The following is a 57,671-nucleotide window of genomic DNA, read 5'->3' as shown; positions in this document are numbered from 1 at the left end:
CGCAGCAAGCGCCCAGGCCACACTGGATCAACAAAGTAGCGAAAACCCTGCTTTCGCCAAGTGGCTAAACCGTAACGTGCGCGAGCATCGCGTTGCCGGTTACGCCGCTGTAAACCTGTCACTTAAGCCTACTGGTGTGGCGCCTGGTGATGTTACCGACAGTCAGCTGGAAGCCATTGCCGATCTTGCCGACAAATTCAGCTTTGGTGAAGTTCGTACCACTCACGAGCAGAATATGGTCCTGGGTGATGTTCGTAAAGATGAACTGTTTGAGTTCTGGCAAGCTGCCAAGCCTCTGGGCTTCGCCACGCCAAACATTGGCACTCTGACTGACCTGATCTGCTGTCCTGGTGGTGATTTCTGCTCCTTGGCTAACGCAAAGTCCATTCCTATTGCCGAGTCGATTCAGCGTCAGTTCGATGACCTGGATTACCTGTACGACATTGGTGATCTGGACCTGAATATCTCTGGCTGTATGAATGCCTGTGGACACCACCACGTCGGTCATATTGGTATTCTGGGTGTCGACAAGAAAGGTGAAGAGTTCTATCAAGTGCAACTGGGCGGTAACGCTGGCACTGAAACCAGCCTGGGCAAAGTTCTCGGCCCCGCGTTTGGCGCAGAAGAAATGCCACAGGTTGTTCAGACCCTGATTGATGTCTACGTTGATAAGCGCGTAGAAGGCGAACAATTTATTGATACTTACAACCGTATCGGTATTGCACCATTTAAGGAGCAGGTTTATGCCAAAGCTGATTAAAGACAACGCTGTTGTTGACAACACCTGGGAACTGCTCGAAGCGACGGATACCCCTGAGGCAGTTGAGGTGCCGGAAGCAGGAGCCATCGTGCCTCTGAATGTCTGGAAAGCACAAAAAGACCAACTGGAGAGCCGCAAAAACTCTTTGGGAGTCTGGTTAAACAGCGATGAACTGGCCGAAGAGCTGGCTGATGACGCACAAGGCTTTGGCCTGATTGCTGTTAACTTCCCGGGCTTTATGGACGGACGCGGTTTCAGTGCTGCTCGCCTGCTGCGTGAGCGCTACGGCTTTGAAGGTGAGTTGCGTGCAATTGGCCACGTGATTCGCGACCAGCTGTTCTTCCTGAAGCGCTGTGGTTTTAATAGCTATGTGCTGGGTGAAGGCGCCAACCTCGAAGAAGCCATTGCGTCTCTGAGTGACTTCAGCGAGACCTATCAGGCTGCCGTTGATCAGAAACTGCCTCTTTTCCGTCGCAGAGCCTGATCTTACAGCGATTAGCTGTCATCACGAACGCCTCCTATATGGAGGCGTTTTTGTTTAAGGCGCTCTAGCCATTCTCCTCAGTCATTTACCCTCTGTGCTCGTAATTCTGTTTTATTTGAGGTAAAAGTAGGTCTCGCACCCACGTTTTTTGTTGGAAGCAAGCAGGGATATGCACGACACACTTTTCCAGTCCTTTGTTCTGATCTTCGCCGGAGCGGCTGTGATTGCCTCTTTGGCCCTGTATACCCGCCAACCCCTGCTGGTTGCTTACATCGCTCTGGGAGCCTTGTTGGGACCTTACGGTACAGGTGTGATTACCAATCTCACACTGGTTACGGATATGTCGCATATTGGCATTATCTTTCTCCTGTTCCTTCTCGGGCTGGACATGCAGCCTAAAGCGCTATTCAGTGTGCTCAAAAAAGCCACCAGTATTGCCATTATCAGTTCCGGTATTTTTGCATTAACCGGTTATGGCATAGGTCACTTGTTCGGTTTCAGCCATATGGAAAACCTGATCATCGGCATGGCCATGATGTTTTCCAGTACCATCATCGGAATAAAGCTTCTTCCCACCACGGTGTTGCACCACAAACACACCGGTGAATTAATGGTTGGGCTACTGCTCCTGCAAGACTTCCTCGCCATCATCTGCCTCATGATTCTCTACAGCGGAGATGTCGGTGAAGTAAATCTGTCCCAGCTGGGCTTTACTCTCGTCACCCTGCCCCTGCTCGCCCTGTTTGCCTATTGCTTCGTCCGTTTCGTACTGCTTAGACTGATCCACAAATTCGATCGTTTTCACGAGTATATTTTTCTGTTGGCGATTGGCTGGTGTATGGGATGTGCCGAATTGGCAGTATTGGCTGGTTTGTCAGCAGAAATCGGCGCGTTCATCGCAGGAATTACTCTGGCGACAAGCCCGATCTCCCAGTACATAGCCATTAGTCTCAAGCCCCTGAGAGACTTCTTCCTGATTCTGTTTTTCTTTTCCCTGGGGGCACGGTTTGATCTCGGCCTGCTGTCTGACGTTTTGCTTGCAAGCGTGGTTCTGGCGGCAGCAATTCTTGTCATTAAGCCACTGGTATTCCGCTTTTTGCTTCACCGGCAGAGTGAAACTGTGGGGCTTGCCTGGGACATAGGCTTCCGTTTGGGGCAGATCAGTGAATTTTCACTGCTTATCGTGTTTGTTGCTTCTAACGCTGCATTGATCAGTGAAAAAGCCTCTGTACTGATCCAGGCCACAGCGATTATCACCTTCCTCGTGTCGAGTTACATTGTGATATTCAACTACCCCAACCCCATTGCAGTCAGTGACAAATTGCGCAGGGATTAGTAGCAAATGCCTACCGATTTTAGGCTATGAGGCTTCAAAAGCCGCTCATTCAGTTTCGTCCAGAATGCAAAACGACAGAAAGGTGGTAAACAGAGTTACAAACACAGCAAAAGGCATCGCGGGAAACGCCAAAACCAGAAGCGACATACTAAACCAGAGGCTACGAACAATTTTTTGTTTATTGCGGTATTTCTGGGTAAAACGACGTCGATGAAAGTGGTGATCTTCCGGCGTGTCGGACAACAACCAGATCGGTTGCCATGTGTATTGACGGTATAAAGACAAATAAAACGCTGCAAATGCTTTTAACAACATATACACCCCGCTTTGCATCTATAGAAAAACTTCCGGCGGATTTCACCCCTGTTTTCTTGATAGGCTCGCCCTGTAAAGACGAACCTTATCCTGAAGTATAGACAGAACTCCCCTCCTCGCTGTGTTTTCACTGTGCACAGGTCACATCAAACACATGACTCTCCATATGGGCTGCCCACAAAAAAGCCGAAGCCCCTGCTAATGCAAGGCTTCGGCTTAATCACGTACATTTAAATCCTGAAGGATGCTAAGCGGTTAACCCACTACCCGGGTAACGTCACGCATGGTGACGAACTCTTCAGCCGCCGTAGGGTGAATACCGATTGTGGAATCAAAATCTGCCTTGGTGGCTCCGGCTTTCATTGCCACAGCAATGCCCTGAATAATTTCACCGGCGTCCTGCCCTACCATATGGCAGCCCACCACTTTGTCGCTGCTATCCTCTACCAACAATTTCATAAAGGTTCGCTCGGGCATCCCGGAGAGTGTGTGCTTCATGTGTTTGAAGCTGGTGGTGTAAATACGCAGACGCATCCCTTTTTCAAGGGCCTGCTCTTCGGTCAAGCCCACAGTTGAGATGTTCGGCTGACAAAAGACAGCAGTGGCAATGTTTTCGTAATCCACCCGAGTCGGTTGGTTGTTGTACAACGTTTTAGCCAGTGCCATCCCTTCAGCGAGAGCGACTGGCGTCAATTCCATACGTCCAACCACATCACCAATGGCATAGATACTGGGCTCATCGGTCTGATAATCATCATTGACCGCCAAGGTTCCACTTTCAGTAAGCTTGACTGCGGTATTTTCCAATCCAAGCCCATCAATCTTGGGGGCTCTGCCGGTGGCAGCCATGACACAATCCACAATACGTTCGCTACCATCGGTTAAACGGACCTTAAGCTCCCCATTGGCCTGCTTCTCGACACTTTCAATATTGGTATCAAACGTCAGTTTGACGCCTTTTTGAGCGACTTCATTGGCGGTAAATTCACGGACTTCCTGATCAAAACCACGCAGGAACAGCGGGCCACGATAGACCAGCTCGGTATCAGCCCCCAGCCCGTTAAAGATTCCGGCAAATTCAACAGCAATATAGCCGCCCCCCAGAACCATCACTCGCTTGGGAAATTCCTCAAGATAAAAAGCCTCGTTAGAACTGATGATGTGTTCTGCGCCAGGGATTTCAGGAATTTTCGGCCATCCGCCGGTAGCTATCAAAATTCGTTCAGCGGTGTACTGTTTACCATTAACGGCCACGGTATTTGGATCAACAATCGTTGCACGGCCTTCTATCAGTTCGACCCCCGCATTAGCCAGAATATTTCCGTAAATGCCATTGAGTCGCTGAATTTCTTTGGTTTTGTTGTCGCGTAAAGTGGGCCAATCGAATTCAGGTTTCGCAACACTCCAGCCGTAACCGGCAGCAGCCTCCACCTCTTCAGGTACATGGGAGCCGTATACAAACAGTTTTTTTGGCACACAACCTACATTTACGCAGGTACCGCCCAAAAAAGTGTCTTCGGCAACAGCCACACGGGCACCAAAGCCGGATGCCATACGGCTAGCGCGAACCCCGCCAGAACCGGCACCAATGACAAACAAATCAAAATCGTATGCAGACATATCAAACCCTTGGCAGAACTGAACAATTGGGCGTTAGTTTAATAGATCAGAAGGACAATGTAGACCATTGGCCTGGGCAATAGTTTAAATTGGCGTGATAGTCTGCAATTATGAGAAAGGGACAGAGGCCTGTTCAAACCTCAATATCGAGACTGGGGTTGCGGTCAGTCTTGCGCCGCCCTCTGCCGGTTCGAACATCAAGATAAGGCTTTTGGGTGTGTTTTTTGCGTCTATCCGGGTTTCGACGGCGATCGTGGATAAGATTCTGGGTTTGATCCTGAAGGTAGCTGTAGACCTTGGGAACAGGCTCGACAATCAACTCACCTTCCAGTGGCTCCTCTTTGTGAACGGAGGTAGTCACTTCTGAAGATGTTGTGTTTTTGATACGCGCTTTAGCGGGTTTACCCGATCCTGAAGAGCCAGCTATCGGGGCCTTAGGGCCAATCCTGACCATAATCACACTCCTTAAACGCTTGGTGTACAGACATAATACAGCCTGTTTAATTGGCACTCAATAACACACAAGCGTTGTTCCAGGAGGTCCGAGCCCTTTATGATATCCAGCTCAGGCAAGCCCCTCCGGAGTCTGGTTAAACCAGGCCAGTTGAAACTGCAATTGAACGACTTCACCCACGATCAGCAAGGTTGGCGCTGAAACCGACTTGCTGGCGACGAGATCCGGTAACGTAGCAAGCGTCCCGGTAATCACTCTCTGTTGTGGTGTAGTTCCCTTTTCAACAATCGCAGCAGGTGTCTGCTCACCTCTTCCGTACTCAATGAGGGAACGACATATTTCAGTCAGACCGGAAAGGCCCATGTAGAACACCAGAGTTTGGTTCGGGGTAGCCAGCTCGGGCCAGTCGAGATTCACCTGGTTACTTTTAAGATGGCCGGTAATAAAGCGTACCGACTGTGAGTGATCCCGATGTGTCAGCGGAATACCCGCGTAACTGGCACACCCAGAGGCGGCAGTAATGCCGGGTACCACCTGAAAAGAGACACCTGAATCAGCCAGTAGCTCGATTTCTTCCCCACCACGACCAAAGATAAACGGATCACCACCCTTTAGACGAAGCACATTGCGTCCTTCCTGAGCGAGATCTACCAGTCTCTGATTAATCTCCACCTGAGGAACAGCGTGATCGGCCTGTTTTTTACCGACGTAAATACGTTCACAATTGGGTGGCAGTAATGCCAGAATTGGATCTGAGACCAGCCGATCATAGAGAACAACATCAGCTTGCTGGATCAGCCGCAGAGCTTTTAGCGTGAGTAATTCAGGATCACCGGGGCCAGCCCCTACCAAAAACACCTCTCCCCAGAGCTGTCCGGACTCGGCTTCTTCGAGATGTTGTTCCATAATCGAGTCGGCACTGGATGATTGCCCATCGTACAGATGCTCAGCAACCATTCCTGACAATACCCTGTCCCAAAGACGCTGACGGACCGATTCAGATGGCAAACGCTGTTTGACGGTTTTACGCCAGTGCTCGGCCCAACTCACAAGTGCACTGATCTTACGCGGGACAAATGCCTCGAGCTGTCGCTTGAGAAACCGGGTTACCGTTGGTGATTTGGCACCACTGTGCAAAGCCAAAACAACAGGAGATCGATCAATAATGGATGGCAGGATCGTGTCACCTAGAGAAGTTCGACTGGCAACATTGCAATGTACACCCAACACTTCGCACTGTTCGGCGATGTGTCGATTGAGTTGCCGATCACTGCTGGCGGCTACCACCAGAAACTGTTCTTTTAGTGGCAGTTCATCAGCAGAAATTGTAGAACGGATCTCGAGAGACAGCTGTTGTGAATAATCCGCTGAGGTAGCCCATTGTTTTAATGAGTCATTAATTTCTGGCGCCATCACATGCACACGTGCCCCGGATTTTAATAACCAGGACACTTTTCGGGAAGCAATATTGCCTCCTCCAATGACAAGACAGGATCGACCGGACAGCTTGAGAAACAGCGGAAAATATTCCATGACTATAACCTAGCCGATTTTCTCAAGCCCTCCCATGTATGGCTTGAGAGCTTCAGGGATCAGCACACTGCCATCAGCTTGCTGGTAGTTTTCCAGCACGGCAATCAGCGTGCGGCCAACAGCCAAGCCAGAACCATTGAGAGTATGCAGCAGTTCGGGCTTGCCGGTTTCCGGGTTCTTGAAACGCGCTTTCATACGGCGCGCCTGGAAGTCACCAAACGTACTGCAGGATGAGATTTCGCGATACTTATCCTGTGAGGGAACCCAAACTTCAATGTCGTAAGTCTTGGCCGCAGAGAAACCCAGATCGCCGCCGCACAAAATAACGGTGCGATAAGGCAACTCCAGAGCCTGTAAAATAGCTTCTGCATGACCGGTCAATTGTTCCAATGCTGCATCGGAATCTTCCGGACGAACAAACTGGACAAGCTCGACCTTTTCAAACTGGTGCTGGCGAATCATCCCACGTGTATCACGTCCGTGGCTGCCAGCTTCTGAACGGAAGCAAGGTGTATGACATACGTAGCGGATAGGCAAGCGATCGGCATCACGCACAATTTCATTGCGCAGAATATTGGTAACAGGCACTTCTGCCGTTGGGATCAGGAAAAAATCCCGCTCGTCATTGAGCTTAAACAGATCGTCTTCGAATTTGGGTAATTGACCTGTGCCATAGAGAGAATCACGGTTCACGACGTAAGGAACATACACCTCTTCGTAACCGTGCTCACCAGTATGGGTGTTGAGCATAAATTGGGTCAATGCACGGTGAAGGCGGGCCACACCGCCCTGCATCACGGCGAAGCGCGAACCCGTAATCTTGGAGGCGGTTTCGAAATCCAAACCGCCAAGAGAAGCTCCCAGGTCAACATGGTCCTTCACTTCAAAATCAAAGGATCGCGGCTCACCCCAACGGCGGATTTCCACATTATCTTCTTCGTCGGCGCCTTCAGGTACTTCAGCAGAAGGCACATTTGGAATACCGCTCAGGATGCTTTCCATTTGAGCCTGAATGGTACTGAGTTGTGATTCTGCTTCCGCCAACTGCTGCTTCAGGTCATCGACTTCTTTCAGCAGAGGTGCAATATCCTCACCTTTCGCTTTTGCCTGGCCGATACCTTTGGAGCGGGCGTTACGCTCCTGCTGCAGGTTTTCAGTTTTCACCTGAATGGCTTTGCGCTCTTCGTCCAGTGAAACTAAAGACGATACGTCCAACGTAAAACCTTTCTTTTTTAAGGCTTGGGCGGTTTCTTCAGGGTTGGTACGTATAAATTTGGGGTCTAGCATAGTTCTAACCAATTAAACGAGTCGTAAAGTACATTCAATGCCCAGGGCGACAGCCAACACACAGGCACAAACACTGATGGCAACATAAATTAAAGCTAACTGACCGTAACCGTTTTGCCAGAGGGTTACAGCGTCAAGTGCGAAGGTGGAAAATGTGGTAAAGGCCCCCAGGAAACCCGTCATCAGCAGGTTTCGCCACTCGGGGGAAATCACCCCTTTTTCGATGATCAGAGCGTAGCAGATTCCCATCAGCAGAGAGCCAACCACATTGGCGGTCAGTGTCCCCAAAGGAAAGCGGTTTGCCATCACGGGAAACATATACGCGGTTACGCTGTACCGCCCTAATGCCCCAATGGCTCCCCCGATCGCAACAGCCAACCAGATCATTACCAGCTCCTAATGCTAATGGCTTACCTGGTTTGGGCAGCCTTTCGTCCGTTTTCTGATGTCCGGTATCGGTTATTCCTGATACCGGTGCCAATCACTGGCTTTGTCACACTCTTCGAGATAGCGCAATTTATCGCTGATCTTCTGTTCCAACCCGCGATCGACGGGCCGATAATAGCGCCTGGGCTCCAGCTCTTGCGGAAAGTAACACTCTCCGGCAGCGTAAGCGCCAGGTTCATCGTGGGCATATCGGTACTCAGCACCATAATCCAGCGATTTCATTAGCTTGGTGGGTGCGTTTCTCAAGTGAATAGGCACATCGTAGCTGGGTTGGGATTTTACATCTGCCATAGCTTCGTTAAAAGCCTTATATACCGCATTGCTTTTTGGGGCTGCAGCCAGATACGTCAGTGCCTGAGCGATAGCAAGCTCTCCTTCCGGGCTGCCGAGCCGCTCCTGGGTTTCCCAGGCGTTGAGACAGATCTGCAGGGCACGAGGATCAGCATTGCCAATATCTTCACTCGCCATTCGAACGACTCTGCGGGCGATGTAGAGCGGATCACAACCGCCGTCGATCATCCTGGCAAACCAGTACAAAGCACCGTCGGCCGATGACCCACGCACCGACTTGTGCAGTGCCGAGATTTGCTCATAGAAAACGTCTCCGCCTTTATCAAAGCGCCGGACGTCATTGGCCAGAATCTCCTGAACCACAGCCTCTGTAATGGTTTTTCGGCCTTCAACTTCATCCGCCAGATCACTGGCAACTTCCAGCAGGTTTAATGCCTTACGACCGTCACCGTCAGCGGCATGAGCCAGAGTGCTGAGTACGTCCTCTTCTATGCTCCAGTTACCGGCACCTAGCCCACGCTCAGTATCGCTTAACGCCTGATGCAGCATCTGCATCAGGTGTTCATGTTCTAGATTCCTTAACACATAGACTCTGGAGCGTGACAACAAGGCATTATTAAGGGAAAAAGACGGATTCTCTGTGGTCGCACCAATAAAGATTACGGTGCCATCTTCAACGAACGGCAGGAAAGCATCCTGCTGAGCCTTGTTAAAACGATGCACCTCATCGACAAAGAGGATGGTTTTCTGACCGGACTGTTGCTGTAACTGCTGAGCTGTCGCCACCGCAGCGCGAATATCCTTGACTCCTGCGAGCACCGCTGAGACGGTTTCAAAGTGGGCGTCACTGATATCGGAAATCATTTTCGCCATGGAGGTTTTGCCCACACCCGGTGGCCCCCACAACACCATTGAGTGCAGCTGCTTGCGGACGATCGCTTCCCGAAGAGGCTTGCCAGGCGCAAATAAATGATCCTGGCCGATGTATTCATCCGGGTGCCTTGGCCGCATGCGTGCAGCGAGTGGCTGGTATATGTCCTGAGAAAATAAATCGGCCATGCTGTCAGTCGCTGGTCAAAACCTCGGTTACAAATAAAAACAATTGCTCTGAAAGTTGCTAAAACGTTCAGTCTTGCATCAGGACATCAGTGCCGCTTGGGGGCTGAAATCGAAATTCACTAACTGGTTTGGCTTTTTCCTGTTTGACCTTAGTAAGATCAAATTCTGTGGTCTGTCCAAAGCTGTCTAAGATCACCATCTGCTTAATCAATTGATCTTCAAACACAATGTCCAGCCGCTGGTATGCTTCACCAGTTGTTTTTGGCCGCAGCACGAAAGAAGAGTCGTTCTCTTCCACCACATAGAATTGCTCTTCGATTTTTTTGAGATCTCCGGAAAATATAATAGCCGGTGTGCGATTCAATTGGTCGGACACAGAGCTGATGGTCACCTGCTCCAGATCCTCATCGTAAAGCCAAATTCGCTGCCCGTCGGTCACGAGAAGTTGTGGAAAAGGCTCCATGGTCTCCCAGCGCAACAAACCGGGCCGCTGCATGAGAAACTCCCCATTTGAACGAGACAGAACCTCACCCTGAGCGTCTTTTTGAACTTGAGTGAAATGACCGCTGAGCGCATTAACCGGAGATAATTGCGCGACGAACGACTCCACCGCAGAGGCTGCCGAAAGCTGTATAGACACCAATACAGCACTGACAGACAAGAGCGCGGATAAAAGCAATTTTTTCATTCAATGAATCCTTGTTAAGCCTCGGTACAGGATTTTGTCACCAGCAAATCAGCATTTGGACAGCCATCCCAACTACAGCCTAAAACGACAATACTGAAGGCTGGCTGAACAGTCTTTAAAGCAATACCGAGATATTATTCAGGACCCGGCGGCGCCAATACTTCACGGTTACCATTGGTACCCATCTCACTGACGACACCAGCTGCTTCCATGGTTTCAATCAATCGTGCGGCGCGGTTGTAACCAACGCGTAATTTACGCTGGACTGAAGAGATCGACGCTTTTCGGGTTTTACAGACGAAAGCTACGGCTTCATCGTACAGCGGGTCGGACTCGTCATCACTGCCCTCTTCGCCCTCTGACGCCAGTCCCGGAACAGGAATACTATTGGTGCTGTCATCAATAACACCATCGAGATAATCCGGCTCGCCGCGGCGCTTCCAGTCTTCAACCACGTTATGAACTTCGTGATCATCCACGAACGCCCCGTGAACCCGGAGCGGGACACTGGTTCCAGGTGGCAAATACAGCATATCCCCGTGCCCAAGTAACTGCTCGGCGCCGCCCTGGTCCAGAATGGTTCTGGAATCGATCTTGGAAGACACCTGAAACGCGATGCGGGTTGGGACGTTTGCCTTGATCAAACCGGTAATAACATCCACGGATGGACGCTGTGTGGCCAGAATCAAATGGATACCGGCAGCACGGGCTTTCTGGGCGATACGGGCAATCAACTGCTCTACTTTTTTACCGACAATCATCATCATGTCGGCAAATTCGTCAATAACAATGACAATGGCAGGCAGAGTTTCCAAGTTTGGAGGGGTTGCCTCTTCTGAGCCGGGCTCAAAATGCTCTTCCGGCTTAAACAGTGGGTCGGGAATAGGCTCCCCGCGCTTGTTCGCCTCTTCGACCTTACGGTTGAAGCCAGCCAGGTTTCGTACTCCCATGGCGGCCATCAATTTATAACGGCGCTCCATTTCCCCCACACTCCAGCGCAAGCCATTTGAAGCATCTTTCATGTCGGTGATAACAGGGGTCAGAAGGTGTGGAATGCCCTCGTAGATCGACAGTTCCAGCATTTTGGGATCCACCAGTATCAGTCGAACCTCCTTAGGTGTCGACTTATACAACAAGCTCAGCAGCATCACGTTAACGCCCACGGATTTACCGGAACCCGTGGTACCGGCAACCAGCAAGTGAGGCATTTTCGCGAGATCTGCGACGATGGGCTCGCCTTCAATGTCGTGACCCAACGCCATGGTTAATGGTGACTTGGAGTTGTCGTATACGTCTGAAGACAGCACCTCACTGAGACGCACCATTTCACGATGTTCGTTAGGGATTTCGATACCCACAACAGATTTGCCGGGGATCACTTCAACCACACGCACGCTGATGACGGCCAGTGATCGAGCCAGATCTTTTGCAAGATTGGTAATACGACTGGCTTTTACGCCTGCAGCTGGCTGCAGTTCAAATCGAGTAACCACAGGACCAGGCAGAACCGAAACCACTTCTGCTTCGACATTGAAGTCTTTTAACTTCAATTCCAGCAAGCGTGACATGCCTTCAAGGGATTCTTTGGAATACCCCTTACCGCTGGATTTATCCGCAGGATCCAAAAGATTAATCGGTGGCAGTTCACCAACCACCTGAGTATCAAACAGGGATTTTTGTTTCTCCTTTTCAATACGTGGGCTGGGTTTGGCTTTTTTGATCGGTTCGGAGATCTTGGGCGGCTTGCGCTCTTTTTGTTTCTCTACCTGACGCTCAACGGCTATTTTTCGTTCTTTCTGTACCTTTTGTACTTTTTGTTTTTCAACACGGTTTTGCTGGTAAGTTCTCCAACGTGAACCAATCTTCTCGATACTATCCAGAGTAAAACGCCCGATACCATCCATTAACGCAAGCCAGGAAAGGTCCGTAAAAACGGTCATGCCAAACAGGAACACCGCCAGCAATAACAAGGTGCCCCCGGTATAGCTGAACGCAGCCTCGACGCCGGAAGCGACGCTGGAACCAAGGATACCGCCATTGGAGAATGGCAAACTCTCAGACTCCAGTCCGTAATACATGGAAGCCAAGGCCGTTGCAGCCAACATCACCAGCACGAAGCCAACGAAACGAAGACCAGCCACAACCGCATCAAATGGGACAGGACGGGCTCGATCCCTGAAGACCAGCCAGGCTCGGTAGGCAATCAACAATGGAAATAGGAATGCCATGTAGCCAAACAAGGAATAAAAAACATCTGCAAGCCAGGCGCCAAACACACCACCCGCATTTTGCAGAGTGTCACCAGTGGCGGTACGGGACCAACCGGGATCTGTAGGCGAATAAGTCACCAGTGCCATTAAAATGTACAGGCACAACGCAACAAGACCAATCAAAGCCCCTTCTTTGAGTACGCGCAGAGGTACCCCCCGATCAGATTCGTTTTTTTGCGTAACGGTATTATTGGAAGATTTCAAACACTCACCCGGTCTTCACTGAATATGGAGTCCTGTCATAGTCAGGCTGATTATGCCGACCATTCTATCATTCTTGCCGCAATTGTCCCCTGATGAGCAGCTTTTTATAATTTTTATGGATATTCGTGCACATCTAGCCCGAATCGTTCGTAAATACACCAAATTTTGACCATTTATTGCCAACGATTTCCCCATTCCAAAGTCCGGGCCATACCCTTGAATAGATATAGCCGCGACCAATGACGTTAATTGCAGTTGGCTACTGGTCGCGACCTCGAGATTTCCCTATCATTAGGCCACTTTTTGATTCATCAATTTTTTCGATTCACCAAATTTGGGATTTCTCCATGAGTGACGCTCAGCACCATCAGATCATCATTCTGGGCTCAGGCCCTGCCGGCTATACCGCCGCTATCTACGCAGCTCGTGCAAACCTTAAACCTGTTGTCATTACCGGCATGCAGCAAGGTGGCCAGCTGACTACCACCACGGAAGTTGAAAACTGGCCGGGTGGTGTCGCTGATCTGCAAGGTCCAGACCTTATGGTTCAGATGCAGCAACACGCAGAACGTTTCGACACTGAAATCATTTTCGATCACATCCATGAGGCCGACCTGTCCCAGCGCCCCTTCACCCTGAAAGGCAGCAACACCTACACCTGTGACGCTCTGGTCATCGCTACCGGAGCCTCAGCACAATATCTGGGTTTGCCTTCTGAAGAAGCTTTTATGGGTAAAGGTGTCAGTGCCTGCGCAACCTGTGACGGATTTTTCTACCGCAACCAGAAAGTTGCGGTTGTGGGTGGCGGCAACACAGCGGTTGAAGAAGCACTCTATCTGTCCAACATTGCATCAGAAGTTACCCTGATTCACCGTCGCGACAAGCTTCGCTCCGAGAAGATCCTGCAGGACAAGATTCTCGAAAAAGCCAAGAACGGTAACGTCAATATCATTTGGGATCACACTCTCGATGAGGTTCTGGGCGATGACTCTGGTGTAACCGGCTTGCGCCTGAAAAGCACCAAAGACGACACCACTCAGGAAATTGATGTTGCGGGCGCCTTCATTGCCATCGGCCACAAACCCAATACGGACATCTTTGCCGGCCAGCTGGACATGAAAGACGGTTACATCATCGTCAAAAGCGGCTTGAATGGCGAAGCCACAAGCACCAGCGTACCGGGTGTCTTCGCTGCTGGCGATGTTGCCGATCACGTCTATCGTCAAGCCATCACTTCCGCGGGTGCTGGCTGTATGGCCGCATTGGACGCTGAGAAGTTCCTGGACGATCAGTAATGTGATCCACAGGTCATGGATAACACTTATCCATGACCTGTTCTGCACCACCCATGCCACCCATTAATCGGCATAAACATGACACAACTTCTATGGCTTGAGCCCGGCTCGACCGACTTCCCTCCTACTTATCTGGCGCTGACAGATCCCAATGGATTACTGGCCGTGGGTGGCGACCTGAGCCCTAACCAGTTATTGGCAGCCTATCAGCGAGGAATCTTCCCCTGGTTCGATGAAACACAGCCAATTCTCTGGTGGAGCCCATCTCCGCGACTGGTGCTAAAACCATCAGAACTTCACGTTTCCAAAAGCATGCGCAAGCTGTTCCGTAAAGCGCCCTTCACCGTGACGACGGATACAGCCTTTGAACAGGTTATTGCCGCCTGCGCAGAGCCACGTGATGGCCAGGACGGCACCTGGATCACCGAGGAAATGCAGGAAGCCTATATCCGCCTGCACCAGCTGGGTTTTGCCCATTCCATAGAGGTTTGGGACGAAAAACGCTTGGTCGGTGGTCTATACGGAGTTGCTCTGGGACGAGTATTCTTTGGCGAGTCCATGTTCAGCCGTGCCAGCAATGCATCAAAATACGGCTTTATTACATTGATTGAGGCTCTTCAAAAGCTGGAATTTGGACTGATTGACTGCCAGGTTCACACCGATCATCTCAGCAGTTTGGGGGCCAAAGAAGTAGACCGCCAGACCTTTGAAAAGTATTTGATAAGCTATATTGAAAGAGGCACAGTTAAAGACGCAGACCACCCCAACAACAAGTCTCTGAAAGCTCGGTGGCCATCCGGGCTACTCAGTGATTGATACGCTAAATCTATCGCCCGGAAGATTATAGTATGAGTGATTTGGCTCACATTAGACTGTTCGCAACCCATCCTCATGGGTGCAGCTATCTGGCGAACGAAGAAGCCACCACAGTTTTTGTCGACCCCAACCAGAAAATCGATGCTCATTTATACAGCACCCTGTCTGAAAGCGGGTTTCGACGCAGCGGCAAGCACCTTTACCGTCCTCACTGCCAAAGCTGCAAAGCCTGTGTGGCTGCCAGAGTCCCTGTTAAAGCTTTCAAACCCGACCGAAAACAACGCAAATGCTGGAATCGCAACGCCGATCTGGCCGTATCCAGCAGTTTGGGTATCAATACTGACGAACACTATGAACTTTACGCCAGATATATTGAAGAGCGGCATGCCGACGGCGACATGTATCCACCTTCCCGGGACCAATACTCAAGCTTCCTGACCCGCGAATGGGGAGTTACTGAATACCTGGAATTCAGGGATCAGGGACGCCTTGTGGCTGTGGCTGTCACTGATTGCATGAAGAACGGTTATTCTGCGGTGTACACCTTTTTCGATCCCACCGAAGAGCGACGAAGCCTGGGTGTCTATGCGGTACTTTGGCAGATTGAACTCACCCGTCGCCTGAATCTTGATAGCGTCTATCTGGGCTATTGGATCAAACACTGCAGTAAAATGAGTTATAAAACCCAATATCGGCCTCTTGAATTGCTTATCGACAACCGCTGGGTGAGGATAAATTAACCCAGCTATTGGCTCTTAGGGTGTTTTCAGGCACAATTCACGCCTGCTCAAATCCGAGCCCAAGTTCTATAAGCAATTGAGGACCTTGCCGAATGGCAAAAGAAGATAATTTTGAAATGGAAGGGGAAGTCATCGACACCCTGCCAAATACCACTTTTCGAGTAAAACTGGAAAACGGCCACGTTGTTACTGCCCACATTTCAGGCAAAATGCGCAAGAACTACATCCGCATCCTGACCGGTGACAAAGTTAAGGTTGAACTTACACCTTACGACCTGAGCAAAGGCCGCATCACCTACCGCGCTCGTTAATACCTCCCTGCCGAATACACAACTCTGTAGCACATTCCTCTGTGGTGAATCTGCCACAAACGCTATTTCGTGTGTATTCGTTGCAGAGCTGCGAAACCAGCCCCATCCAACATTAAACACCTGAAACTTAACAGGTGTGTGGCTACTGCTGTCCGGTGAAAATACACCAGGGGCTGGGGAAAGAGCGATTTTTAAAACCGCCCTTCCTGCCAGCAGTCACAGCTATTACGCCGTGACTTTGACCTTCAACGCCAGCTCGTCATCTTCAAGCACAACATCGACGACGCCACCATTACTGGACAAATCCCCAAACAGCACCTCTTCTGCAAGTGGCTTTTTGAGTTTCTCCTGAATCAGACGGGCCATCGGGCGCGCGCCCATTTTTTCATCATAGCCGTGAACGGCGAGCCATTCACGAGCCTCACTACTGACATTGAGAGTCACTCGCTTGTCATCCAACTGGGACTGCAATTGCACCAGGAATTTATCAACCACTGTTTTGATAACATCCATGGTCAAAGGACCAAATTGAATGATGGAATCCAGGCGGTTGCGGAACTCAGGAGTGAACATTTTCTTAATCACCTCCATCCCGTCCGAACTGTGATCCTGACGCTTGAAGCCAATGGACGCACGACTCATTTCCTCAGCGCCGGCATTGGTGGTCATGATCAAAATAACGTTACGGAAATCCGCTTTACGGCCATTGTTGTCTGTCAGAGTGCCGTGATCCATGACCTGCAACAACAGATTGAACACTTCTGGATGTGCTTTCTCGATCTCATCCAGCAGCACCACACTGTGCGGATGCTTGGTGACAGCATCGGTCAACAGCCCCCCTTGATCAAAGCCTACATACCCCGGAGGCGCACCAATCAGGCGAGATACCGTATGGCGCTCCATATACTCAGACATATCAAAGCGCGTTAACTCAACCCCCAGAGAGGTTGCCAACTGCTTACACAGCTCGGTCTTACCCACACCGGTAGGACCGGCAAACAGGAAAGAACCGATCGGCTTTTCAGCCACGTTCAAGCCTGCACGGGAAAGCTTGATGCAGGTGGACAATGCATCAATAGCTTCATCCTGGCCAAACACTGTCATCTTCAGATCGCTATCGAGATTGCGCAGCTGATCGCGATCGGATGAAGAAACACTTTTCGGAGGAATACGAGCAATCTTGGCAACAACTGCCTCAATATCCTGTACTCCGATGACCTTTTTACGCTTCGATGGTGCCAGCAACTGCTGATAAGCGCCCGCCTCATCGATTACGTCAATGGCCTTATCGGGCATAAAACGATCTGGAATGTAACGCTCTGACAGCTCTGCCGCTGCTTTCAAGGCTGTGTCGGTATAGCGAAGATTGTGGTGTTCTTCAAAACGGCTCTTCAACCCCTTCAGGATCAGATAAGTGTCTTCGACATTGGGCTCATTCACATCCACCTTTTGAAAACGGCGTGACAATGCGCGATCCTTCTCAAAAATGCCACGATATTCCTGGAATGTGGTCGAACCCACACAACGCAGGTCACCCGAGGTCAACAGCGGCTTGAGCAGGTTGGAGGCATCCATCACACCACCTGACGCTGCACCAGCACCGATGATGGTGTGAATTTCGTCGATGAAGAGGATCGCATGATCCTGCTTTCTCAGTTCGGCCAGCAGTCCTTTAAAACGCTTCTCGAAATCACCACGATACTTGGTGCCGGCCAACAATGACCCCAGATCCAGCGAATAGACAACACTGTCTGCCAGCACCTCCGGAACCTCACCATCAACAATGCGTTTCGCCAGACCTTCGGCAATGGCTGTTTTACCAACACCTGATTCACCCACCAGTAACGGGTTATTCTTGCGACGACGTGTCAAAATCTGACACACCCGCTCAACCTCATTTTGGCGCCCTACCAGCGGGTCTATGCGACCCAGCATGGCTTCCTCGTTGAGGTTTGTCGAATAGGACTCCAGCGGACTTTGTGACGGAGAATCACCACCAATGGAGGATTCATCCCCCAAGTCTTGCGGGGTTTCATCGTGGTGCTCGTCGTGCCCCGCGACTTTTGAGATGCCGTGGGTAATGAAGTTGACCACATCGATGCGAGCAACGCTCTGCTGTTTCAGGTAATACACAGCCTGGCTTTCCTGCTCACTGAATATGGCCACCAGTACATTGGCGCCAGTAACCTCTTTTTTGCCGGAAGACTGAACGTGGAATACAGCCCTCTGAAGCACTCGTTGAAACCCCAAAGTGGGCTGGGTTTCCCGCTCGGTGTCATTTTCCGGGATAAGAGGCGTGGTGGAATCGACAAACTCAATAAGATCTTTGCGTAATGCATTAAGGTCTGCCCCGCAGGCTCTGAGAACACTCGCGGCAGAATCATTATCTATTAGGGCCAGCAAGAGGTGCTCAACCGTCATGAACTCGTGACGTTTTGAACGGGCACCTTTAAAGGCAAGATTTAAGGTTACTTCTAAATCTTTGCTCAGCATTGGCTATCACCTCTAAAGCAACTGTGGTTCCTGAAAAAGTCTTGATGATCAATCCTCAACAAAGACGAGTGGCGCATTCTGACTGCCGGAGGATTACTCTTCATCTTCAACCGCCTCTATCTCGCACAATAGCGGATGCTCATTCTCCTTGGCATATTGATTCACCTGGGCCGCTTTAGTTTCAGCAATGTCTCTGGTAAATACGCCGCAGACCGCTTTTCCCTGGGTGTGTACCGTTAACATGACATTCGTTGCCTGCTCACGATTCATCCCAAAAAATATTTCCAGCGTCTCAACAACAAACTCCATAGGAGTATAGTCATCGTTGAGAAGGACCACTTTATACATAGATGGACGTTTCAGTCGTGGCTTGGATTCTTCGACCGCAACCCCTGTGTCATCGGCGTAATGTTCATCATCGTGGCCATCTACACTTAATCTTAGATTATGTTTATCCGGATTACCCATTAAAAGCCTCACTCCGGGCGTTCAAATATGCAACAAACCGGCCGCTTTGCCGGCATTTTGGTTAATTTTTTTACTTGACTTGAATTTTCTTGTTCGATATAAGAGTCGACAGCTTAAGAATGTAAGCCAAAAATTCATTTCGATGTCAGGAAGTATACCGTTATAGATCACGCAGTTATACGTAACATATTTACGTTTTAAGTCTGACTTAAATTAGTAATACCAACTAATTCGTGAAGTAAGTCGAACCACCAAGCGTAGCTGTTACACAATGTGTTTTCAAAGCCGGTATAAGTTAACGACAATACCTCTCACTGCACTCGGTGGGGCTATAACAATAAATGCACTCCTGACAACACTACTGACACCACAGGCTAAAAGGTAAGGAACTCTCTATGCCAACAGGTACAGTTAAGTGGTTCAACAATGCTAAAGGCTATGGTTTCATACTGCCAGAGGATGGAGGGGAAGACTTGTTCGCCCACTACTCATCCATCAATATGGAAGGCTACAAAACCTTGAAAGCGGGCCAAATGGTGACCTTTGATGTCATCGAGGGCGCCAAAGGTCTTCACGCCACCAACATCCAGCTGCCCAGCAAAATGAAGCAGGAATCCTCCGCACCACCACAGCCATTGGCTGTCGGCAACGCAGAGGCTGTTAATTAGCTTACGCAGCAATCTACTCTCTTCCACACCAGCTCTCAGCCTGCGACCTCCAACGGTAACCAATCAGAGGACTCAGGATTGAGAGGGGTTTGGCGCTACATGTGCTTGATCAACTCCTCACCAAATTCGGAGCAGGATTTGAGCTCTGCGTCGTCCATTAAGCGCTCGAAATCGTAAGTAACGGTTTTTGCACCAATCGCCCCCTCCATAGCCTTGATCACCAGATCGGCAGCTTCATTCCAGCCCAAATGTCTCAGCATCATCTCTGCTGACAATATCAGAGACCCCGGGTTCACCTTGTCTTGACCCGCGTATTTGGGCGCAGTGCCGTGCGTCGCTTCAAACACTGCCACCTTGTCCGACAGATTGGCACCTGGTGCGATACCAATACCACCCACCTGTGCAGCTAAAGCATCGGACAAGTAGTCACCATTGAGATTCAGGGTTGCGATTACGCTGTACTCCGCAGGTCTTAGCAAAACCTGTTGCAGCATGGCATCGGCAATCACATCTTTAATGATGATTTCCTTGCCAGTATTGGGGTTTTTCATGGAGCACCAAGGACCACCATCAATAGGTGTGGCACCAAACTCTTCTCGAGCCAGCTCATAGCCCCAGTCACAGAAGGAGCCTTCTGTAAACTTCATGATGTTGCCCTTGTGCACCAGAGTCAGCGATGGCAGATCCTGGTCAATGGTGTATTGAATGGCCTTGCGCACCAAACGCTTGGTGCCCTCTTCTGATACCGGTTTAATGCCAATACCACAGTTTTCGGGAAACCGGATTTTAGTAACACCCATCTCACCCATCAGAAAATCGATGACTTTGATGGCATCATCAGAACCTGCCTTGTATTCGATACCGGCGTAAATATCTTCAGAGTTCTCCCGAAAGATCACCATATTGGTTTTTTCGGGCTCTTTTACTGGCGAGGGCACCCCCGTAAACCAGCGAACCGGTCGCTGACAAACGTATAAATCCATCTCCTGACGCAGTGCAACGTTCAACGAGCGAAATCCTCCTCCCACGGGCGTGGTTAAAGGCCCTTTGATACCGACACTGTACTCCTTGATGGCATCCAGAGTTTCAGCTGGAAACCAGTCGCCCTCGTATTTTTCAGCCGCTTTTTCACCACAAAACACTTCCATCCAGGCAATTTTCTTTGCCCCGCCGTAGGCTTTTTCCACCGCCGCATCAGTCACTTTGATCATAACCGGCGTAATATCAACCCCAATACCATCACCCTCAATATAGGGAATGATGGGGTTATCTGGCACCGTCAGAGAAAAGTCATCCGCAACTGTGATCTTTGAGCCTGTGGATGGGATTTGTATGTGCTGATACGCCATATTAATACTCCAATCAATGTCAGTAGCTTGCGTTCGAATATGTCCCTGCGAGTTGCATTTGCTCCGAGGGGTTTTCTAGATTATAGCTGGCCACGCCGAATAACAAGGTGGCCAAATTGTGGCACAAAACACGACCATCTGAAGGGACATTGAAAGATGATAACCCCATAAACAAAAAAGCCCCGGACTGGCCGGGGCTTTTTCAATAGTAACTTACAGCGTTTGAAACAGACCTATCAGGAAAAGACCTTTTTCAATGCATTGTTGAAAGACTCACTTGGACGCATAGACGCTGAAGCCTTATCGGCGTCCAGACGGTAGTAGCCACCCAGATCGATCGGGTGACCCTGCGCCTGATTCAACTCGTCAACGATGGTCATTTCGTTTGCGGTCAACTCTTGAGCCAGACCCGCGAACGCCTCTTTCAACTCTTTATCGTCATCCTGCTCTGCCAGAGCCTGAGCCCAGTACATAGTCAGGTAGAAGTGGCTGCCACGGTTATCCAACTCTTTCACTTTGCGCGAAGGTGACTTGTTATTGTCCAGGAAACGACCGTTGGCAACGTCCAGAGTATCCGCCAGCACTTTGGCTTTTGGCATATTGAAGGTGTTAGCCAGGTGGGTCAGAGACTCAGACAGCGCCAGGAATTCACCCAGTGAATCCCAACGCAGATGCCCTTCGCTGACAAACTGCTGCACGTGCTTGGGGGCAGAGCCGCCGGCACCAGTTTCAAACAAGCCGCCGCCGTTCATCAGAGGAACAATAGACAGCATTTTCGCACTGGTACCCAGTTCAAGAATCGGGTACAGGTCGGTCAGGTAATCACGCAGTACGTTACCAGTTACAGAGATGGTGTCTTCGCCGCGACGGATACGCTCAAGAGAGAACTTGGTCGCTTCAACGGGAGACATAATGTAAATCTGCAGTTCCTGAGTGTCGTGCTCCTGCAGGTACACTTCGACTTTCTTGATCAGCTCTCTGTCGTGAGCACGCTCACGGTCCAACCAGAAGACGGCCGGGGTTTTGGTGGTTCTTGCACGGTTAACCGCCAGCTTAACCCAATCACGGATTGGCTCGTCCTTAACCTTACACATCCGGAAGATGTCGTTTTTCTCAACATCTTGCTCCAGCAGAACCTGATCATCTTCATCAATGATCATGATGCGGCCACGACCTGGAGACAGGAATGTTTTGTTATGAGAACCGTATTCTTCAGCTTTCTTCGCCATCAGGCCCACGTTCGACACGCTACCCATGGTTGACGGATCGTAAGCACCATTGGCTTTACAGTCTTCGATAACAGCCTGATAGATACCCGCATAACAACGATCAGGAATTACAGCTTTGGTGTCGTGCAGCTGTCCATCCGGACCCCACATCATGCCGGAATCACGAATCATGGCAGGCATGGAGGCGTCGACAATGATGTCGCTAGGCACATGCAGGTTGGTAATGCCCTTATCGGAGTTAACCATGGCCATTTCTGGACGCTTCTTGTAGCAAGCCTGAATATCAGCCTTGATCTCTTCTTGCTTGGAAGGACGCAACTCGACAATTTTTGCGTAAAGATCGCCGATACCGTTGTTTGGATCAACGCCCAAATTGTCCAGAATCTTGCCATGCTTATCAAACACAGGCTTGTAGAACTGCTTCACTGCGTGGCCAAACATGATTGGGTCAGACACTTTCATCATGGTGGCTTTCAGGTGCAATGAAAACAGAACTTCCTGCTGCTTGGCGTCTTCAATTTCACGCTCTAGGAAGTTGTTCAAGGCACGAACATTCATCACAGCTGCATCGATAACCTCGCCCACCAGGACGGGAGTTTTCTTCCGCAGAATGCTGATCTTGCCATCGTCGCCGACGTACTTGATAACCACGTTGCCTTTCTTTTGTACAACCGTGGACTTCTCGCTGCCGTAGAAATCACCGTAGGTCATATGGGCAACATGAGACTTGGAATCAGGAGACCAGACACCCATGCGGTGGCTGTTCTTTTTAGCGTAGGCTTTTACAGATGCTGCAGCGCGGCGATCAGAGTTACCTTCACGCAGAACCGGGTTTACAGCACTGCCCTTAACCTGGTCGTAAAGCTCTTTGATTTTTGCTTGCTTGTTGTCTGCCGGCTCATCGGGATAATTAGGCAAATCATAGCCTTGAGACTGCAGCTCTTTAATGGCAGCCTTCAACTGTGGTACGGAGGCACTGATGTTTGGCAACTTAACGATGTTGGCAGCAGGAGTTTCAGCCAACTGGCCCAGCTCGGCCAGATCATCACTGACGCGCTGCTCTTCAGGGAGATATTCGGAAAGATTTGCCAAGATTCGGCCAGCCAGAGAAATATCCCGGGTTTCCACTTGAATGTCGGCCTTGTTGGCGAAAGCCTGTACGATGGGCAACAGTGAGTAGGTTGCCAAAGCCGGGGCTTCATCGGTCAGCGTGTAAATAATCTTGGGTGTATCTTTAGACATTTTATCTCCCATACGTCTGAATTATCGTACTCATGAGCCATAACCGAATGACTTGTGGCCTGCTCGGCTCCTCATTTTCGCGGCGCATCATACCAAACGCCATCAGATTTAGGTAGTAAAATTACATCACGGATAAGAACCATTACTCTATGAGTCGCATCATTCTTCTTAATAAGCCCTTTCAGGTGCTCAGCCAGTTTCGCGATAGCGATGGCCGCGCCACGCTCAAACGATACCTTCCAGACCATGATGGCTTTTACCCTGCCGGTCGTCTGGACTACGACTCTGAAGGCCTGATGTTACTGACCGATGACGGTCAACTGCAGCATCAGATCAGCAACCCAAAACATAAACAACCCAAAACCTATTGGGCACAGGTTGAAGGCATCCCCAGCGAAGAGTCACTCCTGCAATTCCGGGAGGGACTGACCTTAAAGGATGGCCCCACCCGACCGGCCAAAGTCAGGCCAATCCCTCCACCTCAGGCGCTCTGGGACCGCATCCCACCGATTCGTGAGCGCCAGTCCATCCCTACACAATGGCTGGAAATCACCATTACTGAAGGCCGTAACCGGCAAGTCAGACGCATGACGGCAGCCATAGGGCACCCCACGCTGAGGCTGATTCGCGCGTCAATTGGAATCTGGAAATTGGACGGTTTGCAGCCCGGCGAATACCGGGAAGAAACCGTTAACAGCCCGACACCCACACCCCGGCGGAAGCCAAGCCAGGCTCGCCGCCCGCCTTCAGGAAACCGTCGAACGTCGAGATCGGCTAATCCCCACCCGCAAACGAAAAGCGGCAACAGGAAACCCAAAAACCGCTACTGATGCCCAATACTTTTGTTGTAAAACTACAAGTACGCTGCAATTTGCACCTACACTACCCCCAACGTCAGAAATACGGACCTCAAGATGCCAGACTCAGCCAAACGCCCCCACGCCACTGTTGCCACCATTGTTGAACGCGATGGACGTTACCTTCTGGTAAAAGAGCAGCGTGACGGCAAGATTGTCTACAACCAGCCAGCCGGACATATTGAACATGGTGAATCCGTCATTCAGGCTGCAGTTAGAGAGACCCTGGAAGAAACCGGCTGGAATGTACTCCCCATCCGCTTTGGTGGGCTATCGACCTACCACGCCCCCAACGGCATCAGTTATTTGCGCAGCACCTTGATCGCTGAAGCCCTGGAAGAGGTGCCAGACACCCACCTCGATGAAGGCATTCTGGAAGCAGTATGGCTAGACTATGAAGAAATTCTGATGATCGAAGACCAGTTACGCAGCCCGGTGGTCAAAAAAGTCATAGATGACTACCGGCTTGGCATTTCGTACCCGCTGGATTTGATTACCGAGTTTGCCGCGCCCATCGAATCCTAATCACAACAGCGCCTCCAAATTATGAAGCAACACCTCAAAAGCTTTTTACAGGTACGGAAAGCCACCAGCTTTGGTGCCCGCCTGTCCCAACAGCTGAACCATGAAGGCGAAAAGCTGCCCCGAACGTTCACACTGGTGGTCTGGAATATATTCAAGCGCCATGGGGGGGAGATTTTTGACAAGGATATCTGCGATCTGGCCTATCGCTCAGACATTTTGTGCCTGCAGGAGGTGCTGGCCAACCAAAAGCTGGATCTGCCCCACGAGCTCTGGGAGCTTAACCACAACTACAGCATCAGTTATCATCGCCCTGATGGCTTTACTGAAGGTGTCCTGACCGCCAGCGGCTATCCCATCCACAAGCAGGCCCACGCCCTGTTAAGCCTGCGACGGGAACCGGTCACGAAAACCCCCAAAGCTACCGTCATCAGCTTACTGCCGATGACGACAGGCCAAAACCTGTTGGTCATCAACCTTCATATGCTGCTGTTCAAACGTCGCTCGGTATTCAGGCTTGAACTGGAGCAGGTACTCTCGACTGTTAAGACCTATAGCCACCTGCCCGCGGTCTTTTGTGGGGATTTTAATACCTTTACCCGCAACCAGCTGCGCCTGCTGGACGAGATTCTGGGCGAGGCCGGCTTTGAGCGCTGCAAACCTTTCCACATGCCACGCACCAGGCGTTACCTGGATCACATCTATATTCGAGGTTTACACCTGCTTGAAATGGAAATTATTGATACCATCTCCAGTTCTGACCATTCACCATTGATTTGTAAGGTTGAGCTGGCCTCAGGAATTCGACACAGGCCAGATTAGACCAATCAGGCAGCAGCTGATTTAGGAAGTACCCTTTGACTACCCAAACACACACCTCTGACCCTTCAGTGGTCAAAAACCCTTCGGAAACCAAGGTTATCGTCGGCATGTCTGGCGGAGTAGACTCTTCTGTCTCCGCCCTCCTCCTGATCCAGCAAGGCTATCAGGTTGAAGGCCTGTTTATGAAAAACTGGGACGAGGACGATGGCACAGAATACTGCTCGGCCAAAGATGATCTGGCGGATGCAGAGGCCGTGTGTGACAAGCTGGGCATCAAGCTTCACACGGCCAACTTTGCCGCAGAATACTGGGACAATGTCTTCGAACACTTTCTGGAAGAGTATCAGGCCGGTCGTACACCCAACCCCGATATTCTGTGTAACCGTGAGATTAAATTTAAAGTCTTTCTCGAATACGCTGAGGTTCTGGGTGCAGATCTGATCGCTACCGGGCACTACGTCCGACGGGGCGAGCTGAATGGCCACACAACGCTGCTTAAAGGCCTGGATAACAACAAGGACCAGAGCTATTTCCTGCACGCCGTGGGTGAGAAGGAGTTTTCCAAATCCCTCTTTCCTGTCGGAGAGCTGGATAAAAAAGTCGTTCGTCAGCTGGCAGAAGAGCACGACCTGATCACCCATAACAAAAAAGACAGCACCGGCATTTGTTTTATCGGTGAGCGGCGCTTTAAAGACTTCCTGCAACAATACCTGCCCGCGCAACCCGGCGATATTGTCGATGACAAAGGCAATGTCATCGGCAAACACAGCGGATTGATGTACCACACCATTGGTCAGCGTCAGGGGCTGGGCATTGGCGGCTTGAAAAATGCCAGTGATGCCCCCTGGTATGTGGCTGCCAAAAACCTCGACACCAATCAGTTAATCGCCGTTCAGGGAGCTGACCATCCCATGCTGCTTAGCCCTGCGCTGGACGCGGGACAAAGCCATTGGATCAACGGCGAACCTGAAGCGAAAAATGGAGTCGTACGCTGCATGGCCAAAACGCGTTACCGTCAGCCAGATCAGGCCTGTGAGGTCACCCTGAGAGAGAATGGGCAGCTGACAGTCACCTTTGATGAACCCCAAAGGGCCATCACTCCAGGTCAATCAGTGGTGTTTTACCAGGACGACACCTGCCTCGGTGGCGCCGTCATTGAGCGTGCCCATTGACCGAAATAACTGCGGAATAGCGCTAAAGCCAGCATCCCAAAACCTAGAATTAACTTTCAATCAAGAGTTCAACCATCTGAATTCTAAAGGATTTAAACTTTGAGCAAGAATTGGAATGACATTACCCTGGCAATGGCCGGCGTTTTTCAGGCAGCGGGACTTGTCGAGCAGCTGGCCAAAACCGGCTATGTCCCCTCGGAGCCCCAAAAAGCTTCTCTGCAAAGCCTTTTCATTCAAAGTCCGCAATCGGCGCTGGATGTCTTTGGTGGCCGTACAGCCAATCTTGAGCTGGGCCTGAAGATCATGAGCGACCTGCTCCACCACCACCAAAATCGCGACTACCCCGACACACTCCGCTATGTGCTGGGCATGCTGCACCTGCAGAAGAAAATGATGGGGCGTAAAGACATGCTCGAAATCATCGGCAAACGCCTTGAGCAATGCGAACGCCAGGCTGAACATTTCGACATCACCCACGAGAATGTGCTGGCCAGCCTGGGTGGCCTCTACGGCGACACCATCAGCACCTTTAAATTCAGGATCCAGGTCATGGGGGACTTCAGCTATCTGCAGCAGACCCGGGTTGCCAATCAGATTCGAGCCCTGCTGTTTGCCGGCATCAGAGCCGCCACCCTTTGGCGTCAGGTCGGCGGAACACGATTCCAGGTAGTTCTGCAGCGTAAAAAGCTCTCTGAATGTGCCGATCGGCTGCTGAAAGAGCTCAATTAAGGGCTCATTAAATGAGCCGTCGGCCTCATTTTCGGGTATGATGCCGGCCTTAATGTTTCGAGCTAGAACCTCGAACCCTTTCCCCATCTGACAGATAAATGGTTTTGATGACTATGGACCTCTCCGCATTAACTGCTGTATCCCCTATCGACGGCCGTTACGGCAGCAAGACTGCTGACTATCGCAACATTTTCAGTGAATTCGGCCTGATTCGTTGCCGTGTTGAAGTTGAAGTACGCTGGTTACAACAGCTGGCCAAGCACGACGGCATCAGCGAAGTGCCACCCTTCAGCGACGAAGCAAACAAGATTCTTGACGGAATTGTTGCCAATTTCAACGAAGAGCACGCCAGCCGCATCAAAACCATCGAAAGCACCACCAACCACGACGTAAAAGCCGTGGAGTACTTTATTAAAGAGCAGTTTGCAGGTAACGCCGAGCTGGAAAAAGTGATGGAGTTCGTTCACTTTGCCTGCACTTCAGAGGACATCAACAACCTGTCCCACGCCCTGATGCTGCGCGATGGCCGCGACACGGTTCTGCTGCCTCAAGCCAGACAAATCATCGACGCAATCGCTGCCATGGCCAACGATTACGCAGCCGATCCAATGCTGTCTCGCACTCATGGTCAAACTGCTTCACCAACCACAGTCGGTAAAGAAATGGCCAACGTCGTGGCCCGTCTGCGTCGCCAGGTCGCTCAAATCGAGAAAGTCGAACTGCTGGGCAAAATCAATGGCGCCGTAGGCAACTACAATGCTCACCTGTCTGCCTACCCTGCTATCGACTGGCAAGCCAATGCCCAGGCGTTTGTAGAAAGCCTGGGTCTGTGCTGGAACCCATACACCACTCAAATTGAACCGCACGACTACATTGCTGAGCTGTTCGATGCAATTGCCCGTTTCAATACGATTCTGATCGACTTTAACCGTGACGTGTGGGGCTACATTTCTCTGGGTTACTTCAAGCAGAAAACCATTGCTGGTGAAGTGGGCTCATCCACCATGCCACACAAGGTTAACCCCATTGATTTCGAAAACTCCGAGGGCAACCTGGGTATCGCCAACGCCGTTTTTGGTCACCTAGCGACCAAGCTTCCCGTTTCCCGCTGGCAGCGTGACCTGACGGATTCAACCGTTCTGCGCAACATGGGCGTTGGTTTTGGATACTGCGGCATTGCTTACGCCTCTGTCCTGAAAGGCATTGGCAAGCTGGAAATCAACCGCGCTCGTCTGGAAGAAGACCTGAACAACAGCTGGGAAGTCCTGGCCGAGCCGATCCAAACCATCATGCGTCGTTACGATGTGCCAGAGCCTTACGAGAAGCTGAAAGCCCTGACTCGCGGTCAAACCATCAACCGTGAAGTACTGGCAGCGTTTGTCGAAACACTGGAAATTCCGGAAGAAGCCAAACAGTCCATGCGTGAACTGACGCCTTCCAACTACATCGGCAACGCCATTGCCCAGGCCAAAGACCTTTAATATCTGATCAAGAAACCTTTGATCCTGTCAGGCCAGCTGTTTCCGCTGGCCTGACACCCCTCCCTCCAGCTCCATATTTTTCCTGCAGGTCTGCTTATGACGACGCCACTGACTCAACTAGGCAGCATCAGTACCGATGACTTTATTCGTGAATACTGGCAGCAAAAACCGCTACTGATTCGACAGGCCATTCCCGATTACCAAAGCCCGGTCACGCCTGATGAGCTGGCAGGCCTGGCTCTGGAAGAAGACGTGGAATCGCGCATCATTCTGGAAAAAGGAAAATCACCGTGGGAGTTGCGACGCGGGCCTTTCAACGAATCCGAATTCTCCAAATTACCCGCAGACAAATGGACCCTTCTGATTCAGGCTGCGGATCACCTGATCCCTGAGGTGGCCGATCTACTGGATCAGTTTCGCTTTATCCCAAGCTGGCGCCTTGATGACATCATGATCAGCTACGCCACCAGAGGCGGCAGCGTAGGACCTCACTACGACCAGTACGATGTGTTTCTGTTGCAAGCCGGTGGTAAACGACACTGGCAGATTGGACAGCACTGCAACGCCGGGTCTCGGAAAAGGGATGATACCGACCTGCACATTCTGACGGAATTTCACGAGCAGGAATCCTTCACTCTGGAACCCGGGGATATGCTGTACCTACCCCCTCAGGTGGCTCACTGGGGAAAAGCACTGGATGATGACTGCATCACCTACTCTATTGGTTTTCGCGCTCCGAGCCAGGCAGAGATACTGGAAGAGCTATTACAGGAGCACCTGAGCACTCTGACAGAAGACCATCGTTTTCAGGATCCGGCATTCACACCACAACAACACAGTGGTGAAATTTCTCATGACGCCCTGCAACAAATTCATCAGCTTTGGTCGAAAGCCATCACCCCGGCGTCCATTGAAAACTGGTTTGGGCGCTACATGACAACCCCCAAATATGAAATCGAAGACAGACTGACCTGTGAAGAAGTGGCTTCTGGTGAGGTCATACCCGAAGAGCTGCCTTGCTGGGCTCCGGAAGACCTCCTGACTCGCGACCCGGCCTCACGGTTTGCATTTCTTACTGACGACAACAGCAATCGCAGCCCTGAAGCACTTCCCCATGGGCAGTGCCATCTGTTTGTGGACGGCAACAGCTACTCCGTCAACGAAAAACTGGCGCATTTATTATCCAACAAACGGACATTCACCGGGACCGCTCTGTCTGACGCCATACAAGATGATCAAGAAAAGCTGATCGTGCAGACCCTGCTGCTCAATCAACAACTTTTCATTCTTGATGAAGAGGACGCTGAAGAGGATTAAGACGATCCGCGTGACCCTTTTGAATATCCGTGGCATGCTAGGAACTGACTCAATAAGACAAAACCGGAGATCCCATGAATCCGGAATCATCGACGGATACACCTCACAACCCAGGCTCTGACAGAGAGATCCCCTCTCAGAGCTGCGACACCCTTACACTGCTTCACGGCCCGGAAGCTTTCGCCAAATATCTGCATCGGATGCTTGCCGGCGGACGCCGCTATGTGGACATCCTGAGCCAGCAGCTCGACCCGATACTATTTGCTGACTCAGAAGTGTGTAGCGCACTGAGTGCCCTGGTGCGTGCACACCGTCAAGCCGAAGTTCGAATATTGGTAAAAGACCCGAAACCCTTGTTCGGCAGACACCACGCTTTACTGGCTTTACAAAAACGACTCACCAGTAAAATTAAAATTCGCAAACTCAATATTCAGCCACAAAACGAAAATCAGGGGTATGTCATTGTCGATCAGCGACAACTATTACTCCAACACCACGATGGAGAATTTGATGGCTTCAGCAATACTGATGCAGCGCCTGAATCAAAAGCCTTGCTGGAAGAATTTAACTTGCTGTGGCAACTACAGAGTTCAGAAATTGCCGAGCTGCGGCCTCTGTCGCTGTAATATCAGGGCCTGCAAGACAGATTTATATCCCCTGAAGATGGAGCTGATGTGAAAACCATAACGTCTCAAGTCTGCGCCTGCCTTTTCTGCCTTTTGATGCTGGCCACCAGTGCGTTGGCGGACTCCCGCAAACTGGAAGTCATTGCCCTGAAGCATCGTCCGGCAGAGCTGTTGCTACCTGCACTGCAGGGGGTTGCCAGCCAGGGCTCTCAACTGACAGCCAGCGGTAACCAGCTAATCATTCGCGCAGCCCCGCACGAACTGGAGCAACTGAGAGCTTTAATCAAGCAATTGGACCAGCCGCTTGCTCAGTTCCGCATCAGCGTGCGCCAACAGGGACAAAACAATATGAGCAGTCGCTCAATTGGTGGCAATTATGAATACAACAATTCACAGGGAGGCGGAATCAAAATTGGCCGTACTACACTGGATGGCAAGCCTCTGCCTTCCAGCTCGGGCCGCATACAATCCAGCGGCTCAAACCACAGCAGCTCGGTTAGCGTGAGACAATACAGCACCAGAGCCAACAGCGGCACAACTCAACAATTGAGCACCGTAGAAGGCTACCCTGCCTATATAGAAACCGGACAACAGATCCCATTGCTCACCCGATATCAGGACCGCTATGGGAGCAGTGTCGAACAACATTACCAGCCAGTGGTGACCGGCTTTTATGTGACTCCAACATTAAGTGGTAACAATAGCGCGACGCTGGAGATCTCGACACAAAAGCAATCAGTCGAAAATAACGGCCGCAGAGAAAACCCGAGAATCAATACCGCGGGCTATCAATCCACTATCACTGCGCCTTTGGGTCAATGGATAGACTTGGGTTCATTGCTGCAGGATAACAATACACAGTCAAGCGGGATTACAGAGCGTCACAGCGTCAACAACACCGAGAGCCTGAACTTACAACTGAAAATAGAAAGAAGCCGCTGACCGTTTCAAACTCACAGGCGGCTTAGACCAGCCGAAGAATATCACCAATATCTGACGCACAGAGCACTGGTTCATAGGGCGTTAACCTGGAAATATGGTGCGCACCGTAATCCACTGCAATACGTGGCATCTGCGCACGACGTGCCATCTCCATATCAAACTCGGTATCACCAATCATCACTGCCTCCTCCACCGGCACCTTAAGCTCAGCCAACAATTCATGAAGCATCAATGGGTGCGGCTTGGACGCCGTTTCATCCGAGCAACGAGTTGCGTGAAAAACATCCTTCATGCCCAGCGATTCCAGCACACGATTCAGGCCTGCCCGACTCTTACCTGTTGCGACGGCGATCTGGTGGCCACTGCTCAACAATTGTTCGAGGGTGTCCACTGAGTTGTCAAACAGCCGGGAGGGCTCACTGTCTGCGGCAATAAAATGATCTGCATAGGCCTGCCTCATGGCCTCAATACCATCGTATTCAAGGTCTGGATACAAGGTCTGAATAGCTTCTGGAAGGCCAAGACCAATGATGTTTTGCACTTCAGCATCAGTCAGGGCTGGCAGACGCTGGGCCCTGGCAGCCTCGTGCATACAACTGACGATTTTTGCCGTCGAGTCGCAAAGAGTGCCATCCCAGTCGAAAATAAAAAACATAGCCCCTTCCTATCAGTATGCTGGAATCAATTAACTCTCTGCTTCACCGCCTGGATCGGCAGGCTCCAGCTGCGCCAAAGGCTTGGCCAGACGCTCATCCAGAGGCGCTTCCACCCGAATTTTTTTGGTTTCATCCGGCAACAGCAGGGATAAAGCCGCCGCATGCAGAAACAGACGATTAAATCCCTTGCCCTTCATGACCTTGTTGAAGTCGTCGTTGCCGTATTTGGGATCACCTACGAGACCATGCCCCTGATACTGGGCATGAACCCGAATCTGATGCGTTCGTCCGGTAATCGGCTTTGCCTCAACCAGTGTCGAGCCAACATAGCGTCTCAGCACCTTGAAATGCGTCAATGACTGTTTGCCCTCGGGATCAACCCTTACAATCCTTTCGCCACTGCTCAGTTCGTTCTTTTTGAGTGGAGCACTGACTTCGCGGCACCGATTGGGCCAACGTCCCTCAACAAGTGCGTGATAATACTTCTGAATATGTCCATCTCGGAGCTGCTGATGCAGATAACGCAACATGCTGCGCTTTTTGGCGATCATGATGCAGCCAGAAGTATCCCGATCCAGTCGGTGGACCAACTCAAGATGACGCTCATCCGGACGCATCTGACGTAACACCTCAATCAAACCGAGATTGATCCCGCTGCCTCCATGAACAGCCAGCCCGGATGGCTTATTAAGGATAATCAATCCCTTGTTCTCAAAAAGGATGGAATCGGCCAGCAAGTCTTTCAGCTGATCACTGGCATTAGGCAGCTCTTTAGTATCAGGTAGCCGAACCGGTGGAATTCGCACCATATCTCCGGCTTTAAGCTTGTATTCGGCTTTGATCCTGCCTTTATTGACCCGAACTTCACCTTTGCGCAATATTCGGTAAATCAGGTTTTTGGGTACACCTTTCAGTTGCCCAAGCAAGAAGTTGTCAATTCGCTGGCCAGCACGATCGTCGTCTATCTCAACAAACTGAACCTTGGGCGAAAGTATTTGGCCACGAGTGACCGAAGTGTCAGAGTCTCTTTTCATGCGCGCATTATACCTGTTTTAGAGGAATCCACCCGTAAACCTGGTGATATAGCACCTAAAAAATCCTTTAAGTTCAGTCAAATACCGCCATTATTTGATGGGACGGGAGAATATTGCTATAGTCCACCAGTCTGCACAGGCAGGTTTCCGGACACCGCATAAAGAAGGCGTGTTGCTAGGAAATACCGCTGACGGACAGGGCTTGGATAGTGGAAGTCGGAACGCGAAAAGCCAGGTGATATCACCCCCCTTCCAATCAGCCCCACAAAACAAACGACACCAACGACGATGAAAAGGCTGCAGAAACTGGCCTTACACCTCGGGTGTCCGATGATAACCGCTCACATTGTAGCGGGTTATCCGTATTAGATCGTGAATAAGAGATACTCATTCGGATGCAGGTGCATCTGAAGATGCTAAGCAGTAGCAAGGTAACAAACAGACAGGAGCCTAACCGGCCCTGAATTCCGCACTGCCATTTTCACACCACCTGCATTCAAGACTCCGGCTTAAGTCAGCCTGAGTAAAAACAGAGTCCATGGTGACGGAAGCCAACAAACAGCAATTACCAAGACGCCTTTCCTTTTGGAAGTCAGCGGCTGAATTTACTGTTTATTGAACTGATTACCCAACAGCCGACCATTCGAGCCTGTGTCATTGCTTTGAAAGGCTACCTACTCCCTGATGCGCCCGCGCAAACAGGCAAGTAAGGCAGTCAAACCAAATAATTGACCCGGCAGCGATTGGTGAACGCGAGGCTGATCTCCCACTGTCTGCAACGGAAAACCCTCTCTTTGTGTGCTAACCATTCAGGTAACACATGAAAAGAATGTTAATCAATGCAACTCAACCCGAAGAGTTGCGCGTAGCACTGGTCGACGGCCAATGGCTGTATGACCTTGATATTGAAAACCGTACCCGCGAACAGAAAAAAGCCAACATCTACAAAGGTAAAATCACCCGCATTGAGCCCAGCCTCGAAGCCGCCTTTGTTGATTACGGTGCTGAGCGCCACGGCTTCCTCCCACTCAAAGAAATCTCCCGTCAATACTTCAGCAAATCTCCCGGCGAAATCGATGGTCGTGTCCGCATCAAGGATGTGATCAAAGAAGGCCAGGAAATCGTTGTGCAGGTAGACAAAGAAGAGCGAGGCAACAAGGGTGCCGCTCTGACCACTTTCATCAGTCTTGCCGGTCGCTATCTGGTGCTGATGCCCAACAACCCTCGTGCAGGCGGCATCTCTCGTCGCATTGATGGCGAAGATCGTGCCGAACTGCGCGATGCTCTGAGCAAAATCGAGGTGCCTTCCGGTATGGGCGTGATCGTTCGTACCGCGGGCGTTGGCCGCAGCGCAGAAGAGCTGCAGTGGGATCTGGACAACCTGCTGAAACTCTGGACCTCCATTCAGTCTGCCGCTGAAGTGTCTGCGGCTCCTGAATTCCTGTTCCAGGAAAGTAATGTCCTCTACCGCGCCATTCGTGACTATTTGCGCCTCGACATTGGTGAAATTATTGTCGATCGCAAGGAATCCTATGACCTGGTACAGGCTCTTATCGCTCAAATGATGCCTGGCAGCGGCAACAAGGTGAAACTTTACGAAGACGACACCCCGCTGTTTAACCGCTACCAGATCGAAAGTCAGATCGAAACCGCCTACGAGCGCGAAGTAAAACTGCCTTCCGGTGGTTCAATCGTTATTGACGTCACAGAAGCCCTGATTTCAATCGACATCAACTCGGCACGCGCCACAAAAGGCAGCGACATCGAGGAAACGGCCCTGCGCACCAACCTCGAAGCGGCCGACGAAATTGCCCGCCAGCTTCGTCTGCGCGACATGGGTGGCCTTGTCGTTATTGACTTCATCGACATGCAGCCAGTACGCAACCAGCGCGAAGTGGAAAACCGCATGCGCGACGCGCTGTCCATGGACCGCGCACGAGTTCAGGTTGGCCGTATTTCCCGCTTTGGCCTGCTGGAAATGTCTCGTCAGCGCCTGCGTCCATCACTGGGAGAAACCACTTCGAAAGTATGCCCCCGCTGTAGCGGCCAAGGCACCATTCGAAGCACCAAATCCATCGCTCTGTCCATTCTGCGTCTTGTTGAAGAAGAAGCGCAAAAAGAGCGCAGCGCCGAAATTCGGGCCATCACCCCGGTATCCGTTGCCACTTACCTTCTTAACGAGAAGCGCAAGACCATTTCCGGCATTGAGACCCGTAACGACACCCGGGTTCTGATCGTGCCAAATGAGCACATGATGACGCCGCACTTTGAAGTTCATCGCCTGCGTGACGACGAAGCCTCTTCGGAAACCAGCTACAAAATCGTATCTGCTCCAGAAGAAACCGCAGAAGACGACCTGAAACCGAAAGCAGATGCCGCTCCGGCACCAAAACCTGTTGTGCAGCAGCTGCAGCCTACCGAAATGGCACCGGCTCCAACACCTGCAGAGAAGGAAGAGCCCAAGCCTGTAAGCCTCTTAACTCGCATCATGCACGCTATCTTTGGCGACCCTGAAGCCAAGGCGCGCGAGAAGGAAGAAGAGGAAAGACGCCAAAAACGTCAGCAACAGCAGCGTAACCGCAACCAACGCAACCGTCGTGGCGGCAACCGGAATCGTCGTAATCGCGACGAACAAGGCAATCGCTCTGACAACCGCAACGAAGGTCGTAACGACAATCGTCGCAATGATCGTCGCGCAGAAAACCGTGACAATTCCGCTGACGAGGCCCGTAGCAACGACAAGCGCAGCAATGACAACCGTCGCAACAAGCCGGAAGATCAGGGTGAACAGCGTCGTGAGCGCCCCAATCGTCGCCGCAAGCCGAAATCTGACAAGCCAGCTGAAGCGCAAGCTCAACAGACCCAGGGAGAATCATCAGAAAATACCAGCAATGATGATCGTCCATCCAAGCGCCCTGCCAACAAGCGCGGCAAACCACAACCTCGCCGTCGTGGCCGTCGTGATAACGCAGAAGCTCAAAATGAAGACTCTCAAAACACCGAGAACAAAGAAGTTGAAGCTCTGAATCAGCAGGTCAGTGATGCCATTGATGCCGAGAAGCAACAAAAAGCAGACGTAAAGGCACGCAAACCTCAAGCTGAAAACAAGCCAAAGGAAAGCAAGCCAGAGGATAATACGCCCTCCAAAGCATCTGAGAGCGAAAAACCTAAAGCTGAACCCGCAGAAGACGTGAAAGCCAAAGAAAGCCCTAAAGAGCAACAAACTGCTCAAGGTCGCTTTCAGTTCACAGACTCAGCGGCGGATACTGGCGAAAGTCAAAAGCAGCCCGCTGCTGATACTGCGCAAGCTGCAAGCCAAGAACAGTCTGACACGCCAGCGGATAAACCACAGGAAACGGCCCAGAAGCCAGCTGAACAGCAGCAGAAACCTGCAGCCGTGAAGCCTGAGCAGCCGCAAGCTCCAGCGTCTGAACAACCTCAAACAACTGCAGAAAAACCTGCTGAAGCTGCAAAACCAGCGGCCCCGGCCAAGGAAGCAGAAACAGAGGCTGTTGCTCCACAACCAGCTGAAGAGGCTCCGGAAACTGTCACTGAAGCAGAAGAAGCAGAAGTGAAACCTGCAACTCCTGTGGCACCTGCCGCTGAAAAACCAGCAGCCAGTGTAGCGACTCCTGCCGAAGATGCCGCTCCAGTAGCAGAGAACACCAAATCCGAGACTGCAGAAGCTCCCAAAAAGCCTGCAACATACAGCCGCGCCAGCAACGATCCGCGACTGAACCCTCGCCCGGTGGTGAACCTGGAAATTGGCAGCAAAACAGTGCACGTTTCCCTGAGTGCACCACTGGACACATCGAAGGCTGCGGAAATTGCACACAACCCACGTCCGCTGGCTCGTCCAGCTAATGACCCACGCCACAAGCGTGGCTAAGAGATACAAGTCTGAGAAGGGGTAAGTCTTCCCCTTCGGGCCAAGCCTCTCAGAAAGCCCCTGCCGAAAGTCAGGGGCTTTTTTTGTGCCTGAAACACCTGCCTCCCCCCTGTAAACACCCTTAAATGCTCAATCGCTGATCACAGCGAATGCACTTCAGTCAACAGACCCAAGCAGTCAGCCCAGAATTCCAGAAAAGATTCATTTTCCTTAAAAAATAATGGCTTAGCGGGTTGCCGTGAAGTTAAACCTCTGTATAATTCGCTTCGTTCCGGTGGGGTGGCTGAGTGGTCGAAAGCGGCGGTCTTGAAAACCGTTGAGTGTAACAGCTCCCAGGGTTCGAATCCCTGCCCCACCGCCATCTCTCTCCCTGTTTTCCTTTCTGGCCTCTCGCCAAAATCTCATTATTTTTTATTAAAATTCAAATACTTAAGCATTTCGCATAGTTGTGTTAAGTACCTTGATTTTGCCTACACGCTTTGTATTATTAACAAAACTATCTGGAATTCATCCTCAACGGAGATTGACCATGCAAGAGATCTACAACACACAGACGCGGACAGAGTCCAGCCTCTCTAGTAACAAGGTCTTGAAAAATACGTACATGCTGCTCGCCATGACTATGGGCGTTAGTGCTGTTGCCTGTGGCATTTCCATGGCTGTCGGCCTGGGCCATGGCGTCGCTTTGATGATGAACCTGGCAGCTATTGCTCTGATCTGGTTTGTACTCCCCAAAGCAGCCAACTCCAGCAACGGAATTTACGTAGTCTTCGGGTTCACCGCTCTTCTTGGTGCGTCATTAGGACCAACCATTAACCACTACCTGGCCATGTCCAACGGCTCTCAGATTGTCATGCAAGCTCTGGCCGGTACGGCGCTGGTCTTCTTTGGTCTGTCAGGCTATGTGCTGACCACCAAGAAAGACTTCAGCTTTATGCGCGGCTTCCTGGTAACAGGTCTGATCGTGGTTGTTTTGTGTGCCCTGGCCCTGATGGTGGCTGGCTTTTTTGGTGTTAATATTGCCGGTGTTCATTTGGCTCTGAGTGCTGCCATCGTGTTCCTGATGTCAGGCTTCATCCTGTACGACACCAGCCGTATCATTAACGGTGGCGAGACCAACTACGTTATGGCAACCGTGTCACTGTACCTGAACATCTACAACCTGTTCGTCAGTCTGCTTCACCTGATCGGTGCAACCAGCAACGATTAAGAAGCAATAGGAAACAGGATCCATTAAAGCCCCGTTAAGGGGCTTTTTTATGCGTGTTGAGTCCGCTTTCCTTCGAAGGGCGATTCTTCCATACTGCCATTAATATCAGGCGCTGACCTGCCCCCTATCTACTCAAGCCTGCAAACCGCCATGAAATTCTCACTGATAATCTACAGCTCGCCACAGGATCAGCTCGCATACCAGACCCCCTTTCGTTACGCACAAACGCTTCTGGAGCAAGGACACGAGCTTTACCGAGTGTTTTTTTACGGCGATGGTGTCCATACCTGTGCAGACGGCTCTCTGGAATCACACTCAGCAGAACTGACCGGCGCAGGAAGCCAATGGGCAGATCTGGCTCACAAGCATGATCTGGACATGGTTGTTTGTGTAACAGCCGCTCTGGAACGTGGTATAGCAAGGGAAGAAAAGCTGGATCATCCGGCTTGCGACGGAAATCAACAGTCAAAGACTGAAATCCGAGGCATTCTGGATGGCTTCCAGCTATCCGGACTTGGTCAACTGGTCGACGCCATGGCCAATAGCGACCGCACCATCACCTTTCGTTAACCCCAAACAGGCGGCAAGATACCCATGAAGCTTTTGCTGATCATTAACAGCCTAACCGCTGATACCTCTCACCTTAAAGAGAGCCTCGATGCAGGATTGACCAGCGCAGTATTTGGATTAGAGGTTAGCCTGCTGTTTCAGGGAGAAGGTGTACTTTACCTCGCCCCTGAGACTGACATTAACCAGCAATCTCTCAAGGATCTCGCCATCTACGGCATAGAAAACATCTATGTGGATGAGCAGGCACTTTCACAACACCAACTTACCGCGACCCATCTGGCAATTTCTGCAATGCCACTGGACAACCAGGCAATGGGCACCCTTCTGACGGCACAAGATACCGTACTGCACTTCTAACCCATCATTTCTTCAGGACACATAAAGTGACTTTACACATTCTCAATCAAAAACCTGATTCTGACAGCTTCTCCAAATGCCTGGGCGTCTGCCTTGAAAGCGACGAGATTGTTTTGATTGAAGATGCGGTAGAAGCTGCTGCAGATGAAAGCTTCTGCAAACTGCTGACAAACACCCACCACTGCTACGCCCTTGATGAACATCTGGCCGTAAAAGATATTACTCTGCCTCACAACAGCCACATTAAGCCCATCAGCTACATAGACTTTATTGAGCTCTGTGCACAAAAGAACCCCATCGTCAGCTGGTAACTGACTGTTACCCGCAGCGCGCAAGAACCCATTTCCAGCGTTAAACCAGACCTTGAAAATTTCCGGAGTTCAGCCTGATATCGGCAGATTGTTAACTGCTCGGCCTTTTTTCCAGACTCATTGAAGGACTTGTCGCCTGGATACACTCTTAAAACCTGACCACTTTTCAGCATTGCCGCCACTGTATACGCTACAGGCATCCTGTACATATAAAGGAGGTATCATTTATGCAGAAAGTCATTCGTAGCTGGCTGAGTCTCTTCACCCTACTCAGCTGCACTGGCGTTATGGCAGCTGCCAGCAAAGAAGCCACTGAAGAACCACTGTTGACACTTGGATGGGTGGAACACGCGCATCTGATTGAGCCCAACTACCCTTTAAAGGCAAAACTTGATACTGGCGCGAAAACATCGTCCCTTGACGCAAGGATCATCAAAGCTTTCAGGCAATACGGGAAACGCTGGGTGAGATTCGCCGTTCAAAACCCCAAAACAGGCGAAGAAACCATATTGGTTCGAGAGCGAGTACGCACCATCGGGATTGTTCAGCATGAGGGAGAAAGTGAGGTTCGCCCTACGGTAAACATCGAAATCTGTCTCGCAGGGCAACATCGGGACATCGAAGTGAGTCTGGTTGATCGAGAAAACTTCACCTACCCATTACTACTGGGCCGTCGGGCACTTAAACATATAGCGATCGTGCACCCTGGCGAAACGTTTATGTCTGATCAATCCTGCGAAAACGTGACAGAAGAGACAAAGTCATCCCCAAAACCCTCCAGCAAAGAATCCCCGGGGGAAGAAGATGATAAAGAACAAACTATCGACGAAACTGAAGCTGCCGGGGAAAATGAAAAGTCGGGTAATGCGGAAGAGCGATCAGATAAGCAACTGGATAATCCCGCGTAAGCGTTAAACTCCAGGTAAAATGCGCCACACAATGAGTGGCGCATTTTCATGCCTCAATAAAATCAAGGCATTGAAAGAGATTCAGAAGAGACAATAACACCGTTATTATCTGCGTATAGATATTCACCAGGATTGAAAGTCACACCACCAAAAGTCACCGGCAAATTAAGCTCACCAATGCCTTTTTTGTCTGTTTTCATCGGGTGAGTGTTCAAAGCCTGCACGCCAAGATCCAGCGCTGCAATCGCATCAACATCACGAATACATCCGTACATCAAAATGCCTTCCCAGCCGTTCGCTACAGCTTTTTCGGCCAGCATATCCCCCAGACACGCCCTGCGTAACGAGCCGCCAGCATCAACAACCAACACCTTGCCCGCACCAGGCTCTGCTACCTGTTCCCTAACCAGGGAATTGTCTTCAAAACATTTGATCGTGACAATTTCTCCACCAAAAGATCTGCGACCGCCATAGTTATTGAACATAGGATCAACAACCCGCACCAATTCCGGGTAAGCGTCACACAAGTCAGGAGTGATGTATTCCATATTTATTCCTAAAACGTTGAATGGATGAGTTTGCAGGCGTTATAGCACAACGCCTATAAGATTTCCCTCATAGGCTGGCATAAAGATCTTGAGCGAAGATGCACAGGAAGGTGAACGACCCGTCAGCAAATTGAATTCCAAACCATGCATTGGACAGCGTATGACACCCTGCTGAATAGCTCCATGAGTCAGCGGAGCTTGCATATGCGGGCAACTGTTCTCGATCAGAAAGGTACGCCCATCCTCCTGAATCAACAACAAATCGATACGCCCTATTCTGAAGGCACGCCGATAACCATCATGCAGCAGATGTAGCTTCTCCAGTGGATAAAACACGATTTGACTCCCCCCCCGTCGCCAGCAGATTAGCAATATCTGCCGATAGACTGGCGACTTTTACCGGGTCCGTCAAGGTCGGAAATACCAGCGACTGGGAGAGCTCCTCATCCATTGAATCACTGTCAAACATACCGACCAGAACCCCCTGCTTTTGAAGTTCCTTGAAGCCCTCATCAAGCTGAGGCATTGCCTCGTCGGAACCGAACCAATGAATCAGACGACCCGAGACTGCCAGCTCACCCCACAAATCAAGACCCAGACTTTCACCTCGGCGCGAAAACCACTGATTTTCTTTGATCAACCCCTGTAGATACGATACTGGCTCCGGCTCCGGCCCCACTTGCAGATCCATTTTTGCCTTGCCAGCTGCCAACAGAGTCGAGACAACCGGAATACGTGTCCATAAAGAACGGCAAAAGGGTACGCCAGCCCCAATGACGAGTCCTTCACCGTTTACTGATATCACACCCAGCGCCAACGCCCCCAAAAGAGCTCCTGCTCCAGTACCATACCCAAACCAGTTAACCGCACGTCCCGATTGCTCGGATACAAATTGCTCAACTGCCGGAAGGTCGTAACGGGCATAGTCCTCCAGCGTGTTATCGTCATAACATTGATTGACCGGTGACAAACCGTGGCCACGGAACTCAAGCAACCAGACATCCACACCCAAATCAATCAAAGTCTTTGCCAGACATTCACCTGACTCAGACCACCACAGGCGGCGGTTCTGGTAACTGCCATGCACCAAAACCAGTGTTGGCCCTTCAGAAATCTCCGCGATGCCACCTTTCAACGATGACAGATGAGTCAGAGCCAGCTCAACAGATTTATCAGGGCTGTTGTTGGGCTTGATCAGATAAATATCCTCAGCAAGCCCCTGCTGAACTTCTGCACTCATTAAACGCGCAGGAAAAAAACGGCTACTACTCTTCACGGCAAGCCTCATCCTTAAGCAAAACGACGGAATGGGAATATATGGAAAAACAATACGCTAAACAAAAAATAGCCAGAGGAAATGCAACAAGAAAAACTGTAGAAGGGAAGGTATTCATTCAGGTATTTACCAGGCTTGTCTACTGCACAACACCGACATTGATTTACTGCAAAATACTGAACAGCACACTGTCTTCTGATGCATTGCGTCTAACGAGTTAACCACAGCATAAGATTAAGCCTAGCCGGATAACATGATTTGAGCCAATGGATTCTACAGCAAATTAAAAAAAACAGAGCAGGTTTAATCACGGAACCGCATCAACAATCTCCTGGCACGCTTCCGAACACAAAGCTGCAAACCGGATAGAAGTCCGCCCGATCCCAAAGTCCATTCTGCAAAAGCCGAGGATAAATACTCTCACCCGCATTTCAATAAATGACCAAATCCTATGGCCAGACATGTTTCTCGACCACAGTTGTCTTATAGAAAAAAATAGCCTCACACACTACAATGCCGCGCCTGTGCAGCTTCCACCAATTCAAAACCCTACATACCTGCACAGTGAACATACGATGTGATTAATGCTTGACTGGCCCCGGTGAGATAAAATGGCCACTTCTTGATCACTTCACTGACTACGTATCTGTACCCGTATTGGAATCAGCCTGATGCCCACATCACAAGACTATCTCAGTCTACCCTTGCCCTATCAGCAAAACAGCTCTGGGTATTTTGAGGCCATCAGGGGTTGGGGTTGGCCAATTTGGCTCGACAGCGGAGAAGACGGCCCTAACCAAGGTCGCTTCGACATTCTCAGTGCTACTCCTGGTAAAAAACTGATTGCCAGCAGCCAGCAATGTGTCTGTGAACACACAGATCCTGAAGCAACGGTTCCAGTCAAAATACGTTATACCGACGCCTGGAGCGCATTGAAACATGAGCTGCCTCCTCCAGCTGATGCCACATACAGCGACGATATAAAACACCTTCCCTTTCGTAGCGGGATGCTGGGTTATCTGGGGTACGACCTGGGAAGGCAGGTAGAGTCTCTCGATGACATCCGAGCTGATGACACAGGGTTGCCACTGCTACTGATGGGGTATTATCAGTGGTCCATTGTTCAGGATCATAAGCGTCAAACAGCCACTCTTGTTTGTGAAAAACAGCTCGGGCAGGATTTTTTTGATGAGCTCCAGCAAAAAATTCTGGACGCTTTGAACAAAGAGCCCCAAAAAAGAAAAAATCTATTTAAGATCAATGACTTAGAAAGCAATCTTAGTAGTATAAATTATCGAGAGAAAATTGATCGTATCCAAAGCTATATCCATGCCGGGGATTGTTATCAGGTCAATTTCTCTCAGCGTTTTAAAACCACTTATCAAGGAGACCTCTTTGGTGCGTATCTCACCCTAAGAGAGAAACTCCCCTCACCTTTCTCCTGTTTTTTTGAAACCGAACTCGGGACGGTTCTGAGCCTGTCTCCTGAACGCTTTATTCTGAGCGCCAATGGACAACTGTTAACTCAGCCAATTAAAGGTACAGCCCCCAGAGGAACCACCTCCGAAGAAGATCAACGACTGGCCCAAGAACTGCAAGAAAGCAGTAAGGATCAAGCCGAAAACCTGATGATCGTGGATCTACTGCGGAACGATCTGAGCAAAGTTTGCCAGCCCCACACAGTGAAAACACCCAAGCTTTTTAATCTGGAGAGCTACGCCAACGTGCATCACCTGGTGAGCAGTGTTACAGGCGTGATCAAGGACAATGCCAGCCCAATCGACATTCTGGAAGCCAGCTTTCCAGGCGGTTCCATAACCGGCGCTCCAAAAATCAGGGCCATGGAAATCATTGAAGAACTGGAAGAGAGTCGTCGCTCTGTCTATTGCGGCAGCATTGGGTATATCGATCGATCAGGTCAGATGGACACCAACATTGCTATTCGCACCATAGCGGCGAACGATAAAGAGCTGTTTATTTGGGGTGGCGGCGGCATAGTCGCCGACTCAGAAGCAGAAAAGGAATATCAGGAAACACTGACCAAGATTGGCCTGATCATGAAGACGCTCGAAGGCATGAGCGACTGAAGGGAAAACAAAGCAAGTTTTTCATACCCGGAAACCAGCCGGCCTCCGGGTATGAGTAAAAGATATTCTTAAATTACAGCGTCAGAGGACGAACACTGGCTTTAATGAATTCTTTTTTCAGATCTTCGTAAGTGTGAACCGCAGGGTATTGAGGAAACTCCGCGATTACATTATCGGGTGCATGGAACAGGATACCCGCATCGGCTTCTGCCAGCATTGTCGTATCGTTGTATGAATCCCCTGCTGCAATGGTACGGTAATACAGAGACTTCAAGGCAACGATGGATTGACGCTTGGGGTTGGCCTGACGAATGTTGTAATCCGTCACGCGTCCAGAGTCATCCACGGTAAGCTTATGACACAACAGAGTCGGATAACCCAATTGCTTCATTAATGGACCGGCAAACTCGTAAAAAGTGTCAGACAGGATAATGACCTGAAAGCGCTCACGCAGCCAGTTTACAAACTCCTGAGCCCCGTCCAGAGGGCTGAGTGTGGAAATCACTTCCTGAATTTCATTGAGACCCAGCTTATGCTTGTCCAGCTCTGCCAGACGCATGGTCATCAGTTCATCGTAATCCGGAATATCCCGTGTGGTGGCTTTTAAAGCCTCAATACCGGTTTTTTCCGCAAATTTAATCCAGATCTCAGGGATCAGTACCCCTTCCAGATCCAAGCATGCAAGTTCCACAGACAAGCTCCTACTGAACGTTTATACGTTGATTTAATGATCATCGAGCCTGCACTCTATACTGGCAACCCAACGAAACGCAGCAATCTACCCTGTTCCACCCAGAGGTGCAACGCAACTTTGCGTCAGGACCTGGCCAGCACCGGTTGGCAGCAAAATCTTTTCACGTGAAACTCCTAACAAATTAGATTAATAAATAACCACAACTTACTTTTAGATAAGACATCGATGAGGCCAGTTAAAGTAAATTCTAGGGTTATCCGGTTTGTATTGGCTAACCACAAACCACATCTTGATTAAATTTCAGCACAAAGTGGCATATATTGAACATTGTTCCACGAACAAACCATGTGCAATCCGGGTCATCTGCTTAAAGTTATTTTAGTTATAAAGCTATTGCTCGAGATTATTTTTAAGTTATCAATAGCTCTGGTATCCTTCGCGCGAATTAAAATCCCGTTTGAAAAACAATACCGGGTTTAAAAACAATAGTAGTTTAAAAATACAGTGTTCAGGACAAGCCGGATCAGCAGGGCAAGTGCCTTCCCTACCTCCGCTTTACTGCCACACCCAAACCGTAACAGCCAAAGCCAGGAATTTAGGACAGAAGCATGTCTCAGCTACTCGATACCGTTGATCTTGATAAAACGCTACAAGCACAGAGCCCACAGGAAATCCTGAAGTTTGCCATTGAAACATTTGGTAATATTGCCATTTCTTTCAGCGGTGCCGAGGACGTGGTTCTTGTTGATATGGCCCACAAGATTGACCCGGATGTCGAAGTCTTCTGTCTCGATACCGGCCGCCTGCACCCCGAGACCTATCAGTTTATCGAAAAGGTGCGTAATCATTATGACCTGTACATCGACATACTGAGCCCTGATGGCGATGCAGTGAGAGAGCTGGTTCAGGAAAAAGGCCTCTACAGCTTCTATCAGGACAACCATCAGGAGTGCTGCGGCATCCGCAAGATTGCCCCTTTACGCAGCAAGCTGCTGGAAGTGGACGCCTGGGTCACTGGTCAGCGCAAGGATCAAAGCCCTGGTACCCGCGCCCAGATCCCGGTCATTCAGGATGACAAGGTCTTTGCACGTCCCAACGGCACTCTGACCAAGTTCAACCCACTGGCAAACTGGACCTCAAAACAGGTTTGGGACTATATTCGCAGTAACGAGGTGCCTTATAATTCCCTACATGACCGTGGATTTATCTCCATTGGCTGTGAACCCTGCACCCGCCCTGTTGGCCCAGGCCAGCACGAGCGTGAAGGTCGCTGGTGGTGGGAAGAAGCCACGAAAAAGGAATGTGGTCTGCACGCCACCAATATCGACAACTAGGCCCGTAAAGCAGTCGGGCTGAGAGAGGATGCTTTAGTGAAAATCACACTGGTAAAGAAAATCCTGGCCGATGGGTCTCCCTGCAAAAAATGCGGCGATGTACTCAACAAGCTGGAAAGCAACGATCAAATGAAGTTTATCGACGAAGTTCTGGTTGCCGATGAACGTGATCCTCAAAGCCCTGGCATGAAGCTGGCCGGTGAGCTGAATGTCAATCGTGCGCCCTTCTTCGTAGTTGAGCGTATGGGCGAGGCCCCTGAAGTCCACACAGTCTACTTCAAGTTCGTGAAAGAAGTGCTGGATCAGAAAACCAGCGAAAAAGAAGAGCTCAAAGAAATCATGAATGACAATCCAGATCTGGATTACATCTGATCGACCCCGCTTCACTGTCCTGTCTCAGGGTGAGTGACAACACGCAGCCAGATCGTACTGAGCAGTAAAAATAAAAAGGAGGCTTGAAGCCTCCTTTTTATTGATTGCCTGTTTTCAACGGCCAACTCAGTAGGTCGGTAAATCAATCGTAGAGAAGAGCTCCTCCACTTCCGCCTTTGAGTGACGGTTTAACGCATCAGTCACCACTTCTCGGGTCAGGTGTGGGGCAAACAACTCAATGAACTCGTACATATAGCCGCGCAGGAAGGTTCCCCGTCTGAAGCCAATCTTGGTTGTACTCGACTGGAACAGATGACTTGCATCCAGGGCAACCAAATCACTGTCCAGCTCTTCGTTATAGGCCATCTTGGCGATAATACCGACGCCTAACCCAAGACGTACGTAAGTTTTAATGACGTCGGCGTCCGCGGCTGTAAAGACCACTTTTGGCGCCAGACCTCGCTCAATGAAGGCCTCATCCAACTTGGATCGCCCTGTAAAGCCAAAGACATAGGTCACCAGCGGGTGCTTGGCGACATCTTCGAGGGTTAATCGTGACACCTGACATAATGGGTGATTTTTAGGAACCACAATGCACCGGTTCCAGCGATAACACGGCATCATGATCAGATCACTGAACAACTCCAGAGCCTCGGTGGCTACCGCGAAGTCAACGGTGCCATCTGCGGCCATCTCGGATATTTGCATCGGAGTCCCCTGATGCATATGCAGCGACACATCCGGGTAGCGATCAATAAAGGTCTCTATGATTTTAGGCAAGGCATAACGCGCCTGAGTGTGGGTAGTAGCCAGCGAGAGACTTCCTTTTTTCTCGTTGCTGAATTCCTGAGCCACCTGCTTAATGCTTTCAACCTTGCGTAGAATTTCACCCGCCGTCTTCAGAATAGCTTCGCCAGCAGGGGTAATACGAGTTAAATGCTTTCCACTTCGCGAAAACACCTCAACACCCAGCTCATCTTCCAGTAAGCGAATCTGCTTACTGATACCCGGCTGCGATGTATACAGACTCTGGGCGGTCGCAGATACATTCAAATCGTGATGGGCTACTTCCCAAATGTATCGCAGTTGCTGCAGCTTCATAAGCCCTCCAAATGGCCTGATACTGAGAATTGATTATAAAAATATAAAAAAATATTCTTTTCCAGAATAGTAACTAATCCGTATATTTACCAGCCTAAATTTCTTTATTGCTTATAGCCAGCCTCTTTCCAATAACCATAGCCTATATAGTCATGGAAATCTTACTTTATATCTTTGCAGGAGCCGCAGTAGGTCTGGCCGTTGGGGTTACCGGGGTTGGCGGCGGCTCCCTCATGACCCCCCTGCTGATTCTCTTTGGGTTTCCATACCATGTCGCGATCGGTACTGACCTGCTGTATGCGTCCATTACCAAAGCTGGCGGTGTCATCTCTCACCAGAGAGAAAAGCACATCAACTGGCGGATCGTAGCGGCTCTTGGGGCCGGCAGTATTCCTGCCGCCATCATTACGACCCTGCTTTTGAGGACTGTTTTTACCCACGCGGACGAATACAAGGAGTTACTGACCACCAGTCTGGGCATCATGCTGCTGATCACATCGCTGGTTTTGCTGTTCAAATCCCGCTTGCAGCCCTCTTCGGCGTCTGGGGCCGGTCATTGGCTGCAAAACCACGCCACCCCCGTAACGGTTGTGATGGGCGTGTTTTTGGGGGTGTTTGTGACTCTTAGCTCCGTCGGAGCCGGCGCAATTGGCACGGCAATTTTGATGATACTCTACCCTGCACTTCAGGCCCGTCACATAGTCGGAACGGATATTGCGCACGCAGTCCCCCTCACCCTGGTAGCAGGACTTGGGCATATGCTCTTTTTGGGTAATGTGGATTTTGTCCTTCTGGCCTGCCTGCTAATGGGATCCTTGCCCGCTGTCAGTCTGGGGACAAAAATAGGTGCAAAACTTCCAAATCACGTCTTACAACCTGTTTTGGCATTTATTCTTATGGGTTTGGGGATTAAATTTGCCGCCTTTTAAGCGTCCGGCAGTCTAGCGAGCTCTGGAAGCCACTTTATACCAGCTTCTGGGGCTGATCATTGGCACCATATACACAGGCACCTTGGAGAGCTGTAAGACACGGGAAGTGACGGACCCCAGGACATTATTGCCCATGGATTCCGGCCCATGGCTGCCCATTACTATCAAATCGGCATCCAACCTTTTAGCTTCACTGAGTACCACTTCCGCCGGTTTTCCCTGAACCACAGAGACATCTTCAAAGCAGTCATAATTGGGCGCCGACTGACTGCGCTCAAACTTGAGAGAGGCCAGTATACGAGTCTTGATGGATTGCAAAAGCCGACATTCTGCGGGAAAGGGATAATGCGCCTGACCGGCTGAAAAAGCTGTAAGATCACTCGCTGGCGCGCCGCGATCTACCGCACCAATATAGCTGGCGACCACCGCCTGCGCATAACTGTTGAGTGGCTCGACGGCATGAACAACAATAACCTTAGCCTCCAGCCTTGCTGCAAGATCGAGTGCATGCTCCATGGCATGAGCAGAAAAAGGTCCAAGATCCGTGGCAAATACAATCTTTCGAATCATGCTACCGCTACCCGTCAGTGAGACGACAATAAATCAGTTAGTCCCTGTTAACATGAAGAATAGCAGTCTATAGCGGATAGGATGGGTGCAAAAACAGAAATGAAGCCATTGGCAGCGTAAAAAAGCTGCCAAAGTGACGTCTCATACCTTGTTTAGGCATAAAATGATCAGAACGACTAATCCCCTTCTTTCATTAACTCATTAGCAATTCCGTGGGGTACATGACCCGTGGCCACATGGGTTCTGGCGGAATCGCAGTGGGTTTTCTGGTCGTCAAAGAAGACATCGGCTCCATAGGCCTTTAAAAACGCCCCCTTATCCATCCCGCCAAGAAACAAAGACTCATCAATACGCACATCCCAGGCTCTGAGAGTACGTATCACACGCTCATGAGCAGGGGCTGAGCGGGCGGTAACAAGAGCCGTACGGATTGGAGTTTCCTCGTCGCCAAACTCTTTCTGCAGACTTTGCAGCGCCGACAGGAAAGCTTTAAACGGACCGCCCGATAGAGGTTTCATGGCTGCGGCCTTTTCACTCTCGGCAAAAGCTTTCAGGCCCTGCTGCTTGAATATACGTTCGGACTCGTCAGAAAAAAGGACCGCATCACCATCAAACGCGAACCTGAGCTGATCACCGTGTTCTGTTTGAGATGAGGAAGCCATCAAGGTCGCAGCAGCAATTCCATGATCAAGCGCGTGACGGACGTCATCGGCATCGGTAGAAAGGAACAAGTGACACCCAAATGCCGACACATAGCGATATGGGCTTTCTCCCCCACAGAATGCAGCCCGGGAGATGTTCAGGCCATAATGTTCAATGGAATTAAACACCCTGAGTCCGGTATCAGCGCTGTTCCGGGAAAGCAGAATAACTTCCACCCGGGGCTCGCCAGGTAGCTGCTCATTCAATCTCAGCAACTTTTGAACCACAAAAAATGCATCGCCAGGCTTAAGCACATCGTTTTCATGTTCGATCTGGTATCGAGAATAGGCTTCCAACCCCTCCTTTTCAAAGACTGTATGGCTGTCTCCAAGGTCAAATAACGCCCTGGATGAAATGGCCAGAACCAGCTTTCGATCGCTTACACTCACCATACAGATCCCCTCCCCTTAATCCGTTTTCACACCGAGCACTTGAGCAGGCAATTATTGTGGCAAGTATTACCTCTCATGTCTAAGTCCATGATATTAAACCTAAAAACCAAACTCTTCACGCTGAGGAAAATTACCAAACACGCCACCAGTGTGAACAAAAACAATGTCTTTGGCATCTGCCATGCGACCAGCCCTGACTTCTTCCAACAAGCCGTGAAATGCCTTGCCGGTATACACAGGATCAAGCACAACGCCTTCCGTCCTCGCAAGCCAACGGATCGTCTCAAACACGGCCTTATCAGCCCTGGCATAACCGGGACCAATATAGCGGTCATTAACAAGAATATTACAGTCCTCAGCGGCTTTTGCTTTGCCCCCCATCAGAGACTCATAACGCTGCTGCCAATCGAGCATATCGGCTCTGACCTTTTGTTGAAAATAATGCTCATCGTCGCACACCGCCATGCCAATGACCTGAGTTTTCCATCCCTGAAGATACGCCCCCAAAGTCAGACCAGCCTGGGTGCCACCAGAGCCGGTTGCCATGACTATATGGCTTGGAACGATGCGCTCGCGGCTAAAATCCGCGCCTAACTCTTTGGTCGCTGCAATATACCCCCAGATACCAATGCCATCACTGGCTCCGGTAGGAATGACAAACGGTTTACGCCCCTCAGCCCTGAGGCTTTCCGCAGCCTGTTCCAACAGATCCGGCAAGGACTGGGTAAACTGTCGTACCGGATACTGCCTGACTTCTGCACCAGCCAGATAGTCCAGCAACAGGTTGCCATCGGCAGCCTCTTCTGTTTCCCCTCGGAGCACCAGTACAACTTTCAATCCCAACTGTGCCCCCAACAAAGCCGTGGCCCGGCAGTGATTGGATTGCAGGCCGCCACAAGTGACAATGCTGTCACACCCTTGAGACAGAGCTTCAGCCAGGGTGAATTCCAGCTTACGTACCTTGTTGCCGCTGAGGGTACAACCGGTTAAATCATCTCGCTTCATCCATATGTTGACCCCCAGCTCATCAGAAACACGTGCAAGTCGCTGCATCGGGGTAGGAGTTTGAGCGAGATTCAGACGAGGAGGAAAAGACAGCATGAGACCCACCTTTTTATCGCATTGTGAATATCTGACAGTATCCTGACACGCACAAAAAAGGCAGCCTTGTGGCTGCCTTTTTTGTGTTCAAATCTTCATTAGATCGACTTGATAGTGCCTTTTGGCAAAACTGCATGAACCGCTGACTTTTGAAACTTCAGCTCTACACTGTTACCAGTTTCAAGAATCATGTAGTTTTCGTCAACTTTGGTAATTTTACCCAGCATACCGCTGTTCATGACGACTTCATCCCCTTTGCTCAGACCAGACACCAGATCCTGATGCTCCTTCTGGCGCTTGCGCTGAGGGCGAATCATAAAGAAATACATAAAGATAAACAGACCGCCAAACATGACCAGAGTAATCATTGGATTACCCTGTGGGGCGGGTGCTTGTGCTTGCGCCATCGCGGCGGGGATGAAAAAGCTCATCAAAATTCCTCGTTGTTACTTGCTAAAAGCTACTGGAAAGTATCTAACCCAAAGGCTGAAACTCTACCGCTTTTGCCAGAAGCAGGCAATCAACATTGCGTAAATTGATGAGCTATTTATCGACCAGACAATTGTCGTCGACTATCCCGATTATGCGTAATCCCGAAACAGCTTGCGGAAAGTGCTGGGAGACAGGCCTGTCCAGCGCTTGAACGCATTGGTAAAACTGGTTCGGTCAGAGAAATCCAGTGACGCAGAGATGCTATCAATGCTCATGGTTTGCTCTACCAGATAAGTGATCGCATGATGAAAGCGAACCTGATCGCGCAACTGAGCAAAGCTGATGTTCTGTTGCTGCAACCGTCTCTGGAGCGTTCTTTTCGAGAGATTCATTTCTTCTGCAATAAAATCGATAGACAAGGAGCACTTGCCAATTCGCTTTTGCAGAACGTCAACGACTCGTCCGGGAACCCCGTAAACTTCGGGTAAACGCGCAAGCTGGACATATTCTTCAAATGTTCTGACGCCTTCCGTAGCAAAGCCTGCACGCAGTTTTTCTTGATCTACGGGCTGAACCCGCTGAAGTTCAATCATTTTGGCCACTCCTTTTGCCATTAATTCAATCGTTTCGATATCTTCATCTGTAAAACCACTTTTCTCTGATGTCCCCCGCAAAAAACAGAGAACCCCAAATAATTGGCCAGTTACAAAGACCGGGGCACATAAATATCCCCGAATGACGAACTCATTATAGGTCACGCCTTCTGAGTTCACACAAAAATTGCTCTGAAATGTGACCCTTTTTTGCTCTATGACCTCAGAACACCAAGATACATCACTACCAATAGCATCAAGATTGGTTAATTTTGAACCACTATGCGCTTCGACAACGGCTTCATCCTGCAAAAACCTGACTCTGAGCAATAAAGCTTCATCTGCGTCAAACATGACACGTCCGGCATCAAGATAGGCCTTACAGTGCAGATGATAATTTTCGTGTCTGTCGGTTAGCAGCTCGTGCAGGCACCTTAACCTATCGGCCAGATTCAGCTGATTAGAGGAATAGCCTTGGCTGATTCGACCCTCAGCAACGAGCATTTCAGTATCATCTACCATAGTTGTCTTCGCGTACCGTTGTTGTGGTTACTCATTGAATTGTTTATGGATCCTGCAGGCCTGGAAATACTTCGTCAAAATACTCTGAAATCGAAACCTTTCTTTTTGACTCTATTTCCAAGATTGTCAAAACTATTCGTTATAAACCAATTAAACCAGCCAGATACGCGCCACGCCGTTGCTTTAGGTGACAATACTTCATCCGCGTTAACAGAGCCGTCTTATTGATATGCCGCATTAACCACAAGGCGTAAGAGTCTGGTATCTGATGGCATCAAAGCCATTAGGATAATAAAAGGCTGGCAGGCCTGAAAATAAGCAAAAAGTAGGAGTAGAAAGCGAACCAAATGCTCAGGATTTGGTTCGCTTAAATTTTGAACCGTTTTTTCAAAGCTAGAGGGACAACTCTTTCAGGCGAGCCAACAAATCATCGTGATGTGATTTGGTTTTGAATTTGTCCATAACATCTTTCAGTCGGCCATCCTTGCCAATAATGAAGGTCGTACGAATCAACCCCATAAACTCTTTACCCATGAATTTTTTCAATCCCCAGACACCGTATTTGTCTGCAATCGCGTGATCTTCGTCGGACAACAGATCGAAATTCAATTCATGTTTGTCGATAAACTTCTGTAGACGCGGATAAGGGTCTGGGCTTACTCCAAGAACGACTGTATCCAATGCTTCCAGCTCTTTTTTTGTATCTCTGATGCCACAAGCCTGAGTGGTACATCCAGGCGTCATTGCTTTCGGATAAAAATACAAAACAACATTCTTCTTATCGCGAAAATCTTTGAGACTGACTTTACTACCATCTTGTTTCTGAAGGTTAAACGCCGGGGCAAGATTGCCAATTTTGGGGTATGCCATGAAAAGCTTTATCCTTAATTTACTGCTGGAAGTGAATTTGCAGGTTCCAAGTATATCGTTCCCTGCCCTGTAAAGACCATTTCTGCTCGTTGAAGTTAAGTTAATTGCGTCTTTTGAAGTATCTGCCCCGATATTCCCCAGAGACATCAGCAGGCCAAAAAGCCCCACTGTATGTTCCTTTTAGTGCGAAGCCCCTGCTGATTCAGCTGACTCAGAAGCAACTCCAGGTCTTTTTCGTTGAGAAAATCTCCAATTTCCACCAACCCTCCATCACCGCACAAGGTAACGTGATGAATGGAACAGGTTTCATCCAGTCCCAGCATGAGAGACAGGTGGGCTCTTTCAAACCACCACACCTGTGAGAGCTGGCCAACCTGCTTGCGAACAGCCACACCCTGGCCCGATATCAACAATTCCTCGCGAGCCTCGCAGCGTAGCCGTACCCAGTACAACACGCCTGCCAGCAGCAAGACCTCGCCCAAAATAAATGGAATCACCAGCCAGGCTCCCAAAAACATAAAAATCAGGCTGGTAAACAAGGCAGGCACCAAAATGCCAAAAGACAAAACCGCCTGCATTTCTGCTGACAATGAGTGATTTGGCTGTAACAGCACGGAGGTTTGATCATTCTGGCGTTGCCTGATTGTAACCATAACTCACCTCTACCCTACTGATGTACGCAAATGAAGCCTTGCCAGTTCACAGTAAGGCTAGCATTTGCCTTTAAGGAGCTATGGGATAAATCCGAATATAAACGGAGGCGCTTAAAAATCAGGCAAAAAAAAGCGCGGTTAAAACCGCGCTTTTCGAGTCTGGTAAAAGACCGGATTATGGCAGCAGGTCTGCTACGGCATCACGCTCTTCTTTCAGCTCTTGCTCAGTGGCTTGCATCTTGGTCTTGGAGAAGTCATTCAGCTCGATGCCCTGAACGATTTCCCAGTCGCCATCTTTACAAACACATGGGTAGCCGTAGATCAGGCCTTCTTCGATGCCGTAAGAACCATCGGAGTAAACACCCATAGTCACGTAGTCACCTTCTGGAGTGCCCAGAGCCCAATCGCGCATGTGGAAAATTGCGGCGTTAGCTGCTGAAGCTGCAGAGGAAGCACCGCGAGCCTGGATAATAGCTGCACCACGTTGCTGAACAGTTGGGATGAAGTCATTTTCGTACCAAGCCTGGTCGATCAGGCTCATGGCATCCGCACCGTCAACTTTGGTGTTGTGAATGTCTGGGTACTGAGTCGCAGAGTGGTTACCCCAAATAATAACGTTTTGTACGTCATTGATGGTTTTACCGGCTTTCTCAGCCAGTTGGCTCATGGCGCGGTTGTGATCCAGACGCATCATGGCAGTGAACTGACGTGGGTTAATGTCTGGTGCGTTGCGCTGTGCAATCAGAGCGTTGGTGTTTGCTGGGTTACCAACAACCAGAACCTTGATGTCACGTGAAGCGTGATCGTTGATTGCTTTACCCTGTACAGAGAAGATCGCAGCGTTTGCTTCCAGCAGATCTTTACGCTCCATACCAGGACCGCGAGGACGTGCACCAACCAGCAGAGCGTAATCAGCATCTTTAAAGGCAACATTAGGATCATCGGTGCAAACCAGACCGGCCAGTAGTGGGAATGCACAGTCATCCAACTCCATTGCAACACCCTTCAGGGCATCCAGAGCTGGAGTGATTTCAAGCATTTGCAGGATTACAGGCTGATCTTTGCCCAGCATTTCGCCAGCGGCGATGCGGAACAACAGGGAGTAGCTGATTTGACCGGCTGCGCCAGTCACGGCAACACGTACGGGTGCTTTCACGATAAATCTCCGTTTACGCTCTAATTATGAAAGTGGGGACGAGCGTCGAAAAACGCCCATCAGGCGGTGGTGCATTATAGGGATTCAACAGAAAAATGCATCAAAAAGTATCGACCAATGATAATCAATCTCATTAAATCCCTATCCAGTTACGCCTTGATCGCTTGATATCGCGCACTTAAGGCGTCGTACAGATCCGTTTTGAAGCTGTCACTGGAGGCGTCCAGCTCCATAGAGGCCTCGACCAGATGCTCGTTATCCTCTTTTCCGTTCCAGATTTTGATGTAAGAACCATCCTGATAACCATGATCCTGACGGAAGAAATTGAGAACGTTCTTGCCAACGTAGCCTTTAAACAGCATATCGAAACTCATATCGATACCGGCCATCAGACGACCGAATTCAGCCACCGAAAAGCTCTTGCGACTTAACACGTCTGCGGCAAAGCGCTCCAGATCAAGACGAAAGTCGGTTTCATCGGTCTCGATGACCAGCTCTTGCTCTACCTGCTCGGTGATGTCATTCAGTGAAGCCCCGGACTGCAGAAGGATACTCAACCCAAAGTGCCAGATATCGATCAGCTCCAGCTGCACCTGCTCCACGTCGGGCGTTTGTTTTTTCCACCATTTCCAGCCGTAATGATCCAGCAGTTCACCACACTCAATCCAGATGGCACGGTACCACTCAAAGTTCTGGCTCCGCCAATCAGCATTAACCTTGGTATTCATGCTGTCCTGAAGCTCAAGCATGGTCAGTAATTGTTGTTGAATAGAACCTTTAGGCATTCGTCCCCCGACGCATTTGATAGATCACACTTGCTCAGCACAAGCCTTGTAGCCCGCAATATTAACAAACAACCCGTCATTGCCCCACACAAAGAGTGCGATAAAGCGACGGAAATACCCGCTGATTGACACGAAACTGTCACCCAATCCTCATCTGTCTGTCACAACAGGGACATAATCTGAATTTGATGACGAAATATACAAAGAAAGAAAAGTACAGAACATTAAACGCCTGCCTCCTAAAACCAATAACATCAGGCGAGAGACCCGACCGTCCAGTGACGGTTAACTCTGACACATGGGGTAACTGACGATGAAACTGTTACAAAACCTCCATAACTACGACCTGCTGACCTTTGACTGGTGCCTGCGCCGCCGACACCTGCAACAACTCACCGCTATTAGCCGATGGATTTCGAAAACCGCCGATGGACATCTATACGCCATTGCCGGTCTGGCTTTACTGCTGAGCGGCAGTTACGACATTTTTACGGTGGTTCTGGTGGCGTTTGTCACCGAGCGTGCCTGCTACTTTGTGCTGAAATCGCACTTCCGTCGCAACCGTCCGCCACAGGCAATCCCCGGATTCCAGAGCGTTGTCCAACCCAGCGATCAATTCAGTTTCCCGTCCGGACACACTTCAGCCGCTTTTTTGGCTGCGACCATGGTTTACCTGTTTCTACCGGATATCGGCTGGGCCCTCTACCCCTGGGCCTGCACCGTGGGTGTGTCCAGAGTGCTTCTTGGGGTTCACTTCCCCACCGATACCGTAGCCGGAGCTCTGCTGGGATC

The 57,671-nt window shown here is 50.2% G+C and carries 57 protein-coding genes and 1 tRNA gene (2 of these 58 running past the window's edge); 29 read left to right on the top strand and 29 right to left on the bottom strand.

Features of this window, described 5'->3' with window-relative positions; all coding sequences use genetic code 11:
* From KOI40_RS11830 to KOI40_RS11820, 3 genes are all read left to right on the top strand, one after another.
* Positions 1-760, top strand: the 3' end of a protein-coding gene (locus tag KOI40_RS11830; protein WP_216097728.1) for a nitrite/sulfite reductase. 905 nt of this gene lie to the left of the window's left edge; only the last 760 of its 1,665 coding nucleotides appear in the window; its start codon lies off the left edge, out of view; it ends in the stop codon at positions 758-760.
* A complete protein-coding gene (locus KOI40_RS11825; protein WP_216097727.1) occupies positions 744-1,244 on the top strand; it encodes a DUF934 domain-containing protein in 501 nt (166 codons plus the stop codon). Before KOI40_RS11830 ends, KOI40_RS11825 begins: the two co-directional genes overlap by 17 nt.
* Before the next feature lie 169 nt (positions 1,245-1,413).
* Positions 1,414-2,580 carry a cation:proton antiporter gene (locus KOI40_RS11820; RefSeq protein ID WP_216097726.1) on the top strand — a complete coding sequence of 389 codons (1,167 nt, stop codon included), beginning with the start codon at positions 1,414-1,416 and terminating at the stop codon, positions 2,578-2,580.
* A 45-nt stretch (positions 2,581-2,625) separates the two neighbouring features.
* Here KOI40_RS11820 and KOI40_RS11815 read toward each other — a convergent pair whose 3' ends face one another.
* From KOI40_RS11815 to KOI40_RS11775, 9 genes are all read right to left on the bottom strand, one after another.
* Positions 2,626-2,895, bottom strand: coding sequence for a hypothetical protein (locus KOI40_RS11815; protein WP_216097725.1), 270 nt, complete (start codon positions 2,893-2,895; stop codon positions 2,626-2,628).
* 255 nt (positions 2,896-3,150) lie between these two features.
* A complete protein-coding gene (gene gorA, locus KOI40_RS11810; RefSeq protein ID WP_216097724.1) occupies positions 3,151-4,515 on the bottom strand; it encodes a glutathione-disulfide reductase in 1,365 nt (454 codons plus the stop codon).
* Between the two features lie 133 nt (positions 4,516-4,648).
* Positions 4,649-4,969, bottom strand: coding sequence for a hypothetical protein (locus KOI40_RS11805; RefSeq protein WP_216097723.1), 321 nt, complete (start codon positions 4,967-4,969; stop codon positions 4,649-4,651).
* Between the two features lie 111 nt (positions 4,970-5,080).
* The gene (cysG, locus tag KOI40_RS11800) at positions 5,081-6,502 is read right to left on the bottom strand and encodes a siroheme synthase CysG (RefSeq protein ID WP_216097722.1); all 1,422 of its coding nucleotides are present in this window, start codon (positions 6,500-6,502) and stop codon (positions 5,081-5,083) included.
* A 9-nt stretch (positions 6,503-6,511) separates the two neighbouring features.
* Positions 6,512-7,789 carry a serine--tRNA ligase gene (gene serS, locus KOI40_RS11795; RefSeq protein WP_216097721.1) on the bottom strand — a complete coding sequence of 426 codons (1,278 nt, stop codon included), beginning with the start codon at positions 7,787-7,789 and terminating at the stop codon, positions 6,512-6,514.
* Between the two features lie 12 nt (positions 7,790-7,801).
* Positions 7,802-8,176 carry a fluoride efflux transporter CrcB gene (gene crcB, locus KOI40_RS11790; protein ID WP_216097720.1) on the bottom strand — a complete coding sequence of 125 codons (375 nt, stop codon included), beginning with the start codon at positions 8,174-8,176 and terminating at the stop codon, positions 7,802-7,804.
* Between the two features lie 72 nt (positions 8,177-8,248).
* Complete coding sequence (locus KOI40_RS11785) at positions 8,249-9,586, bottom strand: replication-associated recombination protein A (protein ID WP_216097719.1); 1,338 nt, start codon at positions 9,584-9,586, stop codon at positions 8,249-8,251.
* A 67-nt stretch (positions 9,587-9,653) separates the two neighbouring features.
* Entirely contained in the window at positions 9,654-10,274 is a 621-nt protein-coding gene (lolA, locus tag KOI40_RS11780; RefSeq protein ID WP_216097718.1) for an outer membrane lipoprotein periplasmic chaperone LolA, read from the bottom strand.
* A 134-nt stretch (positions 10,275-10,408) separates the two neighbouring features.
* On the bottom strand, positions 10,409-12,748 hold the full coding sequence (locus KOI40_RS11775) for a DNA translocase FtsK (protein WP_304504213.1): 2,340 nt from the start codon (positions 12,746-12,748) through the stop codon (positions 10,409-10,411).
* A gap of 347 nt (positions 12,749-13,095) precedes the next feature.
* Here KOI40_RS11775 and trxB point away from each other — a divergent pair, with 347 nt between their 5' ends.
* From trxB to infA, 4 genes are all read left to right on the top strand, one after another.
* Entirely contained in the window at positions 13,096-14,043 is a 948-nt protein-coding gene (gene trxB / locus KOI40_RS11770; protein ID WP_216097717.1) for a thioredoxin-disulfide reductase, read from the top strand.
* 78 nt (positions 14,044-14,121) lie between these two features.
* On the top strand, positions 14,122-14,859 hold the full coding sequence (aat, locus tag KOI40_RS11765; protein WP_216097716.1) for a leucyl/phenylalanyl-tRNA--protein transferase: 738 nt from the start codon (positions 14,122-14,124) through the stop codon (positions 14,857-14,859).
* A 32-nt stretch (positions 14,860-14,891) separates the two neighbouring features.
* The gene (locus KOI40_RS11760; protein WP_216097715.1) at positions 14,892-15,599 is read left to right on the top strand and encodes an arginyltransferase; all 708 of its coding nucleotides are present in this window, start codon (positions 14,892-14,894) and stop codon (positions 15,597-15,599) included.
* Positions 15,600-15,691: 92 nt separating this feature from the next.
* Positions 15,692-15,910 carry a translation initiation factor IF-1 gene (gene infA / locus KOI40_RS11755; RefSeq protein ID WP_085157256.1) on the top strand — a complete coding sequence of 73 codons (219 nt, stop codon included), beginning with the start codon at positions 15,692-15,694 and terminating at the stop codon, positions 15,908-15,910.
* Positions 15,911-16,135: 225 nt separating this feature from the next.
* Here the strand turns inward: infA and clpA are convergent, their stop codons facing one another.
* Both clpA and clpS read right to left on the bottom strand, forming a co-directional pair.
* The gene (gene clpA, locus KOI40_RS11750) at positions 16,136-18,403 is read right to left on the bottom strand and encodes an ATP-dependent Clp protease ATP-binding subunit ClpA (protein WP_216097714.1); all 2,268 of its coding nucleotides are present in this window, start codon (positions 18,401-18,403) and stop codon (positions 16,136-16,138) included.
* A gap of 93 nt (positions 18,404-18,496) precedes the next feature.
* Positions 18,497-18,871, bottom strand: a complete 375-nt coding sequence (clpS, locus tag KOI40_RS11745; protein ID WP_216097713.1) for an ATP-dependent Clp protease adapter ClpS — start codon at positions 18,869-18,871, stop codon at positions 18,497-18,499.
* A 395-nt stretch (positions 18,872-19,266) separates the two neighbouring features.
* Here clpS and KOI40_RS11740 point away from each other — a divergent pair, with 395 nt between their 5' ends.
* Positions 19,267-19,539, top strand: a complete 273-nt coding sequence (locus KOI40_RS11740; RefSeq protein ID WP_216097712.1) for a cold-shock protein — start codon at positions 19,267-19,269, stop codon at positions 19,537-19,539.
* 95 nt (positions 19,540-19,634) lie between these two features.
* Here KOI40_RS11740 and icd read toward each other — a convergent pair whose 3' ends face one another.
* The gene (gene icd, locus KOI40_RS11735) at positions 19,635-20,888 is read right to left on the bottom strand and encodes an NADP-dependent isocitrate dehydrogenase (RefSeq protein WP_216097711.1); all 1,254 of its coding nucleotides are present in this window, start codon (positions 20,886-20,888) and stop codon (positions 19,635-19,637) included.
* Positions 20,889-21,124: 236 nt separating this feature from the next.
* Positions 21,125-23,359 carry an NADP-dependent isocitrate dehydrogenase gene (locus KOI40_RS11730; RefSeq protein ID WP_216097710.1) on the bottom strand — a complete coding sequence of 745 codons (2,235 nt, stop codon included), beginning with the start codon at positions 23,357-23,359 and terminating at the stop codon, positions 21,125-21,127.
* A gap of 149 nt (positions 23,360-23,508) precedes the next feature.
* On the opposite strand from KOI40_RS11730, the gene KOI40_RS11725 reads away from it, so the two are divergent.
* The 9 genes from KOI40_RS11725 (at position 23,509) to KOI40_RS11685 (ending at position 31,827) form a co-directional block, all read left to right on the top strand.
* A complete protein-coding gene (locus KOI40_RS11725; protein WP_216097709.1) occupies positions 23,509-24,189 on the top strand; it encodes a pseudouridine synthase in 681 nt (226 codons plus the stop codon).
* Positions 24,190-24,273: 84 nt separating this feature from the next.
* Positions 24,274-24,741 carry an NUDIX hydrolase gene (locus KOI40_RS11720; protein WP_216097708.1) on the top strand — a complete coding sequence of 156 codons (468 nt, stop codon included), beginning with the start codon at positions 24,274-24,276 and terminating at the stop codon, positions 24,739-24,741.
* A gap of 21 nt (positions 24,742-24,762) precedes the next feature.
* Positions 24,763-25,560 (top strand): endonuclease/exonuclease/phosphatase family protein, encoded by a 798-nt coding sequence (locus KOI40_RS11715; protein ID WP_216097707.1) that lies wholly within the window; start codon positions 24,763-24,765, stop codon positions 25,558-25,560.
* 35 nt (positions 25,561-25,595) lie between these two features.
* A complete protein-coding gene (gene mnmA / locus KOI40_RS11710) occupies positions 25,596-26,732 on the top strand; it encodes a tRNA 2-thiouridine(34) synthase MnmA (protein WP_255568340.1) in 1,137 nt (378 codons plus the stop codon).
* A 99-nt stretch (positions 26,733-26,831) separates the two neighbouring features.
* Positions 26,832-27,461 carry a high frequency lysogenization protein HflD gene (gene hflD / locus KOI40_RS11705; RefSeq protein ID WP_233710218.1) on the top strand — a complete coding sequence of 210 codons (630 nt, stop codon included), beginning with the start codon at positions 26,832-26,834 and terminating at the stop codon, positions 27,459-27,461.
* A gap of 113 nt (positions 27,462-27,574) precedes the next feature.
* Entirely contained in the window at positions 27,575-28,942 is a 1,368-nt protein-coding gene (gene purB, locus KOI40_RS11700; protein WP_216097781.1) for an adenylosuccinate lyase, read from the top strand.
* A gap of 96 nt (positions 28,943-29,038) precedes the next feature.
* Positions 29,039-30,259, top strand: coding sequence for a cupin domain-containing protein (locus KOI40_RS11695; protein ID WP_216097706.1), 1,221 nt, complete (start codon positions 29,039-29,041; stop codon positions 30,257-30,259).
* Positions 30,260-30,333: 74 nt separating this feature from the next.
* Positions 30,334-30,885: a DUF7931 domain-containing protein gene (locus tag KOI40_RS11690; protein ID WP_216097705.1), complete on the top strand. Its 552-nt coding sequence runs from the start codon at positions 30,334-30,336 to the stop codon at positions 30,883-30,885.
* Positions 30,886-30,933: 48 nt separating this feature from the next.
* Positions 30,934-31,827, top strand: coding sequence for a secretin GspD/PilQ domain-containing protein (locus KOI40_RS11685; RefSeq protein WP_216097704.1), 894 nt, complete (start codon positions 30,934-30,936; stop codon positions 31,825-31,827).
* Positions 31,828-31,849: 22 nt separating this feature from the next.
* Here the strand turns inward: KOI40_RS11685 and KOI40_RS11680 are convergent, their stop codons facing one another.
* The gene (locus tag KOI40_RS11680) at positions 31,850-32,482 is read right to left on the bottom strand and encodes an HAD family hydrolase (RefSeq protein WP_216097703.1); all 633 of its coding nucleotides are present in this window, start codon (positions 32,480-32,482) and stop codon (positions 31,850-31,852) included.
* Positions 32,483-32,512: 30 nt separating this feature from the next.
* A complete protein-coding gene (rluC, locus tag KOI40_RS11675; RefSeq protein ID WP_216097702.1) occupies positions 32,513-33,517 on the bottom strand; it encodes a 23S rRNA pseudouridine(955/2504/2580) synthase RluC in 1,005 nt (334 codons plus the stop codon).
* Between the two features lie 820 nt (positions 33,518-34,337).
* Between rluC and rne the strand changes: the two genes are divergently transcribed.
* The 7 genes from rne to KOI40_RS11640 all read left to right on the top strand — a co-directional run bounded on the left by rne (position 34,338) and on the right by KOI40_RS11640 (position 40,762).
* Positions 34,338-37,406: a ribonuclease E gene (rne, locus tag KOI40_RS11670; protein ID WP_216097701.1), complete on the top strand. Its 3,069-nt coding sequence runs from the start codon at positions 34,338-34,340 to the stop codon at positions 37,404-37,406.
* Between the two features lie 273 nt (positions 37,407-37,679).
* Positions 37,680-37,767 (top strand) — tRNA-Ser (locus KOI40_RS11665).
* A gap of 168 nt (positions 37,768-37,935) precedes the next feature.
* On the top strand, positions 37,936-38,616 hold the full coding sequence (locus tag KOI40_RS11660) for a Bax inhibitor-1/YccA family protein (RefSeq protein ID WP_216097700.1): 681 nt from the start codon (positions 37,936-37,938) through the stop codon (positions 38,614-38,616).
* Positions 38,617-38,766: 150 nt separating this feature from the next.
* Positions 38,767-39,186: a sulfurtransferase complex subunit TusD gene (gene tusD, locus KOI40_RS11655; protein WP_216097699.1), complete on the top strand. Its 420-nt coding sequence runs from the start codon at positions 38,767-38,769 to the stop codon at positions 39,184-39,186.
* Between the two features lie 24 nt (positions 39,187-39,210).
* Positions 39,211-39,543 (top strand): DsrE family protein, encoded by a 333-nt coding sequence (locus KOI40_RS11650; protein WP_216097698.1) that lies wholly within the window; start codon positions 39,211-39,213, stop codon positions 39,541-39,543.
* Between the two features lie 26 nt (positions 39,544-39,569).
* A complete protein-coding gene (gene tusB, locus KOI40_RS11645) occupies positions 39,570-39,854 on the top strand; it encodes a sulfurtransferase complex subunit TusB (protein WP_216097697.1) in 285 nt (94 codons plus the stop codon).
* 227 nt (positions 39,855-40,081) lie between these two features.
* Complete coding sequence (locus tag KOI40_RS11640) at positions 40,082-40,762, top strand: ATP-dependent zinc protease family protein (protein WP_216097696.1); 681 nt, start codon at positions 40,082-40,084, stop codon at positions 40,760-40,762.
* Between the two features lie 62 nt (positions 40,763-40,824).
* Here KOI40_RS11640 and rraA read toward each other — a convergent pair whose 3' ends face one another.
* From rraA to KOI40_RS11625, 3 genes are read right to left on the bottom strand one after another with little or no spacing between them, the layout of a single operon-like run.
* Positions 40,825-41,310 (bottom strand): ribonuclease E activity regulator RraA, encoded by a 486-nt coding sequence (rraA, locus tag KOI40_RS11635; protein ID WP_216097695.1) that lies wholly within the window; start codon positions 41,308-41,310, stop codon positions 40,825-40,827.
* A 39-nt stretch (positions 41,311-41,349) separates the two neighbouring features.
* A complete protein-coding gene (locus KOI40_RS11630; RefSeq protein ID WP_216097694.1) occupies positions 41,350-41,646 on the bottom strand; it encodes a Rieske (2Fe-2S) protein in 297 nt (98 codons plus the stop codon).
* Positions 41,609-42,586, bottom strand: coding sequence for an alpha/beta hydrolase (locus KOI40_RS11625; RefSeq protein ID WP_216097693.1), 978 nt, complete (start codon positions 42,584-42,586; stop codon positions 41,609-41,611). Before KOI40_RS11625 ends, KOI40_RS11630 begins: the two co-directional genes overlap by 38 nt.
* A gap of 671 nt (positions 42,587-43,257) precedes the next feature.
* On the opposite strand from KOI40_RS11625, the gene pabB reads away from it, so the two are divergent.
* Positions 43,258-44,673 carry an aminodeoxychorismate synthase component I gene (gene pabB / locus KOI40_RS11620; RefSeq protein WP_216097692.1) on the top strand — a complete coding sequence of 472 codons (1,416 nt, stop codon included), beginning with the start codon at positions 43,258-43,260 and terminating at the stop codon, positions 44,671-44,673.
* A gap of 73 nt (positions 44,674-44,746) precedes the next feature.
* Here the strand turns inward: pabB and thrH are convergent, their stop codons facing one another.
* Positions 44,747-45,364: a bifunctional phosphoserine phosphatase/homoserine phosphotransferase ThrH gene (thrH, locus tag KOI40_RS11615; RefSeq protein WP_216097691.1), complete on the bottom strand. Its 618-nt coding sequence runs from the start codon at positions 45,362-45,364 to the stop codon at positions 44,747-44,749.
* Between the two features lie 611 nt (positions 45,365-45,975).
* Between thrH and KOI40_RS11610 the strand changes: the two genes are divergently transcribed.
* Positions 45,976-46,701, top strand: coding sequence for a phosphoadenylyl-sulfate reductase (locus KOI40_RS11610; RefSeq protein ID WP_216097690.1), 726 nt, complete (start codon positions 45,976-45,978; stop codon positions 46,699-46,701).
* Between the two features lie 36 nt (positions 46,702-46,737).
* Positions 46,738-47,073: a hypothetical protein gene (locus KOI40_RS11605; RefSeq protein WP_216097689.1), complete on the top strand. Its 336-nt coding sequence runs from the start codon at positions 46,738-46,740 to the stop codon at positions 47,071-47,073.
* A gap of 126 nt (positions 47,074-47,199) precedes the next feature.
* Here the strand turns inward: KOI40_RS11605 and cysB are convergent, their stop codons facing one another.
* Positions 47,200-48,174 (bottom strand): HTH-type transcriptional regulator CysB, encoded by a 975-nt coding sequence (gene cysB, locus KOI40_RS11600; RefSeq protein WP_216097688.1) that lies wholly within the window; start codon positions 48,172-48,174, stop codon positions 47,200-47,202.
* Between the two features lie 152 nt (positions 48,175-48,326).
* Between cysB and KOI40_RS11595 the strand changes: the two genes are divergently transcribed.
* Positions 48,327-49,103: a sulfite exporter TauE/SafE family protein gene (locus KOI40_RS11595; protein ID WP_216097687.1), complete on the top strand. Its 777-nt coding sequence runs from the start codon at positions 48,327-48,329 to the stop codon at positions 49,101-49,103.
* 12 nt (positions 49,104-49,115) lie between these two features.
* Here the strand turns inward: KOI40_RS11595 and KOI40_RS11590 are convergent, their stop codons facing one another.
* The 9 genes from KOI40_RS11590 to KOI40_RS11550 all read right to left on the bottom strand — a co-directional run bounded on the left by KOI40_RS11590 (position 49,116) and on the right by KOI40_RS11550 (position 56,879).
* Positions 49,116-49,673, bottom strand: coding sequence for a universal stress protein (locus tag KOI40_RS11590; RefSeq protein WP_216097686.1), 558 nt, complete (start codon positions 49,671-49,673; stop codon positions 49,116-49,118).
* Positions 49,674-49,849: 176 nt separating this feature from the next.
* Positions 49,850-50,767, bottom strand: coding sequence for a 5'-nucleotidase (locus KOI40_RS11585; RefSeq protein WP_216097685.1), 918 nt, complete (start codon positions 50,765-50,767; stop codon positions 49,850-49,852).
* Between the two features lie 99 nt (positions 50,768-50,866).
* Complete coding sequence (locus tag KOI40_RS11580) at positions 50,867-51,868, bottom strand: D-cysteine desulfhydrase family protein (protein ID WP_216097684.1); 1,002 nt, start codon at positions 51,866-51,868, stop codon at positions 50,867-50,869.
* Positions 51,869-51,966: 98 nt separating this feature from the next.
* The gene (yajC, locus tag KOI40_RS11575; RefSeq protein ID WP_216097683.1) at positions 51,967-52,299 is read right to left on the bottom strand and encodes a preprotein translocase subunit YajC; all 333 of its coding nucleotides are present in this window, start codon (positions 52,297-52,299) and stop codon (positions 51,967-51,969) included.
* Positions 52,300-52,449: 150 nt separating this feature from the next.
* The gene (locus KOI40_RS11570; RefSeq protein WP_216097682.1) at positions 52,450-53,247 is read right to left on the bottom strand and encodes a helix-turn-helix domain-containing protein; all 798 of its coding nucleotides are present in this window, start codon (positions 53,245-53,247) and stop codon (positions 52,450-52,452) included.
* Between the two features lie 561 nt (positions 53,248-53,808).
* The gene (bcp, locus tag KOI40_RS11565; RefSeq protein WP_216097780.1) at positions 53,809-54,285 is read right to left on the bottom strand and encodes a thioredoxin-dependent thiol peroxidase; all 477 of its coding nucleotides are present in this window, start codon (positions 54,283-54,285) and stop codon (positions 53,809-53,811) included.
* Positions 54,286-54,431: 146 nt separating this feature from the next.
* The gene (locus KOI40_RS11560; protein WP_216097681.1) at positions 54,432-54,938 is read right to left on the bottom strand and encodes a DUF2244 domain-containing protein; all 507 of its coding nucleotides are present in this window, start codon (positions 54,936-54,938) and stop codon (positions 54,432-54,434) included.
* 175 nt (positions 54,939-55,113) lie between these two features.
* Positions 55,114-56,094, bottom strand: coding sequence for a malate dehydrogenase (locus KOI40_RS11555; RefSeq protein WP_216097680.1), 981 nt, complete (start codon positions 56,092-56,094; stop codon positions 55,114-55,116).
* Between the two features lie 149 nt (positions 56,095-56,243).
* Positions 56,244-56,879 (bottom strand): dUTP diphosphatase, encoded by a 636-nt coding sequence (locus tag KOI40_RS11550; protein ID WP_233710217.1) that lies wholly within the window; start codon positions 56,877-56,879, stop codon positions 56,244-56,246.
* Positions 56,880-57,192: 313 nt separating this feature from the next.
* On the opposite strand from KOI40_RS11550, the gene KOI40_RS11545 reads away from it, so the two are divergent.
* Positions 57,193-57,671: the 5' portion of a phosphatase PAP2 family protein gene (locus KOI40_RS11545; RefSeq protein WP_216097679.1), read on the top strand. Its footprint extends 40 nt past the window's final position; the window shows 479 of its 519 coding nt (coding positions 1-479); the start codon lies at positions 57,193-57,195; its stop codon lies beyond the right edge, outside the window.

Source organism: Pseudomaricurvus albidus (genome assembly GCF_018863235.1).
Classification (GTDB): domain Bacteria; phylum Pseudomonadota; class Gammaproteobacteria; order Pseudomonadales; family Cellvibrionaceae; genus Pseudomaricurvus; species Pseudomaricurvus albidus.
The sequence above is the reverse complement of the archived record's forward strand: the minus strand, read 5'-3'. Positions and strand labels throughout refer to the sequence as shown.

Bases quoted from the DNA above. Each gene is read 5' to 3' on its own strand.
- trxB (WP_216097717.1), top strand. From the start codon at position 13,096: ATGAGTGACGCTCAGCACCATCAGATCATCATTCTGGGCTCAGGCCCT.
- KOI40_RS11815 (WP_216097725.1), bottom strand. From the start codon at position 2,895: ATGTTGTTAAAAGCATTTGCAGCGTTTTATTTGTCTTTATACCGTCAA.
- bcp (WP_216097780.1), bottom strand. From the start codon at position 54,285: ATGGCATACCCCAAAATTGGCAATCTTGCCCCGGCGTTTAACCTTCAG.
- KOI40_RS11660 (WP_216097700.1), top strand. From the start codon at position 37,936: ATGCAAGAGATCTACAACACACAGACGCGGACAGAGTCCAGCCTCTCT.
- KOI40_RS11785 (WP_216097719.1), bottom strand. From the start codon at position 9,586: ATGGCCGATTTATTTTCTCAGGACATATACCAGCCACTCGCTGCACGC.
- lolA (WP_216097718.1), bottom strand. From the start codon at position 10,274: ATGAAAAAATTGCTTTTATCCGCGCTCTTGTCTGTCAGTGCTGTATTG.
- KOI40_RS11740 (WP_216097712.1), top strand. From the start codon at position 19,267: ATGCCAACAGGTACAGTTAAGTGGTTCAACAATGCTAAAGGCTATGGT.
- KOI40_RS11680 (WP_216097703.1), bottom strand. From the start codon at position 32,482: ATGTTTTTTATTTTCGACTGGGATGGCACTCTTTGCGACTCGACGGCA.
- KOI40_RS11690 (WP_216097705.1), top strand. From the start codon at position 30,334: ATGAATCCGGAATCATCGACGGATACACCTCACAACCCAGGCTCTGAC.
- purB (WP_216097781.1), top strand. From the start codon at position 27,575: ATGGACCTCTCCGCATTAACTGCTGTATCCCCTATCGACGGCCGTTAC.
- yajC (WP_216097683.1), bottom strand. From the start codon at position 52,299: ATGAGCTTTTTCATCCCCGCCGCGATGGCGCAAGCACAAGCACCCGCC.
- KOI40_RS11695 (WP_216097706.1), top strand. From the start codon at position 29,039: ATGACGACGCCACTGACTCAACTAGGCAGCATCAGTACCGATGACTTT.
- infA (WP_085157256.1), top strand. From the start codon at position 15,692: ATGGCAAAAGAAGATAATTTTGAAATGGAAGGGGAAGTCATCGACACC.
- clpA (WP_216097714.1), bottom strand. From the start codon at position 18,403: ATGCTGAGCAAAGATTTAGAAGTAACCTTAAATCTTGCCTTTAAAGGT.
- KOI40_RS11730 (WP_216097710.1), bottom strand. From the start codon at position 23,359: ATGTCTAAAGATACACCCAAGATTATTTACACGCTGACCGATGAAGCC.
- serS (WP_216097721.1), bottom strand. From the start codon at position 7,789: ATGCTAGACCCCAAATTTATACGTACCAACCCTGAAGAAACCGCCCAA.
- cysG (WP_216097722.1), bottom strand. From the start codon at position 6,502: ATGGAATATTTTCCGCTGTTTCTCAAGCTGTCCGGTCGATCCTGTCTT.
- KOI40_RS11585 (WP_216097685.1), bottom strand. From the start codon at position 50,767: ATGGTGAGTGTAAGCGATCGAAAGCTGGTTCTGGCCATTTCATCCAGG.
- icd (WP_216097711.1), bottom strand. From the start codon at position 20,888: ATGGCGTATCAGCACATACAAATCCCATCCACAGGCTCAAAGATCACA.
- KOI40_RS11550 (WP_233710217.1), bottom strand. From the start codon at position 56,879: ATGCCTAAAGGTTCTATTCAACAACAATTACTGACCATGCTTGAGCTT.
- KOI40_RS11825 (WP_216097727.1), top strand. From the start codon at position 744: ATGCCAAAGCTGATTAAAGACAACGCTGTTGTTGACAACACCTGGGAA.
- KOI40_RS11650 (WP_216097698.1), top strand. From the start codon at position 39,211: ATGAAGCTTTTGCTGATCATTAACAGCCTAACCGCTGATACCTCTCAC.
- KOI40_RS11580 (WP_216097684.1), bottom strand. From the start codon at position 51,868: ATGCTGTCTTTTCCTCCTCGTCTGAATCTCGCTCAAACTCCTACCCCG.
- KOI40_RS11715 (WP_216097707.1), top strand. From the start codon at position 24,763: ATGAAGCAACACCTCAAAAGCTTTTTACAGGTACGGAAAGCCACCAGC.
- tusD (WP_216097699.1), top strand. From the start codon at position 38,767: ATGAAATTCTCACTGATAATCTACAGCTCGCCACAGGATCAGCTCGCA.
- KOI40_RS11640 (WP_216097696.1), top strand. From the start codon at position 40,082: ATGCAGAAAGTCATTCGTAGCTGGCTGAGTCTCTTCACCCTACTCAGC.
- aat (WP_216097716.1), top strand. From the start codon at position 14,122: ATGACACAACTTCTATGGCTTGAGCCCGGCTCGACCGACTTCCCTCCT.
- gorA (WP_216097724.1), bottom strand. From the start codon at position 4,515: ATGTCTGCATACGATTTTGATTTGTTTGTCATTGGTGCCGGTTCTGGC.
- rne (WP_216097701.1), top strand. From the start codon at position 34,338: ATGAAAAGAATGTTAATCAATGCAACTCAACCCGAAGAGTTGCGCGTA.
- KOI40_RS11820 (WP_216097726.1), top strand. From the start codon at position 1,414: ATGCACGACACACTTTTCCAGTCCTTTGTTCTGATCTTCGCCGGAGCG.
- rluC (WP_216097702.1), bottom strand. From the start codon at position 33,517: ATGAAAAGAGACTCTGACACTTCGGTCACTCGTGGCCAAATACTTTCG.
- KOI40_RS11560 (WP_216097681.1), bottom strand. From the start codon at position 54,938: ATGGTTACAATCAGGCAACGCCAGAATGATCAAACCTCCGTGCTGTTA.
- pabB (WP_216097692.1), top strand. From the start codon at position 43,258: ATGCCCACATCACAAGACTATCTCAGTCTACCCTTGCCCTATCAGCAA.
- KOI40_RS11610 (WP_216097690.1), top strand. From the start codon at position 45,976: ATGTCTCAGCTACTCGATACCGTTGATCTTGATAAAACGCTACAAGCA.
- KOI40_RS11595 (WP_216097687.1), top strand. From the start codon at position 48,327: ATGGAAATCTTACTTTATATCTTTGCAGGAGCCGCAGTAGGTCTGGCC.
- KOI40_RS11760 (WP_216097715.1), top strand. From the start codon at position 14,892: ATGAGTGATTTGGCTCACATTAGACTGTTCGCAACCCATCCTCATGGG.
- cysB (WP_216097688.1), bottom strand. From the start codon at position 48,174: ATGAAGCTGCAGCAACTGCGATACATTTGGGAAGTAGCCCATCACGAT.
- KOI40_RS11725 (WP_216097709.1), top strand. From the start codon at position 23,509: ATGAGTCGCATCATTCTTCTTAATAAGCCCTTTCAGGTGCTCAGCCAG.
- crcB (WP_216097720.1), bottom strand. From the start codon at position 8,176: ATGATCTGGTTGGCTGTTGCGATCGGGGGAGCCATTGGGGCATTAGGG.
- KOI40_RS11720 (WP_216097708.1), top strand. From the start codon at position 24,274: ATGCCAGACTCAGCCAAACGCCCCCACGCCACTGTTGCCACCATTGTT.
- KOI40_RS11805 (WP_216097723.1), bottom strand. From the start codon at position 4,969: ATGGTCAGGATTGGCCCTAAGGCCCCGATAGCTGGCTCTTCAGGATCG.
- KOI40_RS11590 (WP_216097686.1), bottom strand. From the start codon at position 49,673: ATGATTCGAAAGATTGTATTTGCCACGGATCTTGGACCTTTTTCTGCT.
- clpS (WP_216097713.1), bottom strand. From the start codon at position 18,871: ATGGGTAATCCGGATAAACATAATCTAAGATTAAGTGTAGATGGCCAC.
- rraA (WP_216097695.1), bottom strand. From the start codon at position 41,310: ATGGAATACATCACTCCTGACTTGTGTGACGCTTACCCGGAATTGGTG.
- KOI40_RS11570 (WP_216097682.1), bottom strand. From the start codon at position 53,247: ATGTTTGACGCAGATGAAGCTTTATTGCTCAGAGTCAGGTTTTTGCAG.